The organism is Yaniella sp., from assembly GCF_030453185.1.
Lineage (GTDB): Bacteria > Actinomycetota > Actinomycetes > Actinomycetales > Micrococcaceae > Yaniella.
Genome location: NZ_JAKDKW010000007.1, coordinates 1 through 52,975 on the forward strand (window position 1 = coordinate 1; position 52,975 = coordinate 52,975).

The following is a 52,975-nucleotide window of genomic DNA, read 5'->3' on the forward strand; positions in this document are numbered from 1 at the left end:
ACAATGGCCGGATTCTTATCGCTTTAATGGCCGACTTCTTATTGACAGAACACAGTTACAGCTTGACTGGGGGCGGGAGCCACAGCGCGGAGGTGACATTGTGCGAGTCTGATGAGGACCGCACCGATGATCATCCACCGAACTTGGGACCTTCAGAATGAAGCACCCAGGTCAAGGTAATCGGCACCCCACGTAACGCTTGACGAATATTGATAGGCCCGTCAGCGTCCTGCCAATGCCGGTGACAAGAGCTAAGGTGCCCGGTAGGAATATTCCAGCTTGACCACCCGCAGGGATCACTTCTTGCTACACCGCACTTAGATACGCAACTACTGAGGTTAGACTGCCCAACGCAGTATGGACACTAGTATCTCAAAAAGTTCTACAACACATCGATAGCGGGGGCTAGGGAGAAAATCCCGTTAATTCCAGCTAGCGCATCCTGATAACGCACCGCCATGTCCAGTGCTGGGCTTCCCCCTCGGCACCAGTCGCTCCCAGCCGAACGAACAATGAGGACTGCTGGGAAGACCGCTCAGAACGGGTTTCACGATTCTGCGGCTCGCAGGTAGCTGCTGCAGGCTGCGAACTGACTGCGCAAGTACGGGCCGTAGAGAAATCTTGCTACGGCGGGGGAGTTATGAACAGTAGGAGTTGGATGTTAAAAAATCTGTCCGGTTGAAAATAGATTCAACCGGACAGACTTATCGTCGATTTTCCTATGTGCTAGGAGTCGTCACGTCTACCATCGAGTTCACGTACGGTGGTGTCGACTGAGCCTTGAAGCTTACGACGATCCTGATCGTGTTCAGCCTGAGCTTCAGCGAGTTCCTGAGCGGTGATAGGTTCCACACGGTCTTCAAAGAAACGGCGTGACCAGCTTGCCTTGAACTTGGACCACATGCCAACACGACCCTTGCTGTTGGGCTGGGCTGGAACAGGTTCCTGTGACTCGAAGGCCACGAGTTCGTACAGACGGTACTGGTCCACCAGTTCATGACGCTCAAGGATTGCGCCCTCAGGAGTCCATTCAATGATGCCAGTCTCACGCCCGTGAAGTGCGATCTCGCGATCCTTACGCTGCAGAGCCAAGCAGATTCGCTTGGTGACGATGAAGCCGATGATCGGCCCAGCGATGATCAAGAAGCGCAAGGCATAAGCAACATCATTCAGTGACAACATAAAGTAGACAGCCATCAAGTCTGATGACGCTGCTGCCCACATGACGCAGTAGAAAATAACTGCTGCGACACCGGCAGCGGTACGGCCAGGAGCATTGCGTGGGCGGTCCAAGATGTGGTGCTCCCGGTTGTCACCTGAGATACCACGCTCAATCCATGGCCAGAGCACCATACCTGCAATGAGTGCACCTGCGGGCATCATCGGAATGAGAACGCCTAATGGTATTGCGTTCCAACCCCACGGCATTGGAATATGCCATAGGAAGGAGAAGTCACCGAGTGTACCGGGCATCAGTCGGAGAATACCGTCGACCCAACCGATGTACCAGTCTGGCTGGGTACCCGCAGAGACCGGGGACGGGTCATACGGCCCGTAGTTCCATACAGCGTTGATCTGTAGGAAACCTGAGATCAAGGCGATGATACCGAAGACGATGAAGAAGAAGCCACCGGCTTTGGCAGCGTATACGGGACCAACAGGGTAACCGACAACGTTGGTGTGTTTGCGGCCAGGTCCCGGGTATTGGGCGTGCTTGTGTACAACGACCATGAACAGGTGCACAGCGATCATCAATATGAGCAGTGCTGGAACGACCATGATGTGTAGTGAGTACAAGCGCGGAATAATCTGGTCACCTGGGAATTCTCCTCCAAAGAAGAAGAATGACAGGTAGGTACCAACTACCGGTATGGCTTTCATAACGCCATCGATAATGCGCAGACCGTTACCGGAGAGCACATCGTCCGGCAAGGAATAGCCGGTGAAACCTGCGGCAAGAGCCAAGATGAGCAGAACCGAGCCAACGACCCAGTTGAGTTCACGCGGGCGACGGAACGCACCGGTGAAGAACACACGAAGCATATGTACTGAAACTGCGGCTACGAAGATGAGAGCTGACCAGTGGTGTACCTGGCGCATAAACAGACCACCGCGGATCTCAAATGAGATATCCAAGGTAGATGCGTATGCCGCTGACATTTCAACGCCGTAGAGCGGTTTGTACGCGCCATCGTAGACCACATGGGCCATGGATGGGTCAAAGAAGAACGTCAAGAAAGTTCCGGACAGAACAAGAATGACGAAGGAGTACAGTGCTACTTCACCAAAAAGGAAGGTCCAATGGTCTGGGAACAGTTTGCGCCCAAACTCTTTAACAATTTTGGAGGCGCCCATGCGGGTATCTACAAAATTAGCGATCTTCCCTGTTTGGGTAGAAGCTTGATAGTCCTGAATGACGGACATTATGCACCACGCTCCTCAGCTGGTCTTGGGTCGCGTTCCCAATATGCAGGACCGACAGGTTCCTGGAAGTCACTTTGCGCGACGAGGTAACCGTCATTGTCGACAGTGATAGGTAGCTGCGGAAGCGGATGTGATGCCGGGCCGAAGACAACCTTGCACTCCTGAGTGAGGTCGTAGGTTGACTGGTGGCATGGGCACAGCAAGTGGTGGGTGTGCTGTTCATACAGCGCAATTGGGCAGCCAACGTGAGTACAGATCTTGGAGTATGCGACGATACCGTCGACGTGCCAATCTTCACGGCCATCACTAATCTGCATGTCTTCAGGGTTCAGACGCATGAGCAGGACTACTGCCTTTGCCTTCTGGTTCAGCTTGTCGTGTTCCAGGTCAAGGAGCCCGTCTGGGACAACGTGCAGTGCAGAGCCAATGGTGACGTCTTCTGCCTTAATGGGCGTTCCAGTGACGTCTCGTACCAAACGGGTGCCAGTATCCCACATGGTGTGACGCATGCGCTCCACACCGAAGTTCTGTGCTGGATCATCGGACTGATTACCAGAGTTGTCCAGGTCCCGGAACATTGCGACTGCTGGGAGTGGTGCAATGGCAAGAGCACCGATGAGAGTGTTGCGCAACAACGGACGACGCTTGATCTGCGACTCATCAACGATGTCGTTGATCATGTTGACCGCATCGGAGCGGTCCTCTTCGTTCGCAACAGATTCTCGTTCTTCAACCCATTCATGGTCCGGCATCAAGGCGCGACCCCATTGGACGATGCCGACACCGATGCCGAGCATGGCAAACGCGGTACCAAGACCTAACAGAGTGTTCTGAAGGCGGATGAGGCCCATGTCTGTTTCGTCCAGTGGAAGCTGTCCGACACCGAAGTACCCTACGAAGAAGATGATGGTACCGATGATGGACAGGATGAACAGGAAAGAAACCTGGCGTTCAGCGCGCTTGGCGGCACGTGGATCCTCATCAGTGATACGTGGCCGGTGAGGTGGCAATCCTGGGTCTTCAATAGCGAAGTTGCCCGAATCGTCACCAGCGCGCTCTACGGTGCCCGGTGTACCGGGATCTCCGTGGCGTTGCTCGCCCATAGATCTGATTCCTTTACTCGAGTGATGTTGGTGATGTTCTAATCGACAATAATTCGATAAATGTCTAGGAAGACCGTGTGGTCATCCAAACCATGAAACCGATAAGTAGTGCAAGACCACCAGTCCAAACAAATAGACCTTCAGCTACCGGTCCCAATGAACCGAGGGATGCACCACCTGGGTGGCCCTGGGTTTCAAATTCTTTGAGGTAAGCAATGACGTCGCGCTTGTCTTCTGGTGTGAGGTTCGAGTCTGAGAAGACTGGCATATTCTGTGGGCCAGTAACCATTGCTTCGTACATGTGCTCTTCTTCAACACCGTGCAGAGTCGGAGCATATTTACCGCGAGTCAGGGCACCACCGCCGGCTGAAGCCGAGTGACACATGGCGCAGTTAACGCGGAACAGGTCTCCACCGCGGGCAAGATTTACATCAGCGTGATCAGTGTCCAGGTATTCATCTTCTGGGATGGATGGACCTGTACCCAAAGAGTGAACGTAGGCAGCCAGCTGCATGGTCTGTTCCTCGTTGAATTGGTTCTGCTTCTCCTGTCCCTGCGGACCGGTCATTTGTAGTGGCATGCGACCGGTGCCAACCTGGAAGTCAACCGATGCTGCACCTACACCAACGAGGGAGGGGCCAGCAGGTCCACCGGTTGCGCCAATGCCGTGACAGGACGCACAGTTCGCGTTGAACAGGGTCTCACCGTCAGAGATGTTGTCAGCGCTGGTGTAGTCAGCCTGGGAGTATGCCGATGCGGAGTTGATGTTGGAGGCAAGCGAGTAGAGACCTCCGGTTAGCAACAGACCCAGCAACAGCAGGGCCACACCGACCATGGGGTGGCGGCGGTTCTGTGAGAGTGCCTTCACTTTATGTGTTCCTTACGTGTTTTATAACCGGATGAGGTGTGACAAGTCCGTTCCGGTTACCTCGGGTGCGATGGATGTCGAGCCGGCGGACCGAACAAGTCACTGAATGACGTAGATGATAAACCAGAGGGCGACCCAAACTACGTCGACGAAGTGCCAGTAGTACGAAATGACAATGGCAATCGTGGATTCGTGGTTTCCAAAACGCTTAGCAAGGTAGGCGCGTCCGATAACGAACAGGAATGCGATGAGGCCGCCAAGCACGTGCAGTGCGTGGAATCCGGTGGTGATGTAGAAGGCTGAACCGTAGGCGCTAGAGGCCACGGTCACCCCATGAGACACCAGGGTGGCGTACTCGAAGGACTGTACGGACAAGAAGATGGAGCCCAAGATGAAGGAAACGATGAACCATTCCACAACACCCCAGTCCTTCAGCTTGTTGCTCGTGCGCCTTGGGCGAAGGTTGATTGCCGCATGCGTACCCCATTGGGCTGTAAACGAGCTGATCACCAAGATGACGGTGTTAATGGTCGCCAAAACTGGATCAAGCAGCGCCGTATTGTCTTCCCACAGGGTGGGAGAGGTAGAGCGCAGCGTGAAGTACATTGCGAACAGGCCACCGAAAAACATAACTTCCGACGACAGCCAAACCATCGTGCCGACGGCGCTCAAGTTGGGCCGACTAGGGAAGCCGGTGGGATTATGCGAGAGAGTCTGAGTTGATGTTGTCACCCCTTTATTATGGCCCGAAAACCTTCAAGATTCACAATGAGACTTGCGTGCTGCGTGTCATTTTGCTGTGATTTGTGCAACAGCGGGGCCAAGGGGCCCGCATAATTACCAGGAAGTACGCAGTTTTCGTTGCTTTGCAGGTCAGCTTTTTGCCTTGTCTTTGCGTTCAGAAAGACACCGAATTGTTAAGCTCGCGAGGCTTCGTCGGCTTACCAGGTCATGACGCTTACGCCTTACGGAGTTATGTTGGGTAAGTGATTCCAGATAGGTAATAGGATGACACCTTGTAAAGAGGAATCAATTAGTCCTTAGGAAGCATCACCCATGAACTGGCCCACCGTACTATCTGCAGTCTCAAATCAACAACATTTGACGCAGGAACAAGCCGCGTGGGCCATGCAGGAAATGATGTCTGGGGTTGCTACGGATGCCCAAATCGCGGGATTTCTGATGGCGCTTTCCACAAAAGGAGAGACCGTAGATGAACTGTTAGGTATGGCAGACGCGATGCTCGACGAATCGGTGTCGGTTGAGCTTCCTTCTAACGTTCTTGATATCGTCGGCACCGGTGGGGATCGTCTCGGCACGGTGAATCTCTCGACCATGTCATCACTTGTTGCAGTTGGCGCCGGTGCGAGGATTGTAAAACACGGGAATCGTGGTTCGTCGTCAACGGCAGGTGCTGCTGACGTCATCGAAGCTTTGGGCGTTGACTTGAATCTTACGCAATCGCGAGCTAAAGAGTCGCTGGACGAAGCGGGTATCACCTTCCTATTCGCTCAGGAATACCATCCTTCAATGCGCTATGTCGCGCCGGCGCGTAAACAGCTCGGTGTACCTACAGCGTTCAACTATCTTGGGCCGCTCTCCAACCCTGTTCGGGCCGAGGCGCAGGCACTTGGTTGCGCCTCTGAAGCTATGGCCCCACTATTGGCTGGCGTTCTGGCGGACCGCGGCGTTCGAGGCCTTGTATTCCGTGGTTCAGACGGCCGTGACAAGATTACGACGTCGGGACCAACGACGATATTCGAAGTGCGCGATGGTCAAGTGGAGCAGCACGAACTCCACCCTGAAGATTTTGGTGTCAAAACTGTCTCTGTGGAAGCGCTGGCGGGTCGAGACGGCACACACAACGCAGGCATAGTCCGGGAATTGTTGGCAGGTGTAGCCGGCCCAGTCCGCGACGCAGTACTGCTCAACACCGCGGCGGGCCTGACTGCCTATGATGCGGACACCACAGGACACCTATTCGAACGCATTCAAACCAACATGGAACGTGCTGAAGAGTCAATCGACTCCGGAGCTGCTCAACGCGTGCTGGACAACTGGGTGAAAGTATCACGTCCAGACGAGTCATGAATTGCTGACACTAAAATGCTGCCTACCAGAAAGTAGGCAGCATCATGTGCAGGAATGTTTACTTGATGGGTACTAGAAACCTAGAGCAAAACCCTCTTCAAGGTCGTGCTTGGAATAGGCGCGGAAGGCCAGGAGCGTCTCGGTATCCATGATGCCGGAAACCTTGGACAGGCGATCCGAGATAACATCCTCTAGCTGATCAAACTCACGTACCCGAACCATTGCAATCAAATCCCAGGCTCCAGTCACCGAATACACCTGGGTGATACCTTCTTTATCGGCTAGTTCGGTAGCGATTTCAGGGATGCGGTTCGTGTCGGTTCTGATCATAACGAATGCGGTTACCATGGTCCTCCTTGGGATGTCTTGGGTCTAGTTTAGGCGTTTTTCTGCCTGCGATTTACCAGTGTAGAAATAATGCGTCGACCTAAGAGGAAGACACCTAATACTCCAGCTGTGACAAGGATAAAAGCCATAGCAGACGAGTCGCCGAACATTATTGCCCGGAGGACTGGTCCTAGGATCACTGTGATGAGCCACAGTGCGATTCCCGTCGGGAAAATATTATGGATGAGTTGGCCCGGTTTTATCGCTAAAGCGAGCAAAAGATAGGGCAGCATAAACGGGATCGCAACACGAGCAATATTGAGGATTCCGAGGTCCCCGTCGTGGGATGAAACACCGATAATCGCAAAAATCACGATGAGCACAGCATCGATGAGGAGCATTATAGCCGCGGTTGATGTCGAAGCTGCCGGGGGAGAGGTCTGTGGGTTCGTGGACATACTCGTAGTCTAGGACAGCCAACTGCGCCGACGCTGTATACAACGGCCCCGCCTGGCTGAGACAGGTGTGGCGCACAAGGGCGTAAGGTTGTTGTTATGTTCTGTGTGACTTTAACCGTGACAAAAAATATTGCCAACGTCGAAGCAGGTCAGATAATTGATCAGCTTACTGAATCACTGGCTGTACGCCCGGATGCTGGGGGAGGAGCGGTGTTGAGTTTCCAGACAATCGGGTCGCGCCAGGTGCAGAGTTGGCTTCGATCTGCCGACGAAGTTGTTGGGTTTATTTTATCCGCGGCGCGTTCGGGTGTATGGGAGGTGCATCTTGCACTGGCCCCTGATGACCAGGTGGGTGAGCTCGATTGGCATGACGGTGAATCAGGTCCTTCAATGCGGGCGCTGATGCAAGATCTCGACTCGCTTGACGCGTCAAAAGCGTCTGGGGGAGTCCAGATCATGCTGTTACAAGGGCACTCCCTTGTAGGCGCGAAAAGCTCGCCAAGACTGGGGCCGATCGAGGCAGGCTTACAACTTTTGTGCTCGATTGAGCGTCGTCGATCCGTTGAGGGTCAAGAGGCTGGTCTGATGGTAAATTCTGGCTACTCCCAAAAAGCCGCTGCCGAACACCTCGGCGTTTCGCAACAAGCAGTGTCGTCACGTCTCCAGGCCGGGTATTGGTATGAATCTCGGCGAGTTGCATATTGGTTGGCTGAACAGCTGGGGGAGTTCATGGAGGCAAAGCTACGTTAAAGTCTGAAGTCACATGCGCTTGATGTTGCTACACCTTGACGGAGGTGGCTCTAGGTTCTGACTCGATGATTTACTGTAACGATAATATCGAGTCTCACTGTTGGTCTTTGTGTGATCGGTTTTGCCGCATCCATTGTGGTCGCTGTGACCACCGGCTCAGGCAGAGGGTATTCTGCGCATGTGACAGTGTGATGGGGAGCGAGTGGGCGCACGAGGTGGATGGAGATCCCCTGTAGGGCGGTGCCGAAAACAGCCAACTTTACATAATGTAGATTATCGGCGCTTTATTGACGTCGAATATCTCTGGAGGAAATTACTCAGAAATGATTGGTTGAGTATCTGTTGGAGCGGCCTGCGTCGGGGTCAGTTCGAAAAGTGTCGCTGACGCATCCTCCCAACGGCCGACAAGCCGGCGGAGTTCTCCACCATCAAGATCCAAATGGTCTAATACGTGATGAACCGACACGGTCCCCCAAGCTTCTGGAAGTTCGCCACGTATATAAATACTGATATCGGAATCTTCGGTTCCTTGATACTGTCCATCTTGATTATAGAAGTGAAAATCGGCCTGTTGGATCTCACCGGCGAGTGCTTGATTGAGCATATGAATGCCAACGGGATCTGCCATCGCATCGTAGGCCCACCGATCGCCAAGTACCGGATGGTCCATTTTGACGATGAGATAGTCGTCTGCACCTTCTAAAGGCGCTGCCCTGTACGTCATCGGTAGATGCAAAATCTTGTCTTCACGTTTCAGAATGAAGCCTTCGAAACCAACTTCGCCACCTGTGTCATCAAATCGATACGTGCCGATAAGCTCCGGATCTCCAGAACCGCCCCAGAATTGTTTGTCTAACCATGCGGTCACAAACTCTTTTTTTGTGGGGTTAGTCTCTACTACATATACTGTGGCCATACAATCAGTCTACGCGGTGGCCAGAAAAATCTCAGCTCTGGCGCTAAGCTAGTCGATTCGACTCACGTTGGATCTCTACTCCACAATATTTAGGCAAAGCCTATCTTGGCTCTTGGGTCATTCTGGCGACATTGTTGAGGTTAGCAAGTACCCTTAAACACATGAACACACATATGGGAGGCCATGATGCTTGAGTGGATCCTAGAGAATTTCTGGTCCTTTTGGCTGATTATGATGTTATTGCTCATCAGCGTGCAAGTCATGACTGGCGAAATGACCTTCCTCCTCATTTCTGCAGGTGCCCTAACTGCGGTTATAGCGGATGTACTGGGAGCACCAATTTATGTGCAGTTCATCATCGTGACAGTGATATCCATCGCCTCGCTGATCTGGCTACGAAGTTTTGACACAAAACGTCCTGAAAATGACAGCGGCCCCTCTCCCTGGAGTGTAAACCGATATGTTGGACGCGTAGGCGACGTCACTGAAGAGGTCACTACAAGTCAAGGCAGAGTCCGAATCGGTAATGAGATCTGGTCGGCCCGGACCTACAGCACAACACCGATACCGATGGAAACGCCGGTGGTTATCCAACAAATTGAAGGAGCCATTGTCTGGGTGGCAACGACCCCTGAATCGTTCGAATCGTAGTCCAGTAGGTATGGCGCAGGGTATTCAGTAGGTAGAGTCAGTTTCTACAAAGCGATATCAACGATCAATAGAGGAAAACATCGTGGACATCTTTCTAATTATCCTCTTCGTTGTGTTGGCTATCTTCGTGGTAGCCATCTTGGCGAAGTCCTTCAAAATTGTGCCGCAGGGCCACTGCGGTATTATCCAACGACTTGGTAAGTATCAGCGTACGCAAATGGCAGGGCTCACCATGATGGTCCCCTTTGTTGATGAGATGCTGCCGTTGATCGACATGCGTGAACAGGTAGTTACTTTTCCGCCGCAACCGGTCATTACCGAAGACAACCTCGTGGTCTCGATCGATACCGTGGTGTATTTTCAGATCAACGATCCGACCGCAGCGACCTACGGCATTGCCAACTACATTGCAGCTGTAGAGAACTTGACCACCACAACGATTCGTAACGTGGTTGGTTTCATGAATCTTGAAGAAACACTGACCTCGCGTGACGCCATCAATACGCAGCTGCGCGGTGTTTTGGATGAGGCGACTTCTAAGTGGGGTCTGCGGGTGTCCCGTGTTGAAATCAAAGCTATTGATCCCCCACGAACCATCCAGGATTCGATGGAAAAGCAGATGCGAGCGGAACGTGATCGTCGCGCCGCGATCTTGACCGCTGAAGGACAGAAACAGTCCGAAATCCTGACGGCTGAAGGTCAGCGTCAGTCCGCAATTCTCGAGGCTGAAGGCGATGCTCAAGCTGCGATTTTGCGAGCAAACGCTGAAGCAGAAGCCATTGTGACGGTATTCGAAGCAATCCACGAGGGTAAGCCGAATGCTGATCTGTTGGCCTACCAATACCTTCAGGTACTCCCCCAAATTGCCGACTCTGAGTCGTCGAAGATGTGGATTATCCCGTCGGAAGTTACCGACGCCTTGAACCGTTTTAGCGGAACTTACGGTCCAGAAGGAGGACCGGCTGGTTCGGCTCCGTCCGGTGGTGGGTCTAGTGATTCTGGACCATCGTCTGACGCGCCTGCTCCCCCACCAGCGCCAAAGAGCCGTCGAGCAAAACGCCCAACAACAGCAGCAGAAATCGCTGATGTTGCACCGAAAGCCCCAAAATTAGAAGATACTTCTCTCGAAGATGCCCTAGCTGAGCCTGAAATTGAAGAGGACGTCTTTCGAGATGGACCAAATGACGGGGAACAAAAGTAGCTCGTAATGCGTTGTACATCGCGAGGCCTAGTTAGATAGACTGTCTTGTCTGCAAAGTTGCTTGGAGGAATTTCTGAATGTCTGATCGTTCATTGCGCGGTATGCGTCTCGGTGCCCAGTCTATGGAAACCGAAGCAGGCGTCGAGCCTGCTCCACGTCAGCAAATTGAGTATCGCTCAGAAGATGGCGAATCGGTTGTCGTAACCTTCGCTGCCGAAGCTGATGTGCCCGATAGCTGGACCACCAAATCCGGAAAAGAAGCCCTTCGTGTGGACGGCGAGACGCCTGTACTCGATCAGGCTAAACCGCAGCGTACCCACTGGGACATGCTCCTAGAGCGTCGTAGCATTGAAGAGCTAGAGGAAACTCTAGAAGGACAGCTCAAAAAATTGCGTGCACGTCGTGGTGAGGAAGTCGACGCCTAACGGCGTTGTAAAATTTATTACGAGAAAAGCGGGGTCCGTAACCAGTGGTTACGGACCCCGCTTTTGTGCTTGCTGCTAGCACCCGAAACGTTGTTTGAGCTTTTGGGCTCTTGCTGCAAGTCCCCATTGGGTCACGTTAGTGAATGCTTCGGTAATAATGTTTCCTGACATTTTGGATTCACCGAATTCGCGTTCCATAAAGGTGATCGGCACTTCAACTATGCGCTTACCCAGCTGGGCGGTTCTAAAGGACATATCTACTTGGAAGCCGTAGCCTTTCGACTGAACGGCTTCTAGGTCCATAGCTTCCAGGGTGGTTGCACGGTAGGCACGGAAACCGGCGGTGATGTCCGTTAGACGCAGTCCCAAAAGAATTTGTGGATACAGCGAACCACCAATGGACAGCAGTTTTCTGTACCATGGCCAGTTCACCATTTTGCCACCGGGAACTCGACGCGAGCCGATGACGAGATCTGCTTCGTCGACGGCCTGCAATAACCGCGGTAGTTGTTCTGGTTGGTGTGAGCCGTCTGCGTCCATTTCAACTAATACGTCATACTCGCGCTGTAAGCCCCACCGAAACCCGGCGATATAGGCGCCACCTAGGCCGTCTTTGATTTCGCGGTGTAGAACGAAGACCTGATCGTCTTTGGCAGCTTGTGCATCCGCCCAAAGACCGGTGCCGTCCGGTGAGTTATCATCCACCACCAATACGTCTGATTCTGGCACCGCCGCGCGTAGTCGCTGCAGCGTCCCCGGCAATGATTCAGCTTCGTTATATGTGGGAATAATAGTTAATACGCGCACAAGTGTCCTTTTCGTACAATGTGTGTCCGACAAGTGAGCCGGATCAACCACCGATTATAGCCAGAGAACCTGAGTGAAGTTAGATAATTTGGCCGTTGCGGATGGTGAACTGCAATTTGGGTGGTTCTTCAGTTGAAGACAATATTGGCAATAGTGCCGTGCCCGCGCGCTTATCGGTTGACCAGTGCGCTGCTTTCACATCGGGCGCTTGGACACCAAGTTGTTCAGCTTGCCAAACATTAAAATCAGCCGGTGAGCCCACGGCAATCTGCCCGGCTCCCATATTGGCTTGAGCAATACGGCTTGGGAGAACCCGTACAGCATCGCGAGATACGGTGTTGAAAGCAGCCCGTGTGGAGATTCGTTGATCTATATCGTCATTTTCAATCAGCGCGGTCACGAGTTCCCATAATGAACCGGTCCACTCCCCTGTTCCCATGGACACGTGGACGCCCTCGGCGATGAGGGAAGCGGCCGGCGCAGAGATCTTCGGTGTGGCCTCTACAATCCGGGGAACTATCGTAATGGACGCGTGTAGCGTCACAAGCTGACTAATCTGTTGAGCGCTCATGGGGTGGTTGGCTAGGATCCTATGCCGACTCCGCATGAGTGATGCATTGCTTTGTTGTGCCAGGATATCCAGCACGTGGTCGAGATGTTCGGGGCTGTGAGATTGAATCAACAGCTGTGTTGGCGGCTTCAAATCAAGCATGATATTGGGTAATTGCTCGAGTTGCCCTGCAGCGACAAAAACGCCGTCGGCAGTATTGGGATCGGTATCGTGTGGTGCGTAATAGACGCGCTCTGCGCCGGGAACCGTCGAACTGAACGTACTTCGAGTATCGCCGGGTGTGACTGGTGTTGTTGAAAAACCGTCGATAAAAGCGGGGGTGATCAGTGTGCCGCGAAGATCCTTGGTGTTGACCGGGCCCGTGACGGTAGCTGCTACAAGCCGTTCTCCTGCTTCATCTGAACCCAACCAAGCTACTACACCATTATCGGCGTGAAGGGCATTAGCATAGGGCTCTGATACGGAATGTATGTAACCGTTGGTTAACAGCAGGCTTGTAGTCACTGATTCAAATCCAGTCGTTCAATTGGGTTGTACTCGTCAATATCGTCGGTAGCATTTGGGAGTTTGACCGTCGAAGAATAGGAGATAATTCCACGGTTGACGAGGTCTCTGGCTCGTCGGCACCGGCGCGCCAGATCCGGGTGAGTATCGTCTAGCGATGCGAGCTGGCCCAGGAGGTCCATGACCTGACGTGCCCAGCGTACGAAATCTCCAGCGGCCATATCGGCACCGGTCAGTGATGCCAGGAGTTCATGGCCACGGACCCAGCGAACGATAGGCCAGACCAACCCTGGATGTGGTTGAGCTGTAACAACCAAATCAGCTTGACGTTCCGTCTGCTGTAGGTTGAACCAGTGCTCATCTACGATATCCAAAGCGCCCTGGAGCATTTGCGTTGGCATAGCCGGCTGGAAGACCTGGGCTTCAGCAGAAGACTCAAAGACCAAGAGAGCGGCAAGGCCCGCGAGGTCTTCAGGCGCCATGTTATCCATCATCCCTGACTGCAGAAGCAATGAGACCAGCAGGTCTCTATCACCGTAGACGCGGCGGAGGCTTTGACCAGGTTCCGTGACTTGGTCGTGTTCGACATAGCCGAAGTCGGTCAGTAAATTGATGATCCGATCGAATGTTCGAGCGATCGTGTTGGTGCGACCCTGGATCTTAGCAATGTTCTTATCGGCTTCGGCACGAAGTTTGTTCCATCGATTCGCCCATGTTTGGTGATGCTCACGTTCAGGACAGCCATGACACGGATGAGCGTGTAGTTCTTCGCGGAGTTGCTCTACCCGCCCGAGGTCATGCTCATCCTTATAGCGGAATCCCACGGGCGCCTTGCCATCAGATATCGGTGGAAGTTGCTGGCTGATGGCTCCGTGCATCCAACCGGCGATGTTCTTCCGATGTTTTGGCGATTTCGTCAGCAACTTGCGTGGAAGCTCAACGCCTGCAAATGGTACAACTGGCTCGTCCATTTCATCCGTAGAGAGCCGACGTAACTGACCTTTGGCGGTCACGACGCCGACGCGTGGATTAGTGGGGTTGCCTGCTGCTGAAACAACCACCGAAGTGCCGAGCTGGCGCGACCCCTGCACATCAATTATGTCGCCCTCTGCAAGTTTATTCAGCGATTCCATAATAGCGCGACGACGCACACGGTTGCGTGAGCGAGAAGCAGCTTTCTCGGCGGTAGAGAGCTCCTGGCGTAGACGAGCGTATTCAGTGAAGTCCCCCAGGTGGCATTCCATGGCTTCTTCATATCCGGATAATGAGCGCTCTTGGCGTTGAACTTCTTGAGCTATGCCAACGACAGACCGATCAGCTTGGAACTGCGCAAACGAAGACTCCAGGATATTGCGCGACCGTTCGCGGCCAAAGCTAGCAAGGAGATTGACCGCCATGTTGTAAGTAGGTTTGAAAGAAGAATTCAGCGGATAGGTGCGGCGTGCAGCGAGCCCTGCGACGGCTGAGGGATCGAGGCCCGGTTGCCACATGACTACAGCATGTCCTTCGACGTCGATACCACGTCGACCAGCACGACCGGTCAGTTGCGTGTACTCCCCCGGTGTGATGTCTTTGTGCGATTCGCCGTCGAACTTCACGAGTCGTTCGATGACGACAGTTCGTGCGGGCATGTTGATGCCTAGCGCAAGTGTTTCGGTGGCAAAGACCGCCTTCACAAGGCCGGTTGCAAAGAGCTCTTCAACAATTTCCTTAAACAGCGGCAGTAAACCGGCGTGATGCGAAGCGAAACCTCGACGTAAGCTATCTCGGAAATTCCAGAAACCAAGAGCGTCACGATCCTGTTCGGCCAGGACCGTCGCGGCGCGGTCAACCGTCTCTAAGATTTGGCGTTTTTCGCCGTCAGTTGTGAGATCCAACCCGGCGTTTAAGCACTGCTCGACCGCCGCTTCGCACCCGTTTCGAGAGAAAATGAAACCGATGCAAGGCAGCAGACCTTCGCGGGATAAGGTCCGTATCATTTGCGGACGCGAGACGCGCATATCCCTGTGCTGTGATTGTGGTCGATCGTTGGCCCCACGAGACGCTGAAAAGTCTGATTGACGGCGGTTGCCTTGTCGACGACCACCTCGCGTTCGTTGTCGATTTCGAGAACGTGAACCTGGACGTCCCCAGTCGTTTACCTGGGCGTCTCTACGGGCAACTTCGGCAAGTTGGGCCAGCTCAGGATTGACCTTGGTGGTTGGCTGTTGATCCCCGGTCATTGAAAAGAGATCATAAAGGTCCTTACCGACCATCACGTGTTGCCACAGAGGTACGGGACGGTGTTCGGAGACGACCACGGTGGTAGAACCTCGCACGGTATCTAACCATGCTCCGAACTCTTCAGCGTTCGATACGGTTGCCGACAGGGCAACCAGCTGCACTGATTCGGGGAGGTGGATGATGACTTCTTCCCACACTGCCCCGCGGTGACGGTCTGCCAGGTAGTGGACTTCGTCCATCACCACGTACCCCAGATTTTCCAAGGTGTCAGATTCTGCGTACAACATATTGCGCAGGACTTCGGTGGTCATCACGACGATCTGGGCATGAGGATTACGAGCTGTATCGCCGGTTAGGAGACCGACCTTTTCGCTCCCGTAAACGGCGACCAAATCAGTGTATTTCTGGTTACTGAGCGCCTTGATGGGGGTTGTGTAGAACGCTTTCTTGCCTTGGGCGAGTGCGAGGTGAATCGCGAACTCTGCGACCACTGTTTTGCCTGCGCCCGTTGGAGCGGCAACAAGAACTGCATGCCCGTCTTCCAAATATTCGGCTGCTTCGAACTGGAAATCGTCCATGGGGAACTTCAAGTCCGCTGAGAATTTTCCCAGCTCGGTCTTGGCGAATTCTGCGCGCTTTCTTGAAGCAGCGTAGCGTTCCGACGGAGAAAGGTTTTGATGCGGATGATCAGCGGTATCGGCACACATAAAGGCTAATGCTAGTCCTCACGAGTAATTTCAGACAGTGGCTGTGCCCCACGCTGAATCTCCGCTTCGCCGGCACTACCTTGGGCGGCCATTTTCTTTGACCGCCGACGATCGCTGAGTAATGCTATCCCAAGCGCCAGTGCGAAGAGCAGAGCAAGTGGTGCACCGAGATAGAACATCGTCATGACATCCGAACCTGGTGCGCCCATCGCTGCGATGACGGCGATCAAAAACACTGAGATGCGCCAGTGTTTCAGCATGGTCTTGCCTTCTAAAATCCCGGCCATGTTGAGTCCGACTAAGACGACGGGGATCACCAAGGCAATGCCGAACGCCAGCAGGAGCCGAGTGACAAACGGTATATAAACGGTTGCTAAAACTCGGTGTGCACTACCGTCAGGAGTCAACGAAGTGAAGAAGGCCATAGCCTGCGGCAGCGCGAACCACCCGAGTGCGATGCCTCCGATGAACAGTGGTACGGCGGCCGCGATGAACCCCATGGCATATCGGCGCTCATGCTTTCGCAAACCCGGCACGATGAATGCCCAGATCTGGTACAACCAAATCGGTGAGGCAAGGATCAGCCCAATAAATAGAGCCACCTGAAACATGATGTCAAAAGGCTGTGCTACAGAAGAGAAGATCACTTCGACGGGTGCATCTTCGGTAGACAGGCTTGTAATGGGTTCAGTCAGTATGCTGAAAGCCGGTTGGTAGACGATGAAACCGACTATCGTTCCCAAAAGGATGGCAAGCCCAGCTTTGAAGAACCGGTTGCGTAATTCCCGAAGATGCTGCCGAAGCGACATCTGTCCCTCGAAAGAGTCTGAACGCTTTTTGCGTCCTTTTTTCTTCGACGCGGAACTCTGATCAGTTGAAGTCATGGACTCGGCAATAAGTTACTTCGAACGCTGTTCTTCCGAGTCTGAATTCGCAGAATTTTCGCTTTGAGGAATGACGGTGCCTTCGACAGCCGATTCGTCATCTTCAGCATCGGAGTTTTTGGTGGCTTTGGCGCTTTCCGCACCCTTGCCATCGGACTTCATTTCTTTGACTTCTGACTTCAGAATGCGCATCGACTGACCCATGTTTCGTGCCATTTTTGGCAGCTTATTGGCGCCAAAGAGCAAGAATGCCAGCAGAACCAACACCAGAAGAATGACCGGGTACCTGAAGATGTTCATTGTCTACCTTTCTATACAGCTGACTCCATTGTACAGCTGCCATCTAACTTACCGGGCCGAGCCATGAAGAGTCGTCATAGTGCCGTTCATCATTTCCCAGATGGTTTCGCGTATTGCTTGGGGCTGTACTACGACGATCTGTCCGGCGTGTGTTGCTAATAAGTCTAGCAATGGCGTCAGGGTTTGGAACGCCAACTGGGCGAAAATGGAGCCGTCATCAGCGATGGCCGTGGCCGTCGGGTGATAGGCATTCATGACGTCCCGATAACGATGGGTGGCATGGACAATGACGGTAAGTGCCTCTTTAGTAACCTGTGGTGCGATGGTATTTTGAGACACTCGACGTCGAGCAGGGTCAAAAGGTAGCTCAGTGATCGATGCTGAGCCGATCCGATCCAGACGGAAGGTGCGGTGCCCTGAAGTTTCTTGACACCAAGCATGAACATAGCCGTGCCCCGAGGTATAGAGCAACTGCAGTGGTTCAATAGCGCGAGTGCTGATCCCACCGGATGATTCTGAGTAGTAACTTATGCGGATCACTCGGTGTAGTTGGGCTCCCTTGTGGAGTACTTCGGCGACCTCATCGTCCTCCCCCAGGCTCAAATCCGGATGGACAATATGATCTTCAGATCCTACGTTTGGATCAACCAGATCGATGGCCTCGCGAAGCTTGGATCCCAAGGATTGTGCTGCCGACTGTTGTGCAGCGCTAATTCCTGGGATGGTCGGAACTGCGTTGAGCCCCGATATCAGTCCAAGGGCTTCTGGCGCGGAGAGTTGCCAGGGTTGTGCCAACAACTCGGCGTTGGAAATCTCAACTGGCTCAGCATGTGGATCTATTTCGAACTGTCCGCCGGCAAAATCAGTTTCTGGCATTCCCCAAAACTGCATGGCCGATAGATCCTCGGTCAGCGTGGCGTCGTCGATATTAAAGCGCTGACAGACTTGCTCTCGAGGCATTGTTCCACCGTGTTGGTTCACCACGGCCACGATACCGAGACGCCGTGAAATCACGTCCCTGTCACCAGTTCTACGACGGGTGCGAGTGACTTTAAGCAGTTTTGGTACGGACAACGCTGAGGCCCCGGTATGGGCGTCACGAACCATGGCGGTGATGTCGCCAACAAGTTCGGCGAGCTCGGCGCTCTGCTGCGGGTCCACGCGCGCATTGGTGGTCAGTGCTGCGATGCTGGCTGCGACCTTCAACGGATCGCGGTAGGTAAAGTGCAACAGCTCCCACCCGGAGGAATGCTGGACGACGTCGGCGCGAATACGCAAGCTCGAGGAGACGTTCTCGGCGACCCAAACGTATGCCTCGGCGGCAACTTGTTCGGTGTGCAGGCGTGCGCGAATAGCTTCTATGCTGAACTGTTGCGGCCGCAACGATGACTCTCGTTGTCCATCGAGTGCGTCGTTCGGCAGCAAGGTGATCGCTTTGGACTCGATACGGGAGAGTCGGAAGATCCGTTCGTCGTTGCGGTCCAGATCCCAACCCACCACATACCAGTGTTGGTGGGCCATAAATACGGCCCATGGCCGCAGTCGTCGATTGACGATCTCATCACGGCCAACGGTGCGGTAGCGAAAGCGGATAGGTGCTTGTTCTCGGGTTGCCGCCACGATATCTGTGAGGAGGGACTGTCCCGAGGCAAGCTGTGCGCCGACGAATGGAGGACTGGCAGGCTGGCCTGCTGTCATACGAGTCAACGCAGCGTGGATGGCATCTTCAATTGGGGTCTTCATCCACAAGGCACGCGCCTGGTGTAGCGCGATGATCTCATCATCGGTTAGCGCGAGATCAGGGAGATAAAGCCGGTCGCGATCGATCAGGTACACGCCGTCGGCGGTGGTTTTTTGCTGCCACTGGACGGGTACGCCAATGGCGGTCAGCGCTTCTTTATCTCGAGAAAATTGGCGCTGCTTGGCCGCCGTAGTGGTGTTCTGGTGATCGTAGAGATAATTGAAGATGTCATTTTTGGCGCGTCCGTTTGCTCCGGCTTCTAAAAGAAGCCAGAGCAGCGAAACGATACGTTCCGCGGAACGGGACACAGTTAGCGAACCTCCACCAGGTCAACGACGAAGATGAGGGTTTCATTAGGACCAATGTCGTTGCCGGCACCATTTTCCCCGTAGGCCAGGTGGGATGGGATCTCGAGACGACGACGGCCGCCGACCTTCATACCCAGTAATCCCTGATCCCAGCCGGTGATAACCTGGCCAACACCCGCGGTGAAGTCCAGTGGTTCTCCGCGGTTCCAGGAGGCATCGAATTCAGCTCCGGTGGACCATGCAACGCCCACATAGTGGCACGAGATAGGTGAGCCAGCGATGACTTCTTTGCCGGTCCCTTCGATGATATCTTCGATCACCAGTTCTTCTGGCGGGGTATCGCCCGGGAAATCGATTTCTGGGCGGGTACGGTCTAGTTCGCGTTTACCAAATGACATGTGGTCTCCTTTAGTCGGTAGAATTTGATGTCTTCATGTCTACAGGCGCGTGGCACTGCGCCAAATTCCTTCCCCACAATACCCGCTACTCCCCTGTAAATTCCTCAAGATGCCCTTTCAAAAGTGTTCATAAAGTGTTCGTAAAAGTGTCCATTATCCCCACAGAGCACTCTGGGGCCATCATAGTGCCCCCGGTGACCGGTGTTGGGAAAGACGCCGGACACTACCTATGTATGGCTGTTTCAAAAGTAGAACCGAAGATAACCAAGCATGATCTCCCTCGACTCATGACCAGAGATGAGGTTGCTGAGTATTTAGATGTTGCACCAAAGACATTGAGCAACTGGAACTCTGCCGGCACTGGACCGACACCTGTGAGGTATGGCGGTCGCTCTGTGAAGTACCTTCCTGAAGATGTCTACGAGTGGGTACGCAGCAAACGGGCGGCATAAAAAACGCCCCGGCCACCATGACGATGACCGGGGCGCTATGCGCAGAAGCTCAGATGGTTACGGTGCGTCCTCTGGAATACAGGGGCTACCGGAGTTGTCAACGAAATCGTCTGGGTCCACGTAGTGGAAGTCATCGATGACGTTGGTTTCACCGGTGGTGTCGATGGTCGCCTCTAGTGTGCGTGGTCCATCAATGACTGGCTCCATGTCATCGGCAATCCACGCCCAGCACACGCTCATGTCCACTGCGCTGTCGTTCTGGTGGTCCAGTGCTTCATATTCGATAATCCATGGGTAGGACTTCGCGCTGTGCTCATATGCTGTCCACCAAGATTCAGACGGCGTTGGGCGGTGCGGTGTTTGCACGGTGTCAGCTAGCGCGCTGGTCATTAAGGGCTTGGACCGGATGAGTCCGTCTGTGTGGTGAATGTCTTCTCCGGCGTCCCAGGTCGTTGAGACCTCGACAAAGTGCAAGGCAAGTTCATCGACAGACAGACCTTTAGCAGAGGCGTCACTGGGCACCGAAATGTCTTGTGGACCCATAGCTTTCAGTTCACTCCACGAAGGTCCGTCACCTGCTGCAACCGGAGGTGCTTCATCCTTGACGGTCTCCACAATTAGATAGTCGCCGGGGTTATATCCAGTGCCTTCCATCCAGGTGTGGAATTGTTCACGGCCCTTATCTTCGTGGCCGGAATAGAGGTGCAAGTGAACACCAAAGTCATGAGTTGAAGAACCCTCTGGCAGACCCTGATAGGCACCATAATGGCTGCCCTCTTGTGGCAGATCATGCAAGATAGGGTGCTTGTCGTGCATATCTTCGGCAAGCTCGTGGTACTCCTCAGTCACGATCTGCTCTTCACTAACCGCTTCCTCTTCCTCGACAAGCTCTTCAGCTTCTTCCGATGACGGGATCAGACTGACGTGCACGATCTGCGCTTCGCCAGGCTCCACGGTGATTGGTAAGGAATCGGGTTCAAAGCCTGCACTAGATGCTTCAACCATGACTTCACCTGACAGTTCTACCGTCACCACTTGCCCATGGGTGATTTCTCCCATATCTTCACCGCCTACTACGACATCCACCTGGTTGGGCGATACTTCAAAGGTCAGCTCAGTTTCAGGGGTGCTCCAAGGTCGGAGCAGAGCCAATACGATGACGGCTAGCACTGCGATAATCCCAGCAATGGGCCAGTATGTCTTGATCGACTTCGACATTGCTCCTCCTTTGGAGAATGTTGGAAATACTACGTGTTTAGATGCTCAGTGTCCGGACACTGAATATACCCACTATTCGGCATTCACTAGACGAGCGACTTCGTACCCGCCCCTGCCGTCAGAAAGGTAGGTGTGGTGGCCTGATGGTGGACGTGTGCTTAGTGACGCGCCCTGTGAACGACCATCAGAACCCGTATGACGCTCACCGGTATAGATGAAGATGTGACCATTCAAAAATAGAATGTCACCAGATTGTAGATCGCCCTCGCTCGACGGATAGAAAGTCTCGTACTTGTCGCTATTTCGTAAATACGACTGCTGCACTGCGGTACCTCGAACGGGGAAACTTTCATCGGCGCCACTGCTGCGCATCACGGTAGCAACGAACACGCCGCAGTCGGTGAAGTAAGCGGTATGGAAGTCAGAGTTGATCCCGGACGATACCTCAACGAATTCTGGTTTTGCAGCGGATCGACCATAACCGTGAGCCATGCTGCTTGGCAGACTAACAATGTTGTCCCAGGCAAGATACATAGAGGCCTCAGTCACGCTGCCGGTTGGGACATCACCACCGCCACCAGGCACACAGTCGGAGGTGTAGTCGCCTTCAGATGCAGCCAGAATCTTTTCGACATATGGCTTGGTCTGCGTCCTGAATTCTCCGTGCTTGAACATTTCATCGAGGTCAAAGTTGTACTGCTGCACCCGACCTTGACCGGCGTTATACCCGGCCAGCGCAAGCTGAGCTAGATGCTCTTCATCCTCGGCATGGTCTTCCATGAATTCCCGCAGATACTTCATGTACCGGCCCTGGGCAGCGATAGAGTCTTCTGGGTCCCAGGGGTCTCCACCTTCACCAAATGATGGCCAGGTTCCAGGCATAAATTGTGCGATGCCCATGGCTCCCACAGGCGACTGTGCGTTCGGGTCCCACCCTGATTCAGCTTGAATCTGTGCACCGATAAAGCTTGTGCTAAAACCTGATTCTGCCGCGGCATCCTCAACGGCTGACAAATACTCATCGGGGATATTGACGGAGTCGCTTCCGCCTCCCCCACCGCCAGGGGTGCATATCGGTCCGCCACCTGACTCAGCACCACCTACCTTCCAGTTGCGCGCCCGGTCAACGATGGATTGCGCTTTACTATCCGCATCAACGATGGGAATTGTTTCGACAACTTCAATCCAGGTATCAAATGTCTGTTCGCGAAGTTCGTCTTGACCTTCAATAGGTGTCCGACCACCAGACGTAACTGCCAGCGTGTACCCTGTGGCAAGGTCCATAGGTACGTCGGTGCCGGTTACCTCGCGCTGTTGTGCAGACAGGGCATCGGCAACCCACCGGGCTTCGTCTTCGATCTCCAGGTCTTCTTCTTGCTCGGCGCCAGGAGTGTCTACGACCAGTTCTTCAACGGCATCATCGGTGAGTCCGAACCATCCGTCATCGGGACGTTCACCATCATCAGTTGATGCATTTTCTTCGGCCAGGACAGAGGACAGCACGTAGAAGTCTGCACCCGCAGTATTGGCTGTGTTTTGCAGCATCCGCTCAACAGTGGCGTTACCGCCATAGGAGGATGATGCTTCTTCGGCTACTGATTCGCCAGCATCTCTCCGAGAGGCGGATTCATGACCAGAGTCTGTGTCGCCGAATAGGCCAAACAGCAACAGTGAGCTGATCACTGTTTGGAAGAGGGTGATGCCTCCAAAGACGACCAAGATAACAGTCCAAAAGGACTTGGACTTCACGACTGCCTTTGCAGCGCCAATACCGGCACCGGCCCAGCCGCCCTTCATCGCCCCCTTGATCGCGCCCGATGCTACTTTTGCAGCGTCTTTGCCGACCTGCTGAGCGCCGCGCTTGGCCATCGAGTCGTCTTTATTCGATCCCCCATCCTCACCGGCTTTGTCGAGGCCTTTTAGTGCATTGCCGCCCATTTTCTTGGCGCGGTCCGACATAGACGAGGACTTCTTCTTTGAGTCACCCTTCGATTTCTGTTGACGTTCAGCAGCCTGCTTCGCAAGACCTTGTTCCTCTTGGTTCAGCTGCTCTTTGGAGAGCTTGGTCGTGCCCATGGGCTTGTCGGCAGCTGGATTGACCTGTGCTGGTGCGCCAGCTTTGGGTTCCGGGGGCTTGGGAGTTTTGGGGGTCGAGGCAGCCTTGGGCTTTGGCTTGGGCAGCTTTGGGGTGTCGGCCACGAGTCGTCTCCAGAGGGTCAGAATTTCTATCCTGTGGAAGTGTCCGGGGTGGAATCGTGACCATCAAGCAAGCGTCAGAGAAGGCATTAAAGTTGCATAGCGTAGAAAAATAAAGAAACTAATACAGAACGTTTCGGAACGAACTCTTAGCTTGAGCGTAAATAACCTCGATTCCGGTTAGTCTCAATGGTTCTAACCGCTCAAATCTATATACTTAACCACCATAGTGTTGAGGACTGCGCCATCTAACTTTTGATCGCACCAACCTTCCTAAAGTAAAAACAAACGCTAAAAGGCTGAAAGCCAAAACAACAGCAAAGATCGCCACGACGGGATTGACCCACCAGGAGACTAAATCATAATCTTCGTTGCAAGGGTAGCTGATTGGAAAATAGGTATTTGGAGCGTGAGAAAGACGATACTCAGAATCATAGGGTTCACCAGCCAAGAAACATGCATCTTCAATTTGGTTTAGAGACGAAGCGTGGCCCCAAAAAAAGAACACCACGAAAGCACCGAGTGAAAGATAGCACACAGTGAACCAACCCAGAGGACCAGGCGACATCACGAAATCTGTCAGGCCACGCATCTTCTTGGCGTTTCTTTTGATCACTGTTCCAGCCGCGCCCTTTCTGACAGAACATGCGCGAAGCCGCTCGTGAAACTGCCCAGCGAACTGGGTCCGGGGTGTGCCCGTCGGTGACTTTATATCCGCCCTCGTGCAGCGTATCAATGAATTCTCGCAAGTTCTGTCGAGGTTGGTCTGGCATGAGTTCTTGAAACACAGCATACTCCTTCGGTACTGAAGCCTACATGGCCCTCCCTTTATTGTGCACTGTCAAGATGAAGTTTTCAGGGTTAGACGCACGCATAGCACTACTTGCAAGTAAATCGCAGGCAAAATAGCCCTTAAATAAGATGAACGACGTGCATGCTGCGCTTGTGGTGATTTTCGCATGCACATCGTTCATCCAGCTTTTGAGGAGTCATCCGCGTGGCGATCCGTTTTCAACACCACTCATCATGAAAACGGACCGCCCCGGCGGTCGCACAGCATCAGGGCAGAGAGGTGACTACCCGGTTGCTGCACGGTACGGTATGTTCATTGCTCGCATCAACGAACATATCGAAAACGGGACTCATATGCCCCCGACGGCGTTCTGTGCACCTCACAACAAATGCAAGAACACCGTGCATGGAAGTGTTTTGGTCATCCGCAACAACACCAACTCCACCATTTTCGACACCTGCAGCGCGCTCACAAAACGCTGCGTGATCGGCACCGTACCCTTCCTTGTTAGCAGCCATCAAAGAGGAAACTGGGCTAACGCAGAAGGAGTTCAAAACACTATTTGTCCGGCGAGCCAATACAGTGTCCGCTTTCTGCATATGCGCCATAGCGGTGCATATCCTTGCGGTAGCTGCTGTCGTCACCGGGCATTCCCCTTCGTCTTGGGACATTATTTCTCTCACCACGCAGGATCATGGAATACGATCAAGTTGAATAAAATCAAGGAGTAAATGTTATTCACTTAGGGTATCCTAACCTGCTACAGAGAATACTATACGTCTGGCTCAGCAGGAAGGCAAGGGTTTAACGAAAGTTCTTGAAATACTGGATTCTGGGAGTCCCGTAGAGACGGTTTTGCCTATGCTTGCCGTCGTGGCAGTACCACTGGCCGTCCGGTATCTGGGTCCGGAATAATCCGTACGGCGGTCCCATAGATCTCTTGCACCCGTTCGGCCGTGAGTACCTGGCCTGGTGTGCCACAGGCCGCCAGCTTCCCGTGATGCAAGATGGCGATGGTATCGGCATAGGCAGCAGCCAGCGATAAATCGTGGAGCACAATAATCACCGCTTGCCCTTGGCGTGCAATTTCTCTTGCGATCCGCAGCACTTCTTCTTGATGCCGCAGATCCAAGGCAGCGGTGGGCTCATCGAGCATAACAATGCGTGTGCGCTGCGCCAGGACACGAGCTAACGACACCCGGGCTTTTTCACCACCGGAGAGCGTCGGAAACGATCGTTGCTGCAGATGCGCAACATCTGTAACAGCAACGGCCTGTGCAATCGCAGCGTCATCCTGGTCGGCCTGCGGTGTACCGATCCACGGCGCACGCCCCATATCGATGACGTCTTGGGCCGTGAAGGAAAAGGCCACCTGGTTTGCCTGCAAGAGCACCGCACGGGTCCGTGCCAGCTCCTTGGCTTCCCAGCGGGCCAGCGGCCGGTCGTCTAAGGAAACCTCACCGGCGGTTGGTTTTAAATCACCGGCAAGCAGTCCGAGCGCCGTGGATTTGCCGGCACCATTTGGTCCGACTAAGGCCAGCACTTCGCCGTAGTTGACATCCAGAGACACGTTTTCGATAATGCGGTGCGAGCCAACCTGATAACTGACTGCATCCAGGGTTAATGCCGTGGTGGTCGAGGTGGTGACGGTCATGCCCAGCCTCCTGCTTTGCGGCGGTTACGTCGAATGAGCCAGAAGAAGAACGGTCCTCCCACCAGTGAGGTGAGCATGCCGATTGGCAGATCCGCTGCTGGAATGAGTGTTCTTGCCAGCAGATCAGCATAGACCATCAAGGTGGCCCCGCCGATAACCGAGAGCAGTAATAGCCATCGGTGGCCGGGGCCGACCAGCATGCGGATCAGGTGGGGAACAACGAGTCCGACAAAAGCAATGATCCCAACGAAGGCGACTCCAACCCCGGTTAGCAGTGCCACCAGGACGACTGAAAATATGCGGAGCCGTTCGACCTTCACACCTAAATGCGACGCCGTCCTATCCCCCAGAGACAATAGATCGTATTGCGATGACAATCCCAGCGCCAGCAGGGTGGCTAAGGCCGACACCACAGCTACAATCAGCACTTCGTTCCAACGCGAACCGTTCAGCGAACCCAGTTGCCAGAACACGATCTGTTCTCGACTCTGGGTGTCTCCGGCGAAGTTGATCAGCGCTAAGCCAGCACCAGCAAAAGCATTCACCGCAATGCCGGTTAATAATAGCGTTACTACTTCGGTGCGTCCTTGGGACCGTGCGGTGGAATAGACGATCAGCGTGGTGATTAATCCGCCGAGGAACGCCAGCACGGCGACGGTCCAGTTCCCAAAAAACGTGAGACCAAATGTGATGGCCGTGGCAGCACCCAGGGCCGCCCCGGATGACACCCCGACCACCCCGGGTTCGGCCAGTGGGTTACCGAAGATGGCTTGCATGACTCCCCCGGCGACGGCAAGCGCTGCACCAACGAGCAGTGACATCATGACGCGCGGAAAACGAATCTGCCACAGCGTCTGTTCAATAAGCCGATCATCCGGGGCCGCACCATTATCAAAGCCCAGCGCCTGGAACACCGTACCGGCTACCTGGGAGGCACCGATCGGAAGTTGGCCCAGGCTGGCAGACAGCACCACACCTAGCACCAACAGCACGACGGTTATGACCACGACTACCAGGTTCTTGGTTGGTAAGCGGTGCCACCTTTTTCGTCGAGGTCGGTGCCCGGGAGTTGTGGTGGTGGCCATGTCTTGGGTTACTGCCATTATTCGTTGCCTTGTGCTGCCCGGGCGGCATCAGCAGACTCGGGTGCGTACACGGCGCGCGCTAGTGCGTCGAGCACGTCGGCTGAGCGAGGTCCAAAGGATAAGATCTGGCCGTCCTCCATATCGACGATTCGTTGATTTTCTCCGGCTGTGGTGATGGCTACCGCGGGTTTTTCTTCCAGTAAGCCTTCAATACCATCAACAGATTCGATACCGCCGGACATCGTCAAGATGAGATCTGGGTCTGCGGCAACCAGGGCTTCGTCGGTCATAGGCTTCATGCCTTCCCATCCCAGCTCTTTGGCAACGTCAACGCCACCCAGCGCCGAAATCAGATCATCCGCACCAGACTCAGAACCAAACATGTAATAGACCCCGGCGTTTCCTCGCAGGTAGAGGAACAACATCCTGACCTTTTCGTCCTCGTCCTGTGGTGCAATTTCAGCAATCTGGGCGATCTTGTCTTCGATGTCCTGTCCGGTTTGTGTTGCCAGCTGTTCACCAACTTCGGTGGCACCGTAAACTTCCGCGACCTGGCGGATCAGGTTTTGGGCACCATCAAAGGAAGATTCATTTTCCAGGAACACGACGGTGATGCCGACGTCGGTCAGTTGCTCAACGACATCTCGAGGTCCCACAGAGCCATCAGTGATCACAACGTCTGGGGCCAGTCCAATGATTGCTTCAGCATTGACCGTGTGTCCGCCGGAGGTGACGGTCTCCAGGTCTTCCGTACCGGCGAATGTGGTGGATTGGTCGACGCCGACCAGCGTGTCCGAGAATCCTAAGGCCCATATTGACGCAGCGATGGAACCGGCCATATCCAATGCCACAACACGCGAAGTATCAGTAATTTCGATCTGTTCTTCTCCACCCGCCTGGGTGTAGGAGGTCACGGTGGTGGGCAACGACTGGTCCGGGTTTTCAGTAATTGGTTCGATCACGGCATCTGGAATCACTGCCGTTGAGGGACCTTCGTACGAGCGAGGGTCCTCTAGCACTTCAACTTCTGATAGATCCTGCTGTGGAGCATCCTGTGCTTGGCCATGTCCGGTGTTGCTACAGCCAGCCAAAAACAGGAGTCCCACTATGGCTGTGGCCAGTGTGGCGGTCAGCTGGGATGTTCTTCGAGTACCGCGCATTAGTTATTCCCCATCATCTCGTCGAATTCATCAGAGCCATGCTGGCGTTGCCTGGTCCGCTGAGGTTTTCGTCCGCCGACAAAGAAGCCGATGGTAAAGCCAATCACTAACAGGGCCAGTCCGCCCAGGCTGATGGGTAACCAGGGAAGCTGCGGCGCCGGGATAATCGTGGGTTCCGGCTGAACCACATCCTCAGCGTTCTCCGGGACATCGGGTTCATCGGTTGTTGCCGTCGCGGAGTCACAGTCGGCCATATCGAAGCTCAATGCTATTGGGTCCAGTGCTTCACCAGCTTCGTAGAAGCCGCCGAAGGCTGCAGCGCCCGAGTTTGTGAGCGTTGTTTGCAGGTCGGTGAGTTGTACCGAACCATCATCCGGTGAGATGTCCTCATCCAGGCTGATTTCGCCCACCCACTGTTGGTCTGCGTCAACGGCTACATCACCATCCATGTCATTACTTATGGTGTCCAATAACAGTGCGGCTTCTCCGTCGCCTTCAAATTCGAAGGTCGGGTTGGCTATGGTTAGGTCTAGCACACCGTCGTGGCCCGTAAACTGCACAGTGCCTTCGAAGGTGATGTCACCGGTTTCTGTTGCTGGATCGTACGCACCACTGCCGTCAGACCAGGTGAAATGGGGTGTGTCATATGAAGCACCTTCTGAGGTGTCCCACGAGCCGTTGGCGATGCTGCCAGAGATGTAGGCACGGAAGCTTTCCTTAACACCCCAGTCCAGTGTTGCATTGGTTATTTGACACAATCCGGCCTCTGCGGTCTCGGCTTCGGTGGTTTGATCGGCAAAGGCAATGGATGGGGCTGCCAGTAGTGCGGCGCCAAGCGTCACCGGAAGCAGTGCTTTGGACAAACGTGCTGTGACGTTTGGAATCCTCACGATTTCTCCTTGAGTAATGTTGTTGTGTCGACATACGGGTTTAGCCATCCGTCAATGACCCTGCTTGCATTCGTCGGTGCCGGGCTACGAGTAAGGTTGAACACCCTGCAATCGATAGGAGACTTCCGGCACTGGCCCACCATTCCCACGGTTGCATTCCGGTCAGCGCCAGTAATACGTCGCTACTGGCCGTATTCGGACTGGTGGGCACGGTCGTGTCCATGGCTGCGGTTGCGCGGGCCAGCAGAATGTCGATTTCGGCTCCGGCATCACTGCTACCCTGCAGGGTGATGATGTGCTCACCGGTGGCATCACTGGGCAATGTGCCCGACCATTCAACCGTGCCGTGTTCGTCGGCAACGGCCGTATCATCGAGCACGATGGGTTCTGCCCCATCGGAATTTTCGTAGAGGACAGCCAACACGCCACTATCTTCTGCATCGAAGCCCTCTGCTTTGATCTTGATGCGACCGCCTTGGCGGATCTGGTCTTCGGGTGTCAAAACCTCGAGGCCTTCGGTTGTTGGAGGGGTATCGGCTGCCTCATACTGGGATTCGTCATCTTCGCCACTCCCTGCGGCACTGGTCCCAAAGGATTCGTTACTTGCCGTGCCCACGGTAAATGTCACCGGATCCAGGTCGATACTCTGGGAGGCACTCACGCCCGCAAGAGAACCGTTGACCGGCACATTCGACCAGGTCACCGAACCATTGGCATTTTCCGTTTTTGTTCCCTGGGCAAGGTCCAGTGGATAGGAAGCCTTCCCGTGGCTGGTGTTGTTGCCGGTGTGCAGGGTGGCCGTGGAGGCATCCTGCACGGTAATAGATGGGTTCGAGACCAGGAACATGCTCATCCCGTAGCCTTTAAAGTTGACCACACCCGAGAAGTTCACGGTGCCCGTCTGGTTTTCCTCGTCCCAGTCACCACCGGTAGCCTGTGGGAATACCCAACCGCTACCGACGCCGCTGGTTTCGATCTGTCCGCCAGCACAGTGTTTACTTGGGGTGGGGCAACTTGAGGAACCAGCTTTCTCGGTTGTATATGCGGCGAAATAGTCTGAGACACCCCACTTCATGGATCCGGCCGCAGAGCCTTCACCAGAGGTTTCGGCTACCGCGGGTGTTGACGAATCGTTGGACGAGGCGTTGCTTTGAGATTTTGGTGAAGCTGCCGGCGGCTTAGCGGTGCCGTGCTTGGTGCCTTCCCCAATGGTCAGGGTGATGCGGTCTAGTTCTTCACCGGTTGCATAGAACTCACTGCTGCCGTGGGAGAAGAATTGTTTGCCCTGGCTATGTAGGTTCACCGGGGCACTGCTGAATCGCACAGCGTCCCCGCCAAGTTCCTGTTTTTTAGCTTTGGCCAGATCTATGGTGGCCAGAGTGATGGTTTTGCCTTGCGAGGTTGTCTGAAGTGTGGCGGAGTTGGAATTTTCGACAACTATCACCGGGTTGGACAGCGTGACATCCATGACGCCGCTGTGACCATAAAAGTTCACGTTACCGGCATATTGGATCTTGCCACTGGACCCGTTCCAGGTGGTGCCAGAGTCTGCCTGTGGGAAGGTGAAGGCACCGTTGCCGCGGGCTTGTTTGGCACCGCCAGATGGGGTAATTTTTCCGTTCGCAATGCCGCCAGTGACGTAGTTCCGGAAGCTTTCTTTAACACCCCACTCCATGCTGCCTTGTACGCCTGAGCTCGAGGCACCTTCACTTGAGGATTTTTTGATGACCGAGACCGTAATATTCTTTGCCGCGGTGGAGTACTCAGCACTATCCGGGGTGAACTCTGCACGGATCGTGTGGTCTCCACGAGACAGTGAGTTGGTTTTGAATTGTGCCTTGCCCTGCTGGGTTGCGGCCTCAGCCAGAACCGTACCGTCGCTATTCTTGAATTCGACACGGCCTGCGAGTTGCGGCGTTACCGTGGCATTGAGCGTTACAGTTTCGCCCTCATAGACCGTCGATGATGAAGCCGTGATTGCCAGAGCCGCTGGTTTGACTGGTGTTTCTGGTTCCGTGGGTGGTGCGGCCTGGTCGATACCAAATTTGACGTTATCCACCTGTTTGCCAGGCTGGTAGTTCTCATTGGTGCGTGCAAAAACATCGGCACCATCTTCAGTAAAGAATGCTTTGGCATCGACCTGCCCAGCCTGCAGTTCATCATGGGTAAATTCTAGATCCACGATCTCTACGCGTTGCTGGTTGTATTGCGGAAAGCCGGCTTCGCCGGGTTGATCCACGATTGCCGACATTTTGGCAGTGGTGGGTGAGGTCAGGGTGATCTGTATGTCAGTAAATTTTTGGTCAAGTGCCCAACTCCCCTCGGGGACTCCAACGCCTTGATGTCCTTGGGACAGCATGGACCCCCGGTAGGTGATCGTCCCGGTCCCGGCGACTGGATTGATTTCTCCGGTGGCTTCAGTCCAGGTAACACGGTGGTTGTCATCCACGGTTGCTGGAGCTTCTGCCTTAATGTGTCCGTTAGCGATGCCACCGGTAATGTATTTGCGCCATTCGCTGTTGATACCCCACGTTAGTGTTCCGTCGCTAACGTTCTGCATGTCATGTTCTGATGTGTTGGTTTGGTCTGCCCAGGAAGCAGTGGCCATGAGCATCGAACCGGAACCAATTGCTACCAGCAGCGTTAGAAGCAGCGTTATTGATCTGCGGATGATGCTTAGGGACATGGTATTTCGCCCCATAGTCATCGTCCTCCTCGAGGTGGAGTTGAGTTGAAAAGCCTGTATGCGGTAGAAAAGCTTGAGAACGCCCGCAGGGCGATCCGCTTACGTCGCTATGACGCCGGCGGATCGCCCGGGACGTAGGTGTGCAGTACTACACTGAAGTGTTCTGGGTTTCAGTTATTGCACGTTTGCGGTTATGAGCCACGATCATGGCGCCGAACACAACCATGAGCAATGCAATGATTGCTGCCATGGTGATGCTTGCACCGGTGGTTGCAAGTCCGCTTTGGGTACCGCCGGTTTGGTCACCAGCAGTCGTAACAGCACCATCGCTATCGGTATCGGTATCGGTGCCATTGCCGGTATCGTCGCCGTCATTGCCAGCGGGAGCATCTGCTGCGATCACCGTGAAGGTGCCGGCAAATGAACCGAGATCATCGTTAGCGAAGGTCACGGTGTGTTCCCCGAGTTCGAAATCTTCCGGGACGGTCCAGCTGGTTGACGCAGAGTTGCTTTCGTCAGCCGTAACGGTGTCCAGTTCAATTGGATCAGACTGCACAGTCACGTTGAACGCAGTTCCCGCTGTAACAGGAGCAATCGAGAAGGTGACCTCGTCGCCTTGCCGTACGGAAGCATCAGAAGAATCGTTAACGGTTACAGTGATGTCGTTGTTGTCATCGGTATCGTCATTCCCGTTGCCGGTTTCGTCTTCGTCTTCGTCATCGTTACCGTTCTCACCGCCATTGCCGTTTTCGTCTTCGTCTTGGTCTTCGTCGTTGTTATCTGGGATGTCGAGTTCATCCCAGTTGATTTCGAGATCAGCACGACCATAGAGATTGGCTTCGGAAGGATTAGAACGAGTCGGCCAAGAAATGACTTCGTAGTCTTTTTCAGGATCGACACTGTCAACATCAACGGTCAAAACCGCGTCAACATTGCCATGGTCGTCAATCGACGCCGAAATAGCAGTATCCGTGTCGCTAACCTCACCAAGATCCGAACCCTGTTCAATCAACGTGAAGTACGCACCAGGACCAGCCTGACCAGGTAACGCCTGCACCTCACCAAAACCGGACCCCGAAATCGCAATCTCCAGACCCTTTTCAGTTACCTGAGAGGCCTTGGCAGTAAAGCTAATCGAAGTGTCAGTATCCTCGTCCTCATCTCCTGGGGTTGGCACCGGGAAAAGTGCCTCCCAATCGATGGTGACGTCAGCACGGGCGAAGAGATTTTCCTCAGATGGTATTGCACGGGATGGCCAGGAAATTACTTCGTAGTCTTTCGAAGCGTCCAGTTCTTCAGCATCGATGCTCAATACGGTTTCCAGTTCACCGTTTTCATCGATTACAGCGGATACCGCGGTAGCATCCTGTCCGACTGCAGAAAGTTCTGAGTCTTTCTCGATTAACGTGAAGTAGGCCAGTGGGACCCCCTGACCAGGAAGAGCTTCGACAGCGTCAAAACCTTTTCCTGCGATAGCAATATCAATACGTTCATCGGCAACTTCGGTTACGGAAGTCGTAAATTCAGGATTTACCTCTGGAGTTTCCTCGTCTTCGTCTTGGTCCTCGTCGTTGTTATCTGGGATGTCGAGTTCATCCCAGTTGATTTCGAGGGCAGCACGACCATACAGATTGGTTTCGGAAGGATTAGAACGAGTCGGCCAAGAAATGACTTCGTAGTCTTTTTCAGGATCGACACTGTCAACATCAACGGTCAAAACCGCGTCAACATTGCCATGGTCGTCAATCGACGCCGAAATAGCAGTATCCGTGTCGCTAACCTCACCAAGATCCGAACCCTGTTCAATCAACGTGAAGTACGCACCAGGACCAGCCTGACCAGGTAACGCCTGCACCTCACCAAAACCGGACCCCGAAATCGCAATCTCCAGACCCTTTTCAGTTACCTGAGAGGCCTTGGCAGTAAAGCTAATCGAAGGCTCAGTATCCTCGTCCTCATTACCGTTCTCGTCGCCGGCTGGACGATCAAGCAGGACGTCCCAGTCAATGTCAATATCGGTGCGGGCAAACATGTTTGCTTCGGTCGGGAACGAACGGTTTGGCCATGCAATGACCTCGTACTCTGAGCCTTCTTCCAGCTCAGCGACGGGCACATTAAGCAAATCCGAGAAATTTCCCTCTTCGTCGATTATCGCGGAAATCGAGGTCGCGGTATCCGTGACATCTGCGAGATCAGCAGCTTTATCAATAACCATTAGATACGTGCCAGGCGCTGACTGGCCCGGAAGTGCGGACACATCGTCAAAGCCCGTGCCTTCAATTGCCACCTCAATGCGTTCATTCGGCACTTCGGTCACTTCAGCAGTGATCGCCTTATCGCCAGCTGCCTTCGCCGGGGCTGACACAGCTAAAAGGCCACCCATCGCTAAGGCTGCAGCGGTCATAAGACCTACTGCACCCTTCATTTTCGAAGCATGCTGCCCAGGTAATGGGTCATGCATTGACGTAACTGTCATATGTACGTTTCCTTCTTTTAGGTGTAGATGATTGGACACAAAAATCTAAGGTCATGATTCCTGGAGGGAATTACAGCACGACAACGACACCAAACTTGGACGACCCGGTGTTGTTACACTTATTCACTAAGGCGCGCCTTACCTAATTAACGGATCACTATACGTTCCTCTGTGAGCGATGACAACCAAAGGTAAGATTTGGGCGTTTTGTTACATCGGCCGGGTCGTGAGAGTGGAAGACGGTCAGAACTGCGAAGAATAAACACTGAATACAAGCACAATTGTGTGATATGAATGAGAGCGTTGAAAATAGCACCCAAAATTCACGCTCCTAAAAGTTTGCTGACGCAACAGCAAGACGACCAGCCGTCCCCGAAGCAGGCCCAAATTCAGCCCCATTGTCACCCGACGATCATGCTTGACGCGGTGAGAATATGATGGGGGTTCTCATTTGATTAAAGGTAGGCTAACCTAAGACCCAATATATGCCCGAAGCAATTTTTCTGCGGGCCTCGTCCGATACACACCAAAGTAGGTTCAATGCCACGTTCAGAAGACTCACATTCATTGGCGTCGCGGGTACGACAGCTCACGGCGGAAGACCACAGATCTGCTGAGACAGCATCGTTTATTACTGGGCTCATGGGTGGAGAGCGCTCCGTCCGGGATTACGCACTCCTCGTTTCGCAATATCATTTCATTTACGAGGCGTTGGACGCTGCCGCAGAAACACTGCGCACTGAGACAATTCTCCCCGGAGTCACAGCATTATTGGATCCCAAGCTTGACCGCCGGTCAGCAATTCAACGTGATTTGGCAACGCTGCTACCAGAAACTGGACTGTCCTGCGCACTTGTGCCGATGAAAGCTACGGTCGAGTATGTAGAGCGTATTCACCAGGTTGCAAACGATCCTGCACGGCTGACAGCCCACCACTACTTGCGCTACTTAGGCGACCTTTCCGGGGGCCTTGCTATTGCGCGTTTGATGCAACGGCACTATCAAGTTCCAGATCATCAACTCAACATGTACACTTTCGAATCGATCGAAAAACCAAAGTTGTATAAAGATGCATATCGAGACCAGCTGAACCGACTCGGGCTAACGGTCGAACAGGAAGAAACGTTCATCGAGGAAGCTGGTTTTGGTTTCGGCTATAACAAGAGGATTTTCGAAGAGTTGGGCGACTACGCTGATTCTTTGACTCCAATGACAGTCTGAGCACTTGGAAAAGCCCGAGCGACTTTTCCTGGAACGTGCTGGCCGAATAGTCTTTTACTACAGATAGTCGCCGGCCGTTGCCATAACTATTCAAAGGTAAGCACGCCTTAAGACCAGTTTATGGTCACTGCGAGCGAGCCGACCTCGACAAGACGTGGCAACCCTGTGAGCATACGCTCACGTGAACACACACCAAATATGTTTGAATCATCTGATGCTGGTGGCATTTGTAGTCATCATGGCCTTTAATAGTACTCGGTGACCTTCCACTCACAGAGAAACGGCAAGGCACGCTCACTGTTTGGCTGCGATCGGGGCATACCGAAGAGAACTGCCCGTCAGCCCCAACGGTGTTGAGAAAAACTAATTTCGAGAATTGTGTCATCTTGGGGTTAGGCTGTTTTCGATTGCGCTGATCACCTCTGGAGCATCCGGGGTGGTGCGGGACCGAAACCGATGAATCTCCCCCGAAGGGCCAAGAAGAAATTTTTCGAAGTTCCATTTCACTCTGCCCGCTTTGCCTTCTGAGTCCGGAGTCTTTTTGAGTTGAGTGTATATGGGATGCTCGTGCCGACCGTTGACCCGGATGGGCTCAAAAATCGGGGACGTGATGCCGTAGTTTATGGAGCAGAATTCTTGAATGGCCGCATTTGACCGCAGCTCCTGCAGGAATTGATTGCTTGGGAACCCCAGCACCTGCAGTCCCCTATCACCGTATTTCTGTTGCAGCTGCTCCAGCGTCGCATATTGGGGCGTCAGCCCGCATCGAGAAGCGACATTGACGATTAGCAGGGTCTTGTCGTCAAAGTTTGCGAGGGAAGTCTCGGTTCCCTCCATGGTCTTGATGGGGATATCACGAAGATTCATATCCGGTACAACGCCTTGCGGATGGTCGTCATTCCGCACACTGCGTCGTCACATGAAAATTCATGGTGTGAAAGAGGTAGAGGCTTTGGTCGGTGTGGTCATTAGCGACGCTCCTGCTTGGTCGGGCAGCTATTACTCAGCCCTGTTGTTTGGGTTCACGTTGGGCGCGAGTGGTGGAAAACAACGGCGATTCAGGGATCGAACTCCAAGCATTCCAGAGTCGCTGATATTGGCCTTGTACCGCTAATAATTCATCGTGGGTTCCCGACTCAACGATACGACCTTCATCCATGACGATAATTCGATCCGCGGACAGCACCTGGTTGAGCCGGTGCGCAACGATGATTCCGGTTCTACCTCGAAGTACTTGAGTAATGGCCTGATCCAGGACACCGGAGGAACGCACAATTGATTCCGCACCTGCCTCATCCAAAATGAGCACTTGCGGGTTGGCCAGATACGCTCGTGCCAACGCTATTTGTGCTGCTTGGACAGCACTGAGTTGATGCGCGCCATCTCCCACGAGGGTGTCGAGATTAGCAGGCAGTTCTACAACCCACGGTTGGGCTGCCACCGCAGTCACAGCCTCCCAGAGTTGTGCTTCAGTGGCATCGGGACAAGCCAGGGTGAGGTTCTCGGTCAGAGATCCGGTGAAAATATGGGTTTCTTGGGTTACCAACCCCACCGAGGTTGCTTGGGTCGATCCACCGGTCGCATCGTCACCCACCAGCACTTGCCCGCTTTCGGGTACTAGCAAGCCGGCGATCAGCAATGCCAACGTGGATTTCCCTGCGCCACTGGGGCCGACCAGAGCGACTTGTTCACCGGGTTGGATATCAAGATTAATATCGTGCAGCACGCGGGTGTGTTGACGGTCAAAATCTAGGTTACGGATTTGCACTTGCCCTGGCCGCACAACTGCGGAGGGCAATGACTGGACCGGTGCGACCTGATCGGGCATGTTGGCGAGTCCGGCTATGCGGGTGAGTGACGCCGCAGCGGATTGAATGTCATTGAGACTGTTGACAACCATGCTCATGGGGTTAAAAAGCCGGTGGAAGAGCAGTGCGGCAGTGGTGACGGCGCCAACGGTGGCAAAGTTGAAGTCGACCAGGAAGTAGCCGGTCAACAGAATCATGGCCAGGCCGGTGTATTCGGCCCAGTTTAACCATTTACTCCAGCTCGTTCGAAACCATAAAATACCTCGTGAGCTCAGCCTGGCGGTATTTGAGGAGTCATCAATTTGGGCAGCAAAGTGTTCCTGAGCTTGATAGGCGTCAACGGTGTCTGTCCCGCGCAGTGCCGCGATCACCGTTTCTGCGCGAACCGCAAAGAGTTGACGTTCTTGCGCAAAACGGGGTGTGGCACGTGGCAAGTACCAAAGCAGCGCGAAATAGTACACCGGGAGGGCGCATAGTCCGGCCAGCGCTAAGACCGGGTGCAAACCAATGAGGCCGCCTAGGGTCAGCACGATGGCCAGGACTGCGCTCACCAGCGGGCCCAGTAGCGGACCAAGTGTCCGGCCGATGACAGCAACATCGTCACTGATCCGGCTGACGACGTCCCCAATACCGGCTTGTTCGATCCGTTCGCCAGGTAATTGCAGGGTGCGTTCCAGGGCTTGTTCGCGCAGTCCGGCGAGAATATGCTGCCCGAGCCTGGCCACGGTTGCTGCCCCGGCACCAGCGGTCACCCCGCCAATGAGCATGGCAGCAAGCAGTGGTCCCACCCAGCTGAGCATGTTGATATTCGTTGCATCGGCTGTGATCTTGTCGATCAGGTGCCCGACGATACAGGGGGCGACCAGACCACTGGCGGCAGCCACCAGACTCAGCATGATCGCGCTGGACAGCAGCAGGCCGTGGCCGCGGACGCAGTTTCGCAGCAGGGCCAAGGTTTGACGGGCGGTGGCCAACGGCAACTGATGGCTGGTGGAATTCATGCGGTCACCCATTTTCGGTATTCGGTGACGGTTTGCAGCAGGTGCTGATGCGTCCCCGTGTGGGTTGGTTGCCCATGGTTAGCAAAGATGATGCGGTCGGTGACCGCTAGCAGTGCCGGCGAGTTCGTGATCACCACGGTGGTGCGTTGTGTTTGGGGCCCATGTCTGAACCGGGCTAATCGGGGTGCGATTTCGGCCTCGGTGGCAGAATCTAATCCGGTGGTGGGGTGGTCTAAGACCAGTACTGCTGGGTCAGCATATAATGCCCGTGCCAGCGCAAGGCGTTGGCGTTGGCCACCCGATAAGGTGGTGCCGCGGTCCCGGATGGGTGTGTGGATGCCATCGGGCAGGGCCGCAACGAATTCCAATGCGTGGGCCGCATGTAGGGCCTGCCGCATCCGGTCGTCATCGGATTGGAGCGGTGCGATAGCCCCCAGACGCAGGTTCTGGGCAACTGTGCCAGCAAACAGATCCACCTCGGCTGGTTCGGCGTGCACCCGGGCATCTTCTACCCGGTGCTCATAGTGCAGTGCTGTGCAGGCAGCCGCATCCCCGACCAGTCCAATGAACTCGCCGACTTGGACCCGGATGGCCGGGTTAGCCGTGGTGGACGATACCCCTTGCTGCGGGCTGTTGGCAGGGTTGGGGTCGAGATCGGATGGGGTGTGGCTGGCATCAATGATGCGTTGTAGACCCGCGTGGGTGGTGGCTCGCAGTTGGAGGAAATGTCCGATATGTGACAGGGGTTCGGTCATAAATTGTGCGGCACCCACGGCGGTCACAAAGCCGCCGATACTGATCTGGCCGTCCAGGGCAAATAGGCCTGCGGCAATCACGGCACTGACCATGACCACGTTGCCGGCCAGTGTACTGGCCCCCTGTTGGATAGCCTGGGCGTTACCGGCCCGAATGCCAGCGACGGCGGCCTGCTGGCTGCGCTGACGGTAGCGGTGGGCCGCTTCCCTGCCGGCGTTGAGGCCGTGGAGTATTCGCAATCCGCTCAGCGCATCGGTGGCCCATCCGGTAGCCTGCGCAAGGGAGTGTTGTTGGGCCGCAACCCGCCGGGTAATAAGTTTGGAGATGCGTTCCAGCACCAGCGTGGCGACCACGGCGATGACAATCAACATCATGCCAAGACCAACATTGACGTTTAAAAGCACAGTACAGGTCACTGCGAGCGCAGCACCGGCACCAAATAGTGCAGAGGAATAGTCAATGGTTTGGGACGCCAGATCGGCGTCCGAGGTGGCCAGCGATAACTGTTGGCCGCGAGTGAGTTTCGGGTTACCCCGTCCGGCGAGGAAGTGTTGTGAGAGTCGGCCGCGCATCCGGTGTGCTTCATTAATGGTACTGCCGAAACCGTATCGGGAAGCCCACCGCCAGCACAGGGTGAGTGCCAGAAACGTGAGTGTCAGCAGTGCCAGGTCTATCAGCAGCCACCACGGGTTCGCATCGGATATGGCGGTATCAATGGTCAGACCGATCAGCAGTGGGATGAGGGCTTCGCAGCTTTGATGCCCCATGATCAGCAGACTGGCGGCTATGTGGCGTGAGCGGTTGCGTTTTAGAATGTCTCGGACGGCACCCCGAATGGTGGGGGCAAGAACGACTTCTTGGCTCAATGTTCGGCTCGACCTCGTTTCCAATAGCCGCTGAAAGTAATCGCTTCTCTGGGTACGTGGTGGTCGTTGACCAACAGGCGTCGCAACTGTTTGACCACCCCGGATTCGCCGGCGATCCAGGCGTAGAACCCCGGCGTTGCAGGCTGCTGAGCCAAGGCCCACTCGTGGATATCGACAGCTAACTGACCATCAGCAGGAGTCACGCGGTGCATGTACTGGTTGGGTCCGGTCTGCTGTACGGTTTGGGCGTCCTGGACCATCTCCGATGCTAAAAAGACGTGGTATTGGGTTTCGGGTTGGCTTTTGGTCAGGATATTGCGGATGGCCGGGAATGCGGTTTCGTCTCCAACCAGCAGGATTCTCTTGGCGGCACCCGGGCGAAAGTCGATGCCGCCGGTGGAGTCTTCGGCCCGTGAGTCCGGGCCCACCACCAGTAGCCGGTCCCCCGGTGTGGCCTGTTGGGCCCATTGTGATGCTGGACCGCCAGGAGTATGCACCACGAAGTCGATGTCGATTTCTTCTTGTGCCGGTCGGATGCCGCTGGCGGTAAACGTGCGGATCGTGTTGCGCTGGTCAGCCGGTAACATCCGCCATTTGGCATACCACTGGTTGAGTCCCGGTGGTGGGTCATCCAGGATGCCGAAATCACCGTATCCGCCCTCGGGCAGTTCCAACACTATTTTCATGCGTTGGTCCAACCCGTGTGCCGCATAGTTGCGCAACTGGGGTCCAGCCAGGGTGATGCGAATGATATGCGGGCTTAACTGGGTGACGGCCTCCACGCAGGTGTGGAATACCGGGAAGGGGGTGTAGGTCATGCATCCTAAACTTTCGCATGCTGCGGACACCGGGTGTGTCCGCAGCTGAGTGGACTATGGCTAGTTGTTCTCGAGTTTGGCGACGACGTCTTCAAGTTCGGGCACAACCTGGTCCAGTGCAATGCTCAGGCTGGGCACGGTGCCGGCAGTGGTTCCTGCCATAATGTCACTTTCTGGGTCTACGATGATGGCACGACCATCTTTGACCACATCCAGTGAGTTGATCAGCGCATCATTTTCTAGGTCTTCGATGGGATAACCGATGGTGGTCAGCACGGCGATATCACTATCCATGGCTTCAACCTGTTCCACTGACACGGCCGCGAAGAAGCCATCCGGGCTGGGGAGTTCGGCGATCTCTGCGTCCAGTACGAAGCCGAGATCCCCGTAGAGGTCGAAGCGGGCATCACCGGGCAGGCTGGCACCGTAGGCATCACCGAATTTGGAGCCGGAGACCAGTTCGACGCCATCAAATTGGGGGTGTTCGTCTTTGATATCGGCAATCTTCTCGTCAAGTTCGGCAACCTGTGCTTCGCCCTCCTCGACTTTGCCGAGACCTTGGGCAATAGTACGGGTGTGGTCACGCCAGTTCACCGCATAATCCGGTGTGCCTTCGGTTGCTTGAATCGTTGGAGCAATTTCGCTGAGCCGTTCATAAGCTTGGTCATCGAATGCTGCCCGCACGTTGAGGATCACATCTGGGTCCAAGGACTGGATCTGCTCGTAGTTTAGTGATTCATCCCCGCGTTCAATCAATTCGACTTCGGTGTCACCGAAGTCATCGGCGATCCAGGAGCCCACCCCGTTGTTTTCTTCACCGTGGGACTGCCAGTCCAAAATTGCCACGGGTTTGACGCCGAGCGACAGCGCAACTTCACCGTCTGACCAGCCCAGGGCCACCACCCGTAATTCCTCACCATCTGCTGGTGCGGGCACATCAACGGTGCCGTATTTTGTTTCAACGCTGCCCAAAATGTTCTCTGAGCCGGGAGGTTCAGCGGCTGGGTCAGTAGTGTCGTTGCCAGAACAGCCGCTGAGCACGAGTGTCAGTGCCGCGGCGGTGGTCACCAGAAGTATTGCGGGGTTTTTGCGGGTGGACATAGACATGATGTTGTTCTCCTGAAGTTGTTGTTACCGGGTTAAAATATTGTCTGGGGTTAGCCTTGGACGGCACCGTGGGCTAGCGGAATGATCAGTGGGGTGCCCGATTCCGGATCTTCGACGATGCGACTGCGCACCCCGAACGTGGCTTCAATAAGTTCGGCTGTGACCGTTTCAGCTGGTGGCCCTTGTGCCAGGATGGTGCCGTCTTTGATGGCCACCAAATGGGTGCCATAGCGGGCGGCCTGATTCAGATCGTGCAGCACCGCCACCAGCGTGTGGCCGGTCTTATTGAGTGTGGTGCATAATTCCAGTACTTCGATTTGGTGGGCCAGATCCAAAAAGGTGGTCGGCTCATCCAGTAGCATCAACGGGGTGTCTTGGGCAAGGACCATGGCAATCCACACCCGCTGGCGTTGCCCGCCCGATAGCTGGTCCACCGCTGAGGTTGCCAATGCGGTGAGCCTGGTGTCTGCCAGTGCCTGCTGGACGGCGGCCTCATCAGTCTGGGTCCACTGTCGGAAGATACCCTGGTGTGGATGCCTGCCCCGAGATACCAGGTCAATGACGGTAATGGACTCCGGTGCCACCGCGCTTTGGGGCAGCAGCCCGATGCGGCGGGCCAGTTCCTTGGTGCGCATGGAGCTAATATCGGCACCATCCAGCAGCACCCGTCCCGATTGCGCCGGCAGCAGCCGTGCCATGGAACGCAGCAGGGTAGATTTACCCGAAGCGTTGGCACCCACGATGACGGTGAATGAGCCCGGCGGGATCTCCAGGGAGACGTTGTCAAGAATAGTGCGCTTATCGTAGCCGGCGTGTAAGCCCTGGGTGCTGAGTTGGTTCACAATACTGTTCATGCTCGATTCTTTCGGCTTTGGTTGATCAGCAGCCACACCAAGTAGCAGCCGCCGACCACGACGGTGACGGTACCCACCGGCAATTGGGTGGGAGCCACGATGGTGCGAGATATCAGGTCACTGGTCACCAGTAACAGTGCCCCCAGCATCGCACTTGCCGGCAAGGGAATTGTGCCGGTTTTGGTCATGCGGACGGCGATTTGTGGGGCCACCAAGGCGATAAATGCGATGGGTCCGGCAACCGATACCACCCCGGCGGTCAAAGCCACGGCTAACAGGATCATCCACCTGCGCAATCGGTCGACTTGTACGCCCCGGCTGATGGCCACATCATCACCAAAGGGCAGCATGCTGATGTCACCGGAAAGCCGGGCCAGAAACGGCAGACACACCAGTAGGACAACGGCTACCGTGAGCACATCTGCCCAGGTAGCGGTGTTGATCGATCCAGCACCCCAGATAGCCGCTGATACGGCACTTTCCAGTTTCGCCGTCAACAGCAGGTAGGTGTTTATTGAACCCAGCAGTGCGCTGATGCCAATGCCGATGACGATGAGTCGGAATCCGGTCAGGCCCTTGCGTAGCGCCAGCAGGTAGATCATAGCTGCGGTGAACAGCCCACCAAGCATGGCTCCCAGGACCGATCCGGTATGGGAGGTTTGGAAGACGAGCATACCGATCAGCGCACCGGTGTACGCCCCGGTGTTGAATCCGATGATATCGGGGCTGCCCAGGGGGTTGTTGGTGAGTGTTTGAAACAGTGCTCCGCTCAACGCCAAGGCGGCACCGCCCAGCAACGCCAGGGTGATGCGCGATAGACGCCAGTGGACCACCACCCGGTAGATGCCGTCATCTGCTTGTCCTCGCAGCGCTGCCAGGACGTCACTAAAGTTCAGGGTGGAGTCACCAATGGTCAGCGACCAGAATCCGACCGCCAGCGCTAGCACCGCCAGAGTAACCGTCACGGTCAGGCTGCGAAGATTAACACGTAGGGTGTGGCGACTGCCGGGGATTTTCAAGAATCGTGTGCTGGCTGGCCAAGATGCTGCAGTGAGTTGTTTCGTCGGAGTTTGCGTCACAGTGTTTTTGCCTCACTTCGGCGAACCAGCCAGATCAGTACCGGGGCGCCGACGAAGGCGACCACAACACCGGCGGGAAGTTCGTTACCCAGTAAGATCCGACCGACAATATCGGCGCTGAGCACCAGTGCCGGTGCGCTGATCACACTCACGGGGATGACCCAGCGCTGATCTGGGCCCACCACACTGCGCACCGCGTGGGGCACCATGAGCCCAATGAAGCTCAGCGGTCCGGCCGCCGCGGTAGCCGCCCCGCACAGCAGGGTGATTGCGACAAATCCCAGTGCCCGAATCCAGGCCACGTGGACTCCCAGGGAACGGGCGAGGTCTTCGCCCAGGGCCAGTGAATTGAGTTGTCGAGCCAGTCCCAGGGCAATGAGCAGTCCCAGGATAATAAATGGCAGCACGCCCTGGACCACGTCCATTTGACGGCCCTGCAGGGATCCGGCACTCCAGTAGCGGACTTTGTCAAAGACCTGTGGGTTGAGCAGCGTGATGCTAGAACTCATACCGGTCAGCACCGCCCCGAGGGCAACCCCGGTCAGGACCAGGTGCACCGGATTGCCGCCCTGTCTGCCGGTGGTGCCGATCAGAAACACGGCAACAGAAATGAGTAATGCGCCCAGCATCGCACACCACACTTGCCCGAACGTGGTGCTAATTCCCAGCAGACCGGCACCCAAAGTCACAAATAAATAGGCTCCGGCGTTGACACCCAAGATACCGGGGTCGGCCAGTGGGTTGCGGGTCATTGCCTGAATCAGGGCGCCGGCAGCTCCCAGGGCAGCACCCACCAGCACCGCCAGGATGGTGCGTGGGATGCGGTAATCACGCACGATGAGCAGGTTGGACTCGCTGCCGGTGCCGCGTAGCGCGGCCCAGGAGTCTGTCAGGCTCATCGCCCCAGATCCCACAAAGCAGCTGATCACACACAATATGGCCACCAGGAGTATGCCCAGGACTGCTGCACTGGTGCGTCCTGGGGCACCAATCCGTTGACGCAACGGTGCCACAGTATCCGGTGAGGCCGCGGCCCCTATGGTCGCAGCCATATGTCACTGCCTAACATCTGCCGTCAGCACTCCTAGGTAATACACGATTCGGCGGCCCTGATATTAAGCAAGGCTTACCTAAGTCATACTAGGACGGCGTGCAAGGTGACGCAATAAGCCGATTCAGACTATGAGTTGGCCAAATCGGACATCATGTTTTCGCGGAACCGACCGGGGGTTTCCCCCATGGTCTCCCGGAACGCGGCAATGAATGAGCCGGTGTCCAGATACCCCACCTCAGTGGCAACTTCGGCGACCGGGTAGCCCTCGGCCAGTAAGATCAGTGCGCGTTGCATGCGCAACCGGCGGCGCCACTCGGTGAAACTTTGACCTACCGATGCGGTAAATGCGCGTGCCAGTGTCCTGCTACTGGCGCCACCCAGTCGTGCCCAATCATCCAGGGTCCTGGTATCTGCCGGATTCTGGAACAGCGCCTCTGCAATGCTGACAAGACGACGATCGGCTGGGATGGGTAAGTCAATCAGCAGACTTGCCGGTTCAATCAGGTCAAAGACGACCCGTTCGGCGCGGCGGCGCGCCTCGGGGGCAAGATCCTGCCGCTCCAGGTGCAACAACAACTCGTGTAGCAGGGCACTGATCTTCAGGCAGGTCGGCTTGGTGGGCGAGAATGTTGAATGGTCGGTGGCAAAGAAACTGGCATGGAACTGTGTTCCTGTCGAGATACTGCCGGCATGCACTACCCCGGCGGGCATCCACAACCCCCACCCCTCGGGCACCGCCCAGATTCGCTGCTCCAGCACAATGGTCATAACCCCGTTCCGCACCCACGTCAGCTCATGCACCGGATGTGTATGCGGCTCCCAGGACACCGGGCGGTCTGGTTGATCCGACTCCGTTGCGATCACAAAATCGACGACGGCGGCTTCGGTAGCCGAGCCTTGCACTGACATCAGAGCCACTCCCCTAGTTTCATAGAATTTCGCGGACCCCGGCACATCTAGGATCCGACTGTCGGCCACGAATGAGGTTCAACAGTTGTCGACGTCGCACAGACTGGAGGTGTGTCACAAGACCTCCACCGGGAACGGACACGTTGGTTGACGGCGCGCGCAGCAACGACAAAGCAGAAATAATATCGGAGACCTCGGACACCACAAATTGCTGTACTTCATTACAGAATGGCATAAGTTTTTGGTCGTGAACCGAGCCATAGGTGGCACCCACCGCCGAGTCCAGCCATGTTGTGTTCAGTTGGGACATCGTGGTACTCGAATTCAATAATCTCAAGCTGTATACTACATCCAAACAAAAGCACATGAAAAATAAGGAATATCACAGTTGCCGCACATCAAGCCTCAACGTTGGACCACCGCACTGCGCCGCGTGCCAGAAATTGAGCAATGTAAGAGTTGACGACCGTGGATTTACCGGCCTGGGCGATACCACCGATTTGGACGTGTTGGTGAGCTGAGATGTCGATGATCTGCTCGGTATGCTTCTTGCCGGGCTCGGGCAATGCGATGCCGATAGGAATGTGGAAGTGATCTTTTTTCTCAGGGTTGAACGGTTCGACTTTGGACGGCAACGGCGTGGAATACACCGCTTCAAAGGTCGGCAGTTTTGCCGGGATAATGGAACCAGTTCGTGCCCGAGTATCCGTTTCAAAGTACCAACCAGGCTGACCGATAATCGTCTCGGTCACCTCGGTGAGCGCCTTGTCGTGTGCTGATGGTCGGTAGGTTGCCGGCACGGTGAAATCAAAGCCACCTTTCGACCGTGAAGTCACCTGAATGTCCCACGCTTCGCAACGCAACGCGGTGGACAAGGCGTCTCGTGCAAGTACGATACTTTCGTCGAGTTTTGACAAGATGGCACGACGACGGTGCGGCTCGAAAGTGGTCATGACATAGCCTGGGTAAGCATCGGCAAAGGCAAGCGCACGCTTCTTGCCATCCCGCTCGGTGGTGCCGGTTGGTAACGGCACTTCAATAGATGCCTTACCGGTGTGCGAGGCGATGGCGGATCGGTTTTCGCGGCGCAACACAACTTTGCCGGTCGCGGGTTCAAAGTTTTCCATTTCAAACCCGTCACCGTGCTCTGCTGCGACCGCTTTGACGACCTTGTCGATGTGGCGCTGATTTTCAGAATCGAATGCGTGGCCTACATTGACGGTAATTCGGTCGATGCCGATAGCGATGACGCTCACCTCTGCTGATACTCTGGCTGACGAAAGCCTTCTGACTTATGTACTCACCTGTGCATCATGCAGGGCTTTTATTCTTCAGTCTTCCCGAACCGTTCTAAAGAGTTGGCATGATCGATGACCGGTGACTGCTCTTGATCCCAATAGTGACGACGGGTGACCTCTGGAGTGGAATGTCCGCCTTGTTTGGAAGCAGATTCGATGCCGTGTGTTTCGGCGATCTGAGACAGGACCGTTTTTCGAGAAGTGTGGAATTTCAGTCGTTGCGGGACATCAATGCCCAAGTCTTTTCTGGCACGTTCAAATGCTCGCTCTGCTGTCCCATAAAGACTTCTCACATGGAATGGATTGCCGGCGTTATTGAAAAATACAAGACCGGTGGCGTTTTGAGGCATCCGTCGTTTCAGAATCTCTATGCCGAATTGAGGCAGTGTGAGTTTCTTGGTTTTACCACCTTTAGGCGATCCGATCACATTGGTCTTCTTGTCTCTGGTGAGCACAGCCAGCTGGATATGAACCCATCCTTGTGTTTCGGGTCCCTCTGGTAGGTGCACGTCTTCCCACGTCATTCCTAGCACCTCTGAGATGCGGCACCCTGTGGCCAGCGACATGTCGTAAATGTCGAGGATGCATTGGTTTGAGTTCGGAACATTTTCCATCCAGTGTCGAAGTGCGGTGCGGATGTTTTCGATTTGTTCGTCACTCCATGACACAGGCTTGGGAGCTCTGTAGCCGACTTGCGGGATGCTTCGTGCAACGTTATGTCGAACGATCCCATTCTGGATAGCAAAGTCAAAGAACTTGACGAGTAAACTGCGACATTCGTGGGCGGTTCCAAGCAGACCGCCATCAGGTTTGACTATGTTTTGCAATGCTTGGTGAAGTGAACCCGCGGTGCATTCTTCTAAAGTCATATCGCCACATTGCGGACTCAGATGGTTCCTGTACCGGCTTTCCAAATCTCGAATAGTTCGAGGCAATGGCCGGCGTGGTGAGTGATCGTTACGCACAGAGTCAAAGTATCGCTGAGCTAAAGCGTCAAAGGTTACAACGGTAGACGCTTCTTCTCGGGTGATAATTTTTTCGGATAAATTGTGCCATTTAGTTTTCAGCGCGCTCGTTGCAGCTGCTTTAGTCGTGGCACGAGCTGTCAGATTACGCCGTTCACCCCAGGAGTCTCGATACAGGCATCTTGCGACCCATTTTTTCGGCCCCTCCTGTCGGTGACCGATTTCCCCACGTTCCCCAATGCGAAGTCGTTGCCTGGCCATATGCCCCGGTTGCTCCTATAAGATCAAAATACAGCTGATTTGCAATAGAAGAGTGTCCGGGGATTTTTGGACGAGGGGCAGAGGAAATGTTGAACCAAAAGTGTTCGTAAAGTGTTCATGTGCTTTTTCGACATTTTGGTTCGTGTAGAACAGGGCCAAAGATAACCCATGAATTTCAGACAAATCATCAGATCGGCTAACTAGTAAGACCGCACCAGCAAGCCGATCTGATGGACATCTTCACCTGAATGACTGAAGTGAAATTCGCGCTTCACTTCACCTATGTTCAGCGAATATTCTGCGAGAAAACCCGGTCATAAAGTTCACGTTTACCAAATGACATGGGGTTCCTACTTCGTTGTTATCTCGCGTCAACCCAAGCATACTCGCCTGGTATTGCGCCGTTTTCCATTTCAATAGTACCCTGTGCTGCATTCGATTTCCCTTTGCTTAACTTTCAAAAGTCAACGTAAAGTCAACGTTAAAGTGTCCGCTTTCCCCCTGTGACACTATTAGGAACTCTACTTCCTTCTGTTGATCCACTCTGCAAACCTCGCCGGACACTATCTGTGTATGACTCAGCAGCAGGAAAAGATCGTTGACCGAAAAGACCTCCCCCGATTGATGACTCGACAGGAGGTTGCAGAATATCTGAACATCTCCCCCAAGACCCTGAGTAACTGGCGCTCCAAAGGTGGAGGTCCAACGCCAGTGCATTCTGGAAGCAGGGCGCGAATGTATTTGCCCGAAGACGTCTTAGAGTGGGTGCGCAGTAAGCGGGTTTAGGGTATAACAACATCAACTGTGGTGCTGACATGGAAAATCCCTATACCTATTTACTTAGAGGCTGTTTTGCACCACCTCTACGCCGCCACATCTGACATCTGAAATCCTCTACTCTTGCAAAGAAAACCCTGGCCTATTAGAGGAAAGGAAGTATCAGCTATGAGCGATACCACCACTGTGACCGCTATGACCAAGCACGATCTGCCCACCTTGATGACGAGAGATGATGCCGCCGAGCTTTTGGGGGTCAGCCCTCGGACTCTGAGCAACTGGAACTCCGCTGGCCGTGGCCCACGACCTGTCAAATATGGTGCTCAATCGGTGATGTATCTCCCCGAAGACATCCAAGCGTGGATTGCATCGGAGCGAGCCGCCTCATAGGGCGAACGACGCCTACTGTCCTGCCGTCCTGAAGAGACACAACAGCCCGGAAACCGTCGCGGTCACCGGGCTGTTTGACGAATCGAGGCAGATCCTACTGGAAGCCACCCTCGGTGAAGTTCGAGATAACCCAGTCCTTACCGTCGCGTTCAACATGGAAGACCCACTGGCGTTCATCATCTCTCATGGTCCATCCGTCTTCGGAGACCCAGGTGGGTTGGGTGATGACCCGCATTTCAGCAAAGTCGCCCTCATCGTAGATGTCGGTAATCACAGACCAGGGTTGTGTGGCACCATCGTGTTCAAAAGATTTCAGCCACCCATAGCTGTGAGTGGGATTTTGTGGCGGAGTGAAATATTCATCGAAGTCGTCCACGAACAAGTTCAGTGCGCGGCGATACCCGTCAGTCTCTGAGAAGTCCTCGTTGGCAATCCAGGTGGTCATAATGTTGGCCGCGGTCAACACCAGCTGCTGAGGGTCCATGTCCTTGGGGGTGACGCTCTCTAGAGCATAGACCTCTTCATTGGTTGGTCGTGTCACCTCATCAAGCGCCGGAGGTCGCTGGTCTCCGGTTTGCCATGCCAGGGTTTCAACACCTGGTAGTGGTTCCTGGTAGTCGTCGTGCAAGGCATCGTCTTCAGATTCATCTGATGGCTCGTCATCTTGCTCATCGGACTGCTGTGGTGTCCCCTCGGCTGGGAAGGGGTCGAAGCCGATATTTTGCGGCTGCTTTCCACCAGCGGCATCGTGGTCGTCATGGGTGGAGCAGCCGATCAATCCTATGGATGCAGCCAGGACAAAGGCGATGGTTGAGGTGATAACTCGTGGTTGTTTCATATCTGTATTGCTTCCTGAGCTGTTTGACGGCCCACGATCAAGCGGCATGGCTTTCACTTATACGAATATATCCCGGAATCTCACTAGATGTGTGAACAGTGACACTGTAGGCCGAGACATTGGTGTAGTTGTAGTGCTCAACGGTGACCTGATCGCCATTGACTTCTGCGACGAATCCGACGTGGCCGTAGCCACCGCCAACATCGTTGTACCCCCACCATGCGATGTCGCCTGGTTGCGGGGTTTTGGTGAACTCCATGCCATCGACCTGGGTGAGAATATCAACCCATGAACCTGCACCTCGTTGACCAGAACCATAGCTAACACCTAGCTTGGCGAAGGTGAATGGTGGCTGCTGACCGGAATCAGGGGTCCACCCCATGGCCTGATTGACTCGCCACATGACAAAGTCGGTGCACTCCCGCTGAGTGTGCCCAAAGGTGGTACGGGCAAAGCCCCAGCCCTTGACGCCCACCGGTTCGCGGTACGGATAGTCATCGGCCCCGATACCTTCCACAGTTAGGCCGCTGGAAAAGGCCGCACAGTTGACTGAAAAGCCCGTGGCGTCAACGCCGTTGAGAATCTTTTCCACATAGTTCTGAGTCTCACGGAACGGCGGTACTCCACCATATTTCTGCACGTTCCCAGGACCGGCATTATAGGCAGCTAACGCCAGTTTGATTTGTTCCTTAGTATCCCCTCCGGCCATGTCCTCCACAAATTCCATCATTTCCTTCATGTATCGACCCTGAGCTGGAATCGCATCATTGGGGTTGTATGCATCTCCCCAATTGCCGTATGCAGCCCAAGTATCAGGCATGATCTGGGCGATACCCATTGCACCTGCCGGCGAAGTGACCGTTGGGTCAAATCCTGACTCGTGGAACAGCTGGGCGGACAAAATCTCTGATGAGACGCCCGAGGTGGCAGCAGCTTGCAGGATCAGCGGCTGGTATTGCGCCGGTGCCGAGATGTCCGTTGCCGGTGCTGTATCTTCTGATGCGGTATTGACGACCGGGGTGCAGACTTGCTCCTCTTTGCTGACCTTCCAGTCACGTGCCCGATCCACGATGCTTGGGGCGTTGTCCTCAGCGTCTTCAATAGACAGGGCTTCAACAGCTTCCACCCACGTGTCGATGACCTGCTGGCGCACTTCTTCTTGTCCGTCGATGGGCTGGCGACCACCGGAGACAACTGACAGGGTGTAGCCTTGTGCTAAATCAGCGGATGCTCCGGGACCAAAGTGTTCGTCTTTGGCATCCAGGATTAGATCGCCAATATATCTAGCCTCATCCTCAACACTCCACTGACCATTTTCCAGTTCGATACCTGACGATGCCAAGTAGTCTTTGGCCTCATCAGTCAAGCCGAACCAGCTGGTGGGATCGCCGTCGTCGGCACCTTCGTATTCAGCCAAAATCGACGACAGGATATAGAAGTCAGCACCGGTAGTTTCGGCAACACGCTGCATCATCCGTTCAGAGGAATCCGCGCCATCGTAGTCATCACTGACCACCTCAGCGGTTGACTGACCAACAGACGCTCGTGCAGCAGACTCCTGGGCAGAATCGGTGTCTCCGGCCAACAAACTCATCAGCATCATGCCAAGCAGCGAAATACCGATGCTAACGATCAACAGGATGCCGGTAATGACAACCCAAAAGGATTTGGTTTTCAGCAGGCTGGTAACTGCCCCGGTTGCGGCGCCGTGTAATCCGCCTTTGACAGCACCTTTGATCGCACCCTTGGCGACTTTTGCGCCATCACGACTAACCTGTTTTGCTGTTCGTTTGGCTGCATTATCTTCTTCGCTGGATTCAAGACTGTTGGAAAGCTTTGTGACAGCACCACTGATTGCTTTACCAGCAGGAGTGACACTGGCAACACCAGACACACCGGCAAGCGTGGCATCCTCTAGGCCTTGTGATGAGAGGCTGTCAGCTGAGTCGGATTTTGCCATATTCACGGACCGAGCGGCCTGAGCTATGCGCGATGATTTTTTCTGTTTCGCCCCCTGAGTAGCGGACTGGCGATTGGTAGCTTGTTGAACGGCGCCCGGTGCATCATTGTCATCACCAGCAGACAGGTTACCTGCGCTGTCGACGTCTTGTTGGGGCAGCTTGCTCTTAGCGTTGGGCACCACCGGCTGAGGTCGGCGGGGCGTGTTGTCGTTGGGCTGACCCACTGATGGCTGGCTGCGTCGATGCGAGCTGGTATGTAGCCCAATTTGTGGTTCAGCCGGCTGTTGAGAGCTTTGAGGTGTTGTCGAGGCGTTGTCGCGCGCCGTCTTACTGTGCAACGGTTGTGACGACATCGATTCTTCGCCACTGGACTTCGACGATTTCGTCATGCAGGCTCTCCAAGCTGTTGAAGGATAGTTAGTACCTGCACTGGAAGTGTCCGGGGTCAAATCTATGCTCTGCCGGACACTGTCTGGGTATGACTTCAACAACCTATGTGCCACTTCACGTCCACACCGAGCACTCAGAGCTTGATGGATTGGCGCGACTCGACGGCCTGACCAAGGCGGTGTCTGATGCCGGCATGTCAGCCTGTGCTATCACCGACCATGGCTCCCTGGCGGGGCTGTGGGCCTTTGCACGAAGTGCCCAGCGGTACAACATCAAACCCATTCCGGGAATTGAAGCATACTTAGCCTTGATCCACCGATGAATAATGTGGTGGTGTCGGCGTTTTAACGTAGAG

47 protein-coding genes and 1 pseudogene are annotated in these 52,975 nt (G+C 54.6%); 11 read left to right on the plus strand and 37 right to left on the minus strand.

The features are described from left to right. Positions 1-726: 726 nt before the first annotated feature. The 4 genes from L0H14_RS02125 to L0H14_RS02140 all read right to left on the minus strand — a co-directional run bounded on the left by L0H14_RS02125 (position 727) and on the right by L0H14_RS02140 (position 5,049). Positions 727-2,424: a cytochrome bc complex cytochrome b subunit gene (locus L0H14_RS02125; RefSeq protein WP_301418815.1), complete on the minus strand. Its 1,698-nt coding sequence runs from the start codon at positions 2,422-2,424 to the stop codon at positions 727-729. Beyond that, complete coding sequence (locus L0H14_RS02130) at positions 2,424-3,527, minus strand: ubiquinol-cytochrome c reductase iron-sulfur subunit (protein WP_301418817.1); 1,104 nt, start codon at positions 3,525-3,527, stop codon at positions 2,424-2,426. The genes L0H14_RS02125 and L0H14_RS02130 overlap by 1 nt, the downstream gene beginning before the upstream one ends. Before the next feature lie 64 nt (positions 3,528-3,591). Then, positions 3,592-4,395: a c-type cytochrome gene (locus L0H14_RS02135; RefSeq protein ID WP_301418820.1), complete on the minus strand. Its 804-nt coding sequence runs from the start codon at positions 4,393-4,395 to the stop codon at positions 3,592-3,594. A gap of 99 nt (positions 4,396-4,494) precedes the next feature. After that, the gene (locus L0H14_RS02140; RefSeq protein ID WP_336621694.1) at positions 4,495-5,049 is read right to left on the minus strand and encodes a heme-copper oxidase subunit III; all 555 of its coding nucleotides are present in this window, start codon (positions 5,047-5,049) and stop codon (positions 4,495-4,497) included. A gap of 402 nt (positions 5,050-5,451) precedes the next feature. On the opposite strand from L0H14_RS02140, the gene trpD reads away from it, so the two are divergent. Beyond that, positions 5,452-6,486, plus strand: coding sequence for an anthranilate phosphoribosyltransferase (trpD, locus tag L0H14_RS02145; protein ID WP_301418824.1), 1,035 nt, complete (start codon positions 5,452-5,454; stop codon positions 6,484-6,486). Positions 6,487-6,558: 72 nt separating this feature from the next. On the opposite strand, the gene L0H14_RS02150 is transcribed toward trpD, so the two are convergent. Then, positions 6,559-6,834 carry an Lrp/AsnC family transcriptional regulator gene (locus tag L0H14_RS02150; RefSeq protein ID WP_301418826.1) on the minus strand — a complete coding sequence of 92 codons (276 nt, stop codon included), beginning with the start codon at positions 6,832-6,834 and terminating at the stop codon, positions 6,559-6,561. A 29-nt stretch (positions 6,835-6,863) separates the two neighbouring features. Next, on the minus strand, positions 6,864-7,271 hold the full coding sequence (locus L0H14_RS02155) for a DUF3054 domain-containing protein (RefSeq protein WP_301418828.1): 408 nt from the start codon (positions 7,269-7,271) through the stop codon (positions 6,864-6,866). 117 nt (positions 7,272-7,388) lie between these two features. On the opposite strand from L0H14_RS02155, the gene L0H14_RS02160 reads away from it, so the two are divergent. Next, positions 7,389-8,021 (plus strand): hypothetical protein, encoded by a 633-nt coding sequence (locus L0H14_RS02160; protein WP_301418830.1) that lies wholly within the window; start codon positions 7,389-7,391, stop codon positions 8,019-8,021. Between the two features lie 313 nt (positions 8,022-8,334). On the opposite strand, the gene L0H14_RS02165 is transcribed toward L0H14_RS02160, so the two are convergent. Next, positions 8,335-8,889, minus strand: coding sequence for a hypothetical protein (locus L0H14_RS02165; RefSeq protein WP_301421348.1), 555 nt, complete (start codon positions 8,887-8,889; stop codon positions 8,335-8,337). Between the two features lie 231 nt (positions 8,890-9,120). On the opposite strand from L0H14_RS02165, the gene L0H14_RS02170 reads away from it, so the two are divergent. The 3 genes from L0H14_RS02170 (at position 9,121) to L0H14_RS02180 (ending at position 11,214) form a co-directional block, all read left to right on the plus strand. Then, entirely contained in the window at positions 9,121-9,588 is a 468-nt protein-coding gene (locus L0H14_RS02170) for an NfeD family protein (protein ID WP_301418834.1), read from the plus strand. An 82-nt stretch (positions 9,589-9,670) separates the two neighbouring features. Then, entirely contained in the window at positions 9,671-10,789 is a 1,119-nt protein-coding gene (locus L0H14_RS02175; RefSeq protein WP_301418836.1) for an SPFH domain-containing protein, read from the plus strand. A gap of 77 nt (positions 10,790-10,866) precedes the next feature. Further along, on the plus strand, positions 10,867-11,214 hold the full coding sequence (locus tag L0H14_RS02180) for an RNA polymerase-binding protein RbpA (protein ID WP_301418838.1): 348 nt from the start codon (positions 10,867-10,869) through the stop codon (positions 11,212-11,214). 75 nt (positions 11,215-11,289) lie between these two features. On the opposite strand, the gene L0H14_RS02185 is transcribed toward L0H14_RS02180, so the two are convergent. From L0H14_RS02185 to L0H14_RS02215, 7 genes are all read right to left on the minus strand, one after another. Next, positions 11,290-12,021, minus strand: a complete 732-nt coding sequence (locus L0H14_RS02185; protein WP_301418840.1) for a polyprenol monophosphomannose synthase — start codon at positions 12,019-12,021, stop codon at positions 11,290-11,292. Positions 12,022-12,100: 79 nt separating this feature from the next. Next, entirely contained in the window at positions 12,101-13,096 is a 996-nt protein-coding gene (locus L0H14_RS02190) for an amidohydrolase family protein (RefSeq protein ID WP_301418842.1), read from the minus strand. Continuing rightward, entirely contained in the window at positions 13,093-16,026 is a 2,934-nt protein-coding gene (locus tag L0H14_RS02195; protein WP_301418844.1) for an RNA helicase, read from the minus strand. Before L0H14_RS02195 ends, L0H14_RS02190 begins: the two co-directional genes overlap by 4 nt. An 11-nt stretch (positions 16,027-16,037) precedes the next feature. Further along, positions 16,038-16,910 (minus strand): twin-arginine translocase subunit TatC, encoded by an 873-nt coding sequence (tatC, locus tag L0H14_RS02200; RefSeq protein WP_301418847.1) that lies wholly within the window; start codon positions 16,908-16,910, stop codon positions 16,038-16,040. Between the two features lie 15 nt (positions 16,911-16,925). Continuing rightward, a complete protein-coding gene (tatA, locus tag L0H14_RS02205) occupies positions 16,926-17,210 on the minus strand; it encodes a Sec-independent protein translocase subunit TatA (RefSeq protein ID WP_301421350.1) in 285 nt (94 codons plus the stop codon). A 48-nt stretch (positions 17,211-17,258) separates the two neighbouring features. Further along, a complete protein-coding gene (locus L0H14_RS02210) occupies positions 17,259-19,259 on the minus strand; it encodes a YafY family protein (protein ID WP_301418851.1) in 2,001 nt (666 codons plus the stop codon). Between the two features lie 2 nt (positions 19,260-19,261). Further along, positions 19,262-19,657: an FKBP-type peptidyl-prolyl cis-trans isomerase gene (locus tag L0H14_RS02215; RefSeq protein WP_301418853.1), complete on the minus strand. Its 396-nt coding sequence runs from the start codon at positions 19,655-19,657 to the stop codon at positions 19,262-19,264. 287 nt (positions 19,658-19,944) lie between these two features. On the opposite strand from L0H14_RS02215, the gene L0H14_RS02220 reads away from it, so the two are divergent. After that, the gene (locus L0H14_RS02220) at positions 19,945-20,109 is read left to right on the plus strand and encodes an AlpA family transcriptional regulator (RefSeq protein ID WP_301417747.1); all 165 of its coding nucleotides are present in this window, start codon (positions 19,945-19,947) and stop codon (positions 20,107-20,109) included. 57 nt (positions 20,110-20,166) lie between these two features. Here the strand turns inward: L0H14_RS02220 and L0H14_RS02225 are convergent, their stop codons facing one another. The 4 genes and pseudogenes from L0H14_RS02225 to L0H14_RS02240 all read right to left on the minus strand — a co-directional run. After that, the gene (locus L0H14_RS02225; protein ID WP_301417744.1) at positions 20,167-21,327 is read right to left on the minus strand and encodes a hypothetical protein; all 1,161 of its coding nucleotides are present in this window, start codon (positions 21,325-21,327) and stop codon (positions 20,167-20,169) included. A gap of 72 nt (positions 21,328-21,399) precedes the next feature. Beyond that, the gene (locus L0H14_RS02230) at positions 21,400-23,526 is read right to left on the minus strand and encodes a lytic transglycosylase domain-containing protein (RefSeq protein ID WP_301421352.1); all 2,127 of its coding nucleotides are present in this window, start codon (positions 23,524-23,526) and stop codon (positions 21,400-21,402) included. 214 nt (positions 23,527-23,740) lie between these two features. Next, positions 23,741-24,139 carry a hypothetical protein gene (locus tag L0H14_RS02235; protein WP_301421354.1) on the minus strand — a complete coding sequence of 133 codons (399 nt, stop codon included), beginning with the start codon at positions 24,137-24,139 and terminating at the stop codon, positions 23,741-23,743. A 64-nt stretch (positions 24,140-24,203) separates the two neighbouring features. Further along, positions 24,204-24,296, minus strand: a pseudogene (locus L0H14_RS02240) (polyphosphate kinase 2); the annotation flags it as partial. Between the two features lie 148 nt (positions 24,297-24,444). On the opposite strand from L0H14_RS02240, the gene L0H14_RS02245 reads away from it, so the two are divergent. Continuing rightward, positions 24,445-25,047 carry a hypothetical protein gene (locus L0H14_RS02245; RefSeq protein WP_301417740.1) on the plus strand — a complete coding sequence of 201 codons (603 nt, stop codon included), beginning with the start codon at positions 24,445-24,447 and terminating at the stop codon, positions 25,045-25,047. Positions 25,048-25,175: 128 nt separating this feature from the next. Here the strand turns inward: L0H14_RS02245 and L0H14_RS02250 are convergent, their stop codons facing one another. The 6 genes from L0H14_RS02250 to L0H14_RS02275 all read right to left on the minus strand — a co-directional run bounded on the left by L0H14_RS02250 (position 25,176) and on the right by L0H14_RS02275 (position 34,267). Beyond that, the gene (locus L0H14_RS02250) at positions 25,176-25,970 is read right to left on the minus strand and encodes a heme ABC transporter ATP-binding protein (RefSeq protein WP_301417738.1); all 795 of its coding nucleotides are present in this window, start codon (positions 25,968-25,970) and stop codon (positions 25,176-25,178) included. Further along, a complete protein-coding gene (locus tag L0H14_RS02255; RefSeq protein ID WP_301417736.1) occupies positions 25,967-27,073 on the minus strand; it encodes an iron ABC transporter permease in 1,107 nt (368 codons plus the stop codon). The genes L0H14_RS02250 and L0H14_RS02255 overlap by 4 nt, the downstream gene beginning before the upstream one ends. Continuing rightward, complete coding sequence (locus L0H14_RS02260; protein ID WP_301417734.1) at positions 27,073-28,215, minus strand: hemin ABC transporter substrate-binding protein; 1,143 nt, start codon at positions 28,213-28,215, stop codon at positions 27,073-27,075. Before L0H14_RS02260 ends, L0H14_RS02255 begins: the two co-directional genes overlap by 1 nt. Beyond that, positions 28,215-29,105 (minus strand): HtaA domain-containing protein, encoded by an 891-nt coding sequence (locus tag L0H14_RS02265; protein WP_301417733.1) that lies wholly within the window; start codon positions 29,103-29,105, stop codon positions 28,215-28,217. The genes L0H14_RS02260 and L0H14_RS02265 overlap by 1 nt, the downstream gene beginning before the upstream one ends. A gap of 40 nt (positions 29,106-29,145) precedes the next feature. Then, complete coding sequence (locus L0H14_RS02270) at positions 29,146-31,812, minus strand: HtaA domain-containing protein (RefSeq protein WP_301421353.1); 2,667 nt, start codon at positions 31,810-31,812, stop codon at positions 29,146-29,148. A 127-nt stretch (positions 31,813-31,939) separates the two neighbouring features. Beyond that, positions 31,940-34,267: a hypothetical protein gene (locus L0H14_RS02275; RefSeq protein ID WP_301417729.1), complete on the minus strand. Its 2,328-nt coding sequence runs from the start codon at positions 34,265-34,267 to the stop codon at positions 31,940-31,942. A 540-nt stretch (positions 34,268-34,807) separates the two neighbouring features. Here L0H14_RS02275 and L0H14_RS02280 point away from each other — a divergent pair. Further along, on the plus strand, positions 34,808-35,488 hold the full coding sequence (locus L0H14_RS02280; RefSeq protein ID WP_301417727.1) for a heme oxygenase (biliverdin-producing): 681 nt from the start codon (positions 34,808-34,810) through the stop codon (positions 35,486-35,488). Positions 35,489-35,869: 381 nt separating this feature from the next. On the opposite strand, the gene L0H14_RS02285 is transcribed toward L0H14_RS02280, so the two are convergent. The 11 genes from L0H14_RS02285 to L0H14_RS12490 form a co-directional block, all read right to left on the minus strand. Further along, entirely contained in the window at positions 35,870-36,355 is a 486-nt protein-coding gene (locus L0H14_RS02285) for a glutathione peroxidase (protein WP_301417725.1), read from the minus strand. Between the two features lie 136 nt (positions 36,356-36,491). After that, positions 36,492-38,297 (minus strand): ABC transporter ATP-binding protein, encoded by a 1,806-nt coding sequence (locus L0H14_RS02290; RefSeq protein WP_301417723.1) that lies wholly within the window; start codon positions 38,295-38,297, stop codon positions 36,492-36,494. After that, on the minus strand, positions 38,294-39,919 hold the full coding sequence (locus L0H14_RS02295) for an ABC transporter ATP-binding protein (protein WP_301417721.1): 1,626 nt from the start codon (positions 39,917-39,919) through the stop codon (positions 38,294-38,296). The genes L0H14_RS02290 and L0H14_RS02295 overlap by 4 nt, the downstream gene beginning before the upstream one ends. After that, positions 39,916-40,737, minus strand: a complete 822-nt coding sequence (locus tag L0H14_RS02300) for a siderophore-interacting protein (RefSeq protein WP_301417719.1) — start codon at positions 40,735-40,737, stop codon at positions 39,916-39,918. Before L0H14_RS02300 ends, L0H14_RS02295 begins: the two co-directional genes overlap by 4 nt. A 60-nt stretch (positions 40,738-40,797) precedes the next feature. Beyond that, positions 40,798-41,844, minus strand: a complete 1,047-nt coding sequence (locus L0H14_RS02305; RefSeq protein ID WP_301417717.1) for an ABC transporter substrate-binding protein — start codon at positions 41,842-41,844, stop codon at positions 40,798-40,800. A gap of 50 nt (positions 41,845-41,894) precedes the next feature. Beyond that, positions 41,895-42,698 carry an ABC transporter ATP-binding protein gene (locus L0H14_RS02310; protein ID WP_301417715.1) on the minus strand — a complete coding sequence of 268 codons (804 nt, stop codon included), beginning with the start codon at positions 42,696-42,698 and terminating at the stop codon, positions 41,895-41,897. Beyond that, complete coding sequence (locus L0H14_RS02315) at positions 42,695-43,777, minus strand: iron chelate uptake ABC transporter family permease subunit (RefSeq protein ID WP_301417714.1); 1,083 nt, start codon at positions 43,775-43,777, stop codon at positions 42,695-42,697. The genes L0H14_RS02310 and L0H14_RS02315 overlap by 4 nt, the downstream gene beginning before the upstream one ends. Next, positions 43,774-44,829, minus strand: a complete 1,056-nt coding sequence (locus tag L0H14_RS02320; protein ID WP_301417712.1) for an iron chelate uptake ABC transporter family permease subunit — start codon at positions 44,827-44,829, stop codon at positions 43,774-43,776. Before L0H14_RS02320 ends, L0H14_RS02315 begins: the two co-directional genes overlap by 4 nt. 128 nt (positions 44,830-44,957) lie before the next feature. After that, on the minus strand, positions 44,958-45,740 hold the full coding sequence (locus L0H14_RS02325; RefSeq protein ID WP_301417710.1) for an AraC family transcriptional regulator: 783 nt from the start codon (positions 45,738-45,740) through the stop codon (positions 44,958-44,960). Between the two features lie 398 nt (positions 45,741-46,138). Continuing rightward, positions 46,139-46,996 (minus strand): hypothetical protein, encoded by an 858-nt coding sequence (locus L0H14_RS02330; protein ID WP_301417706.1) that lies wholly within the window; start codon positions 46,994-46,996, stop codon positions 46,139-46,141. Positions 46,997-47,064: 68 nt separating this feature from the next. After that, positions 47,065-48,264: a tyrosine-type recombinase/integrase gene (locus tag L0H14_RS12490; RefSeq protein ID WP_367618752.1), complete on the minus strand. Its 1,200-nt coding sequence runs from the start codon at positions 48,262-48,264 to the stop codon at positions 47,065-47,067. A gap of 624 nt (positions 48,265-48,888) precedes the next feature. Between L0H14_RS12490 and L0H14_RS12495 the strand changes: the two genes are divergently transcribed. Next, a complete protein-coding gene (locus tag L0H14_RS12495) occupies positions 48,889-49,050 on the plus strand; it encodes a helix-turn-helix transcriptional regulator (RefSeq protein ID WP_367618753.1) in 162 nt (53 codons plus the stop codon). A gap of 159 nt (positions 49,051-49,209) precedes the next feature. After that, the gene (locus tag L0H14_RS02340; RefSeq protein WP_301417703.1) at positions 49,210-49,431 is read left to right on the plus strand and encodes an AlpA family transcriptional regulator; all 222 of its coding nucleotides are present in this window, start codon (positions 49,210-49,212) and stop codon (positions 49,429-49,431) included. A 94-nt stretch (positions 49,432-49,525) separates the two neighbouring features. Here the strand turns inward: L0H14_RS02340 and L0H14_RS02345 are convergent, their stop codons facing one another. Both L0H14_RS02345 and L0H14_RS02350 read right to left on the minus strand, forming a co-directional pair. Continuing rightward, complete coding sequence (locus tag L0H14_RS02345) at positions 49,526-50,269, minus strand: hypothetical protein (protein ID WP_301417701.1); 744 nt, start codon at positions 50,267-50,269, stop codon at positions 49,526-49,528. Positions 50,270-50,306: 37 nt separating this feature from the next. After that, a complete protein-coding gene (locus L0H14_RS02350) occupies positions 50,307-52,619 on the minus strand; it encodes a transglycosylase SLT domain-containing protein (protein ID WP_301417699.1) in 2,313 nt (770 codons plus the stop codon). 89 nt (positions 52,620-52,708) lie between these two features. Here L0H14_RS02350 and L0H14_RS02355 point away from each other — a divergent pair, with 89 nt between their 5' ends. Beyond that, positions 52,709-52,942, plus strand: coding sequence for a PHP domain-containing protein (locus tag L0H14_RS02355; protein ID WP_301417697.1), 234 nt, complete (start codon positions 52,709-52,711; stop codon positions 52,940-52,942). Positions 52,943-52,975 lie beyond the last annotated feature (33 nt).

Bases quoted from the DNA above. Each gene is read 5' to 3' on its own strand.
- L0H14_RS02275 (WP_301417729.1), bottom strand. From the start codon at position 34,267: ATGACAGTTACGTCAATGCATGACCCATTACCTGGGCAGCATGCTTCG.
- L0H14_RS02140 (WP_336621694.1), bottom strand. From the start codon at position 5,049: ATGGTTTGGCTGTCGTCGGAAGTTATGTTTTTCGGTGGCCTGTTCGCA.
- L0H14_RS02345 (WP_301417701.1), bottom strand. From the start codon at position 50,269: ATGAAACAACCACGAGTTATCACCTCAACCATCGCCTTTGTCCTGGCT.
- L0H14_RS02180 (WP_301418838.1), top strand. From the start codon at position 10,867: ATGTCTGATCGTTCATTGCGCGGTATGCGTCTCGGTGCCCAGTCTATG.
- L0H14_RS02125 (WP_301418815.1), bottom strand. From the start codon at position 2,424: ATGTCCGTCATTCAGGACTATCAAGCTTCTACCCAAACAGGGAAGATC.
- L0H14_RS02245 (WP_301417740.1), top strand. From the start codon at position 24,445: ATGAACGACGTGCATGCTGCGCTTGTGGTGATTTTCGCATGCACATCG.
- L0H14_RS02220 (WP_301417747.1), top strand. From the start codon at position 19,945: ATGACCAGAGATGAGGTTGCTGAGTATTTAGATGTTGCACCAAAGACA.
- L0H14_RS02305 (WP_301417717.1), bottom strand. From the start codon at position 41,844: ATGTCTATGTCCACCCGCAAAAACCCCGCAATACTTCTGGTGACCACC.
- trpD (WP_301418824.1), top strand. From the start codon at position 5,452: ATGAACTGGCCCACCGTACTATCTGCAGTCTCAAATCAACAACATTTG.
- L0H14_RS02255 (WP_301417736.1), bottom strand. From the start codon at position 27,073: ATGGCAGTAACCCAAGACATGGCCACCACCACAACTCCCGGGCACCGA.
- L0H14_RS12490 (WP_367618752.1), bottom strand. From the start codon at position 48,264: ATGGCCAGGCAACGACTTCGCATTGGGGAACGTGGGGAAATCGGTCAC.
- L0H14_RS02300 (WP_301417719.1), bottom strand. From the start codon at position 40,737: ATGACCTACACCCCCTTCCCGGTATTCCACACCTGCGTGGAGGCCGTC.
- L0H14_RS02310 (WP_301417715.1), bottom strand. From the start codon at position 42,698: ATGAACAGTATTGTGAACCAACTCAGCACCCAGGGCTTACACGCCGGC.
- L0H14_RS02130 (WP_301418817.1), bottom strand. From the start codon at position 3,527: ATGGGCGAGCAACGCCACGGAGATCCCGGTACACCGGGCACCGTAGAG.
- tatA (WP_301421350.1), bottom strand. From the start codon at position 17,210: ATGAACATCTTCAGGTACCCGGTCATTCTTCTGGTGTTGGTTCTGCTG.
- L0H14_RS02355 (WP_301417697.1), top strand. From the start codon at position 52,709: ATGACTTCAACAACCTATGTGCCACTTCACGTCCACACCGAGCACTCA.
- L0H14_RS02340 (WP_301417703.1), top strand. From the start codon at position 49,210: ATGAGCGATACCACCACTGTGACCGCTATGACCAAGCACGATCTGCCC.
- L0H14_RS02285 (WP_301417725.1), bottom strand. From the start codon at position 36,355: ATGAATCTTCGTGATATCCCCATCAAGACCATGGAGGGAACCGAGACT.
- L0H14_RS02260 (WP_301417734.1), bottom strand. From the start codon at position 28,215: ATGCGCGGTACTCGAAGAACATCCCAGCTGACCGCCACACTGGCCACA.
- L0H14_RS02250 (WP_301417738.1), bottom strand. From the start codon at position 25,970: ATGACCGTCACCACCTCGACCACCACGGCATTAACCCTGGATGCAGTC.
- L0H14_RS02155 (WP_301418828.1), bottom strand. From the start codon at position 7,271: ATGTCCACGAACCCACAGACCTCTCCCCCGGCAGCTTCGACATCAACC.
- L0H14_RS12495 (WP_367618753.1), top strand. From the start codon at position 48,889: ATGACTCGACAGGAGGTTGCAGAATATCTGAACATCTCCCCCAAGACC.
- L0H14_RS02320 (WP_301417712.1), bottom strand. From the start codon at position 44,829: ATGGCTGCGACCATAGGGGCCGCGGCCTCACCGGATACTGTGGCACCG.
- L0H14_RS02150 (WP_301418826.1), bottom strand. From the start codon at position 6,834: ATGGTAACCGCATTCGTTATGATCAGAACCGACACGAACCGCATCCCT.
- L0H14_RS02280 (WP_301417727.1), top strand. From the start codon at position 34,808: ATGCCACGTTCAGAAGACTCACATTCATTGGCGTCGCGGGTACGACAG.
- L0H14_RS02270 (WP_301421353.1), bottom strand. From the start codon at position 31,812: ATGACTATGGGGCGAAATACCATGTCCCTAAGCATCATCCGCAGATCA.
- L0H14_RS02215 (WP_301418853.1), bottom strand. From the start codon at position 19,657: ATGTCATTTGGTAAACGCGAACTAGACCGTACCCGCCCAGAAATCGAT.
- L0H14_RS02170 (WP_301418834.1), top strand. From the start codon at position 9,121: ATGATGCTTGAGTGGATCCTAGAGAATTTCTGGTCCTTTTGGCTGATT.
- tatC (WP_301418847.1), bottom strand. From the start codon at position 16,910: ATGACTTCAACTGATCAGAGTTCCGCGTCGAAGAAAAAAGGACGCAAA.
- L0H14_RS02290 (WP_301417723.1), bottom strand. From the start codon at position 38,297: ATGAATTCCACCAGCCATCAGTTGCCGTTGGCCACCGCCCGTCAAACC.
- L0H14_RS02325 (WP_301417710.1), bottom strand. From the start codon at position 45,740: ATGTCAGTGCAAGGCTCGGCTACCGAAGCCGCCGTCGTCGATTTTGTG.
- L0H14_RS02195 (WP_301418844.1), bottom strand. From the start codon at position 16,026: ATGTGTGCCGATACCGCTGATCATCCGCATCAAAACCTTTCTCCGTCG.
- L0H14_RS02350 (WP_301417699.1), bottom strand. From the start codon at position 52,619: ATGACGAAATCGTCGAAGTCCAGTGGCGAAGAATCGATGTCGTCACAA.
- L0H14_RS02225 (WP_301417744.1), bottom strand. From the start codon at position 21,327: ATGTCGAAGTCGATCAAGACATACTGGCCCATTGCTGGGATTATCGCA.